46 protein-coding genes are annotated in these 50,192 nt (G+C 66.0%); 25 read left to right on the top strand and 21 right to left on the bottom strand.

Features of this window, described 5'->3' with window-relative positions:
• Positions 1-243, bottom strand: a 243-nt coding sequence (locus tag AC13GI_RS19700; RefSeq protein WP_482997128.1) for a hypothetical protein, incomplete at its 3' end; no start/stop codon positions are given.
• A 222-nt stretch (positions 244-465) separates the two neighbouring features.
• Here AC13GI_RS19700 and hemC point away from each other — a divergent pair.
• Entirely contained in the window at positions 466-1,377 is a 912-nt protein-coding gene (gene hemC / locus AC13GI_RS19695) for a hydroxymethylbilane synthase (RefSeq protein ID WP_482997127.1), read from the top strand.
• 71 nt (positions 1,378-1,448) lie between these two features.
• Here the strand turns inward: hemC and AC13GI_RS19690 are convergent, their stop codons facing one another.
• Together AC13GI_RS19690 and AC13GI_RS19685 are read right to left on the bottom strand one after the other, a co-directional pair.
• Positions 1,449-2,225 carry a DUF481 domain-containing protein gene (locus AC13GI_RS19690; protein ID WP_025877391.1) on the bottom strand — a complete coding sequence of 259 codons (777 nt, stop codon included), beginning with the start codon at positions 2,223-2,225 and terminating at the stop codon, positions 1,449-1,451.
• Between the two features lie 107 nt (positions 2,226-2,332).
• Complete coding sequence (locus tag AC13GI_RS19685; RefSeq protein WP_482997126.1) at positions 2,333-2,935, bottom strand: LolA family protein; 603 nt, start codon at positions 2,933-2,935, stop codon at positions 2,333-2,335.
• Between the two features lie 81 nt (positions 2,936-3,016).
• Here AC13GI_RS19685 and AC13GI_RS19680 point away from each other — a divergent pair, with 81 nt between their 5' ends.
• On the top strand, positions 3,017-3,988 hold the full coding sequence (locus AC13GI_RS19680) for a helix-turn-helix transcriptional regulator (RefSeq protein ID WP_025877388.1): 972 nt from the start codon (positions 3,017-3,019) through the stop codon (positions 3,986-3,988).
• Between the two features lie 27 nt (positions 3,989-4,015).
• Positions 4,016-4,810: a MetQ/NlpA family ABC transporter substrate-binding protein gene (locus AC13GI_RS19675; protein WP_482997125.1), complete on the top strand. Its 795-nt coding sequence runs from the start codon at positions 4,016-4,018 to the stop codon at positions 4,808-4,810.
• Between the two features lie 138 nt (positions 4,811-4,948).
• Here the strand turns inward: AC13GI_RS19675 and glpK are convergent, their stop codons facing one another.
• From glpK to AC13GI_RS19660, 3 genes are all read right to left on the bottom strand, one after another.
• The gene (gene glpK, locus AC13GI_RS19670) at positions 4,949-6,448 is read right to left on the bottom strand and encodes a glycerol kinase GlpK (RefSeq protein ID WP_482997124.1); all 1,500 of its coding nucleotides are present in this window, start codon (positions 6,446-6,448) and stop codon (positions 4,949-4,951) included.
• Positions 6,449-6,511: 63 nt separating this feature from the next.
• Positions 6,512-7,996 carry a glycerol-3-phosphate dehydrogenase gene (glpD, locus tag AC13GI_RS19665; protein WP_482997123.1) on the bottom strand — a complete coding sequence of 495 codons (1,485 nt, stop codon included), beginning with the start codon at positions 7,994-7,996 and terminating at the stop codon, positions 6,512-6,514.
• Positions 7,997-8,231: 235 nt separating this feature from the next.
• Entirely contained in the window at positions 8,232-8,867 is a 636-nt protein-coding gene (locus AC13GI_RS19660) for an OmpW/AlkL family protein (RefSeq protein WP_049464294.1), read from the bottom strand.
• Between the two features lie 186 nt (positions 8,868-9,053).
• Here AC13GI_RS19660 and AC13GI_RS19655 point away from each other — a divergent pair, with 186 nt between their 5' ends.
• From AC13GI_RS19655 to lpdA, 3 genes are all read left to right on the top strand, one after another.
• Positions 9,054-9,623, top strand: coding sequence for a DNA-deoxyinosine glycosylase (locus tag AC13GI_RS19655; protein ID WP_099820573.1), 570 nt, complete (start codon positions 9,054-9,056; stop codon positions 9,621-9,623).
• Between the two features lie 113 nt (positions 9,624-9,736).
• On the top strand, positions 9,737-11,473 hold the full coding sequence (gene aceF, locus AC13GI_RS19650; RefSeq protein WP_482997122.1) for a dihydrolipoyllysine-residue acetyltransferase: 1,737 nt from the start codon (positions 9,737-9,739) through the stop codon (positions 11,471-11,473).
• A gap of 107 nt (positions 11,474-11,580) precedes the next feature.
• Positions 11,581-13,389, top strand: a complete 1,809-nt coding sequence (gene lpdA, locus AC13GI_RS19645) for a dihydrolipoyl dehydrogenase (protein WP_482997121.1) — start codon at positions 11,581-11,583, stop codon at positions 13,387-13,389.
• 457 nt (positions 13,390-13,846) lie between these two features.
• On the opposite strand, the gene AC13GI_RS19640 is transcribed toward lpdA, so the two are convergent.
• The gene (locus tag AC13GI_RS19640; protein WP_099820576.1) at positions 13,847-14,665 is read right to left on the bottom strand and encodes a hypothetical protein; all 819 of its coding nucleotides are present in this window, start codon (positions 14,663-14,665) and stop codon (positions 13,847-13,849) included.
• Positions 14,666-15,159: 494 nt separating this feature from the next.
• Here AC13GI_RS19640 and AC13GI_RS19635 point away from each other — a divergent pair, with 494 nt between their 5' ends.
• The 10 genes from AC13GI_RS19635 to AC13GI_RS19590 all read left to right on the top strand — a co-directional run bounded on the left by AC13GI_RS19635 (position 15,160) and on the right by AC13GI_RS19590 (position 24,644).
• Entirely contained in the window at positions 15,160-15,492 is a 333-nt protein-coding gene (locus tag AC13GI_RS19635) for a hypothetical protein (protein WP_482997120.1), read from the top strand.
• Between the two features lie 31 nt (positions 15,493-15,523).
• A complete protein-coding gene (atpB, locus tag AC13GI_RS19630) occupies positions 15,524-16,312 on the top strand; it encodes a F0F1 ATP synthase subunit A (RefSeq protein WP_089237055.1) in 789 nt (262 codons plus the stop codon).
• A gap of 64 nt (positions 16,313-16,376) precedes the next feature.
• Complete coding sequence (gene atpE / locus AC13GI_RS19625; RefSeq protein ID WP_089237053.1) at positions 16,377-16,679, top strand: F0F1 ATP synthase subunit C; 303 nt, start codon at positions 16,377-16,379, stop codon at positions 16,677-16,679.
• 114 nt (positions 16,680-16,793) lie between these two features.
• A complete protein-coding gene (locus AC13GI_RS19620; protein WP_025877365.1) occupies positions 16,794-17,264 on the top strand; it encodes a F0F1 ATP synthase subunit B in 471 nt (156 codons plus the stop codon).
• 2 nt (positions 17,265-17,266) lie between these two features.
• A complete protein-coding gene (locus AC13GI_RS19615) occupies positions 17,267-17,794 on the top strand; it encodes a F0F1 ATP synthase subunit delta (RefSeq protein WP_089237051.1) in 528 nt (175 codons plus the stop codon).
• Positions 17,795-17,838: 44 nt separating this feature from the next.
• Complete coding sequence (gene atpA / locus AC13GI_RS19610; RefSeq protein WP_205405523.1) at positions 17,839-19,386, top strand: F0F1 ATP synthase subunit alpha; 1,548 nt, start codon at positions 17,839-17,841, stop codon at positions 19,384-19,386.
• Between the two features lie 95 nt (positions 19,387-19,481).
• Positions 19,482-20,345, top strand: coding sequence for a F0F1 ATP synthase subunit gamma (gene atpG / locus AC13GI_RS19605; protein WP_089237047.1), 864 nt, complete (start codon positions 19,482-19,484; stop codon positions 20,343-20,345).
• A gap of 38 nt (positions 20,346-20,383) precedes the next feature.
• On the top strand, positions 20,384-21,790 hold the full coding sequence (atpD, locus tag AC13GI_RS19600) for a F0F1 ATP synthase subunit beta (RefSeq protein WP_089237045.1): 1,407 nt from the start codon (positions 20,384-20,386) through the stop codon (positions 21,788-21,790).
• 112 nt (positions 21,791-21,902) lie between these two features.
• Positions 21,903-22,325: a F0F1 ATP synthase subunit epsilon gene (locus AC13GI_RS19595; protein ID WP_025877355.1), complete on the top strand. Its 423-nt coding sequence runs from the start codon at positions 21,903-21,905 to the stop codon at positions 22,323-22,325.
• Positions 22,326-22,424: 99 nt separating this feature from the next.
• Complete coding sequence (locus AC13GI_RS19590) at positions 22,425-24,644, top strand: hypothetical protein (RefSeq protein ID WP_482997119.1); 2,220 nt, start codon at positions 22,425-22,427, stop codon at positions 24,642-24,644.
• Positions 24,645-24,650: 6 nt separating this feature from the next.
• Here AC13GI_RS19590 and AC13GI_RS19585 read toward each other — a convergent pair whose 3' ends face one another.
• A complete protein-coding gene (locus AC13GI_RS19585) occupies positions 24,651-25,034 on the bottom strand; it encodes a GtrA family protein (protein ID WP_482997118.1) in 384 nt (127 codons plus the stop codon).
• Positions 25,035-25,196: 162 nt separating this feature from the next.
• On the opposite strand from AC13GI_RS19585, the gene glmU reads away from it, so the two are divergent.
• Both glmU and AC13GI_RS19575 read left to right on the top strand, forming a co-directional pair.
• Positions 25,197-26,564, top strand: coding sequence for a bifunctional UDP-N-acetylglucosamine diphosphorylase/glucosamine-1-phosphate N-acetyltransferase GlmU (gene glmU / locus AC13GI_RS19580; protein ID WP_482997117.1), 1,368 nt, complete (start codon positions 25,197-25,199; stop codon positions 26,562-26,564).
• Positions 26,533-27,066 (top strand): GNAT family N-acetyltransferase, encoded by a 534-nt coding sequence (locus tag AC13GI_RS19575; RefSeq protein WP_482997116.1) that lies wholly within the window; start codon positions 26,533-26,535, stop codon positions 27,064-27,066. The genes glmU and AC13GI_RS19575 overlap by 32 nt, the downstream gene beginning before the upstream one ends.
• A 555-nt stretch (positions 27,067-27,621) precedes the next feature.
• Here AC13GI_RS19575 and AC13GI_RS19570 read toward each other — a convergent pair.
• The 7 genes from AC13GI_RS19570 to AC13GI_RS19540 all read right to left on the bottom strand — a co-directional run bounded on the left by AC13GI_RS19570 (position 27,622) and on the right by AC13GI_RS19540 (position 35,439).
• Entirely contained in the window at positions 27,622-28,983 is a 1,362-nt protein-coding gene (locus AC13GI_RS19570; RefSeq protein WP_482997115.1) for a sensor histidine kinase, read from the bottom strand.
• Positions 28,980-30,326, bottom strand: a complete 1,347-nt coding sequence (locus AC13GI_RS19565; protein WP_482997114.1) for a sigma-54-dependent transcriptional regulator — start codon at positions 30,324-30,326, stop codon at positions 28,980-28,982. The genes AC13GI_RS19570 and AC13GI_RS19565 overlap by 4 nt, the downstream gene beginning before the upstream one ends.
• A gap of 136 nt (positions 30,327-30,462) precedes the next feature.
• Positions 30,463-30,855 (bottom strand): PDZ domain-containing protein, encoded by a 393-nt coding sequence (locus AC13GI_RS19560; protein ID WP_482997113.1) that lies wholly within the window; start codon positions 30,853-30,855, stop codon positions 30,463-30,465.
• Position 30,856: 1 nt separating this feature from the next.
• A complete protein-coding gene (locus AC13GI_RS19555) occupies positions 30,857-32,071 on the bottom strand; it encodes an ABC transporter permease (RefSeq protein WP_099820583.1) in 1,215 nt (404 codons plus the stop codon).
• A gap of 21 nt (positions 32,072-32,092) precedes the next feature.
• A complete protein-coding gene (locus AC13GI_RS19550; protein ID WP_482997112.1) occupies positions 32,093-33,397 on the bottom strand; it encodes an ABC transporter permease in 1,305 nt (434 codons plus the stop codon).
• 10 nt (positions 33,398-33,407) lie between these two features.
• Complete coding sequence (locus AC13GI_RS19545; RefSeq protein ID WP_032976565.1) at positions 33,408-34,130, bottom strand: ABC transporter ATP-binding protein; 723 nt, start codon at positions 34,128-34,130, stop codon at positions 33,408-33,410.
• Positions 34,131-34,161: 31 nt separating this feature from the next.
• Complete coding sequence (locus tag AC13GI_RS19540) at positions 34,162-35,439, bottom strand: efflux RND transporter periplasmic adaptor subunit (RefSeq protein ID WP_482997111.1); 1,278 nt, start codon at positions 35,437-35,439, stop codon at positions 34,162-34,164.
• A gap of 216 nt (positions 35,440-35,655) precedes the next feature.
• On the opposite strand from AC13GI_RS19540, the gene glmS reads away from it, so the two are divergent.
• Both glmS and AC13GI_RS19530 read left to right on the top strand, forming a co-directional pair.
• Entirely contained in the window at positions 35,656-37,494 is a 1,839-nt protein-coding gene (glmS, locus tag AC13GI_RS19535) for a glutamine--fructose-6-phosphate transaminase (isomerizing) (RefSeq protein ID WP_482997110.1), read from the top strand.
• A 446-nt stretch (positions 37,495-37,940) separates the two neighbouring features.
• Positions 37,941-38,372: a CBS domain-containing protein gene (locus AC13GI_RS19530; protein WP_049467102.1), complete on the top strand. Its 432-nt coding sequence runs from the start codon at positions 37,941-37,943 to the stop codon at positions 38,370-38,372.
• A gap of 92 nt (positions 38,373-38,464) precedes the next feature.
• Here AC13GI_RS19530 and AC13GI_RS19525 read toward each other — a convergent pair whose 3' ends face one another.
• Positions 38,465-38,893, bottom strand: a complete 429-nt coding sequence (locus tag AC13GI_RS19525; protein ID WP_482997109.1) for a VOC family protein — start codon at positions 38,891-38,893, stop codon at positions 38,465-38,467.
• 125 nt (positions 38,894-39,018) lie between these two features.
• Entirely contained in the window at positions 39,019-39,537 is a 519-nt protein-coding gene (gloA, locus tag AC13GI_RS19520) for a lactoylglutathione lyase (RefSeq protein ID WP_482997108.1), read from the bottom strand.
• Positions 39,538-39,663: 126 nt separating this feature from the next.
• On the opposite strand from gloA, the gene AC13GI_RS19515 reads away from it, so the two are divergent.
• Positions 39,664-40,776, top strand: a complete 1,113-nt coding sequence (locus AC13GI_RS19515; protein ID WP_099820590.1) for a PLP-dependent cysteine synthase family protein — start codon at positions 39,664-39,666, stop codon at positions 40,774-40,776.
• A gap of 97 nt (positions 40,777-40,873) precedes the next feature.
• Here AC13GI_RS19515 and AC13GI_RS19510 read toward each other — a convergent pair whose 3' ends face one another.
• Positions 40,874-41,278: a hypothetical protein gene (locus tag AC13GI_RS19510; protein WP_180165554.1), complete on the bottom strand. Its 405-nt coding sequence runs from the start codon at positions 41,276-41,278 to the stop codon at positions 40,874-40,876.
• A gap of 170 nt (positions 41,279-41,448) precedes the next feature.
• On the opposite strand from AC13GI_RS19510, the gene AC13GI_RS19505 reads away from it, so the two are divergent.
• Positions 41,449-43,479 (top strand): M3 family metallopeptidase, encoded by a 2,031-nt coding sequence (locus AC13GI_RS19505; RefSeq protein WP_482997107.1) that lies wholly within the window; start codon positions 41,449-41,451, stop codon positions 43,477-43,479.
• A gap of 134 nt (positions 43,480-43,613) precedes the next feature.
• On the opposite strand, the gene AC13GI_RS19500 is transcribed toward AC13GI_RS19505, so the two are convergent.
• Together AC13GI_RS19500 and AC13GI_RS19495 are read right to left on the bottom strand one after the other, a co-directional pair.
• On the bottom strand, positions 43,614-44,417 hold the full coding sequence (locus AC13GI_RS19500) for an SDR family oxidoreductase (RefSeq protein ID WP_482997106.1): 804 nt from the start codon (positions 44,415-44,417) through the stop codon (positions 43,614-43,616).
• Positions 44,414-44,980 (bottom strand): DUF1415 domain-containing protein, encoded by a 567-nt coding sequence (locus AC13GI_RS19495; protein ID WP_099820594.1) that lies wholly within the window; start codon positions 44,978-44,980, stop codon positions 44,414-44,416. The genes AC13GI_RS19500 and AC13GI_RS19495 overlap by 4 nt, the downstream gene beginning before the upstream one ends.
• Positions 44,981-45,174: 194 nt before the next feature.
• On the opposite strand from AC13GI_RS19495, the gene AC13GI_RS19490 reads away from it, so the two are divergent.
• The 3 genes from AC13GI_RS19490 (at position 45,175) to AC13GI_RS19480 (ending at position 49,364) form a co-directional block, all read left to right on the top strand.
• Positions 45,175-46,641: a benzaldehyde dehydrogenase gene (locus AC13GI_RS19490; protein ID WP_482997105.1), complete on the top strand. Its 1,467-nt coding sequence runs from the start codon at positions 45,175-45,177 to the stop codon at positions 46,639-46,641.
• Positions 46,642-46,658: 17 nt separating this feature from the next.
• Entirely contained in the window at positions 46,659-47,786 is a 1,128-nt protein-coding gene (locus AC13GI_RS19485; protein WP_482997104.1) for an NAD(P)-dependent alcohol dehydrogenase, read from the top strand.
• Between the two features lie 486 nt (positions 47,787-48,272).
• Positions 48,273-49,364 (top strand): helix-turn-helix domain-containing protein, encoded by a 1,092-nt coding sequence (locus AC13GI_RS19480; RefSeq protein WP_482997103.1) that lies wholly within the window; start codon positions 48,273-48,275, stop codon positions 49,362-49,364.
• 38 nt (positions 49,365-49,402) lie between these two features.
• Here AC13GI_RS19480 and AC13GI_RS19475 read toward each other — a convergent pair whose 3' ends face one another.
• Entirely contained in the window at positions 49,403-49,885 is a 483-nt protein-coding gene (locus AC13GI_RS19475; RefSeq protein WP_099820599.1) for a YajQ family cyclic di-GMP-binding protein, read from the bottom strand.
• Positions 49,886-50,192: the final 307 nt, after the last annotated feature.

The following is a 50,192-nucleotide window of genomic DNA, read 5'->3' as shown; positions in this document are numbered from 1 at the left end:
GCCCGCCCATCCCGCCTCACCCTCGCGAATTTCCAGGTGACGGACGGCAAAGGCATTGTTGTTATCGGGCGGGAAAGAGGGGTCAGATCCCTTTTCCGGAGGAAAAGGGATCTGACCCCGGAAGCCGCCGGCTGTTGCTTCTGCTTCTGCTTTTTTCTTTTTTCTTTTGATCTTCCGTGGCTGACGCACACGGAAACTGTCAGAGGCCGGTCGGGGTGGGCTGCGCAGGGGCGTGAGCCGCATGGGCCCGAGGCATGCCTCGGGCGGGTTGGGCCGGACGCCCAACCCCGGTCTTGCCGTGTGCGCAGGACAGCGCACACGAGTAAGCGGCGACCGAGCTTACATGGACGTACTTGCAGCGACCCCTGCGCAGCCCACTCCGCCCGGCCAAGCCCAGCTGTTGCTCTCAGCCACGAGGGGCTCCGCCGTTGGCCGTATCCCGCCGATAGGCGCGATAATGCCCGGATGGAAACCGTCCGCATCGCCACCCGCAAGAGCCCGCTCGCCCTCTGGCAGAGCGAACACGTCGCCGACCGCCTGCGCCAGGCACATCCCGATCTACACGTGGAACTGGTGCCGATGAGCACCCGCGGCGATGAAGTGCTGGATCGCTCGCTGGCGGCCATCGGTGGCAAGGGCCTGTTCCTCAAGGAACTGGAACTGGCCATGCTGCGGGGCGAGGCCGATTGCGCGGTGCATTCGCTGAAGGACGTGCCGATGGAGCTGGATGCGCCGTTCGCGCTGCCGGCGATGCTCACCCGGCACGATCCGGCCGATGGCTTCGTCTCCAATCTGTATGCGTCGCTGGATGCGCTGCCGATCGGTGCGCGCGTCGGTACCTCGTCACTGCGTCGCCAGGCCCAGCTGCGCGCGTTGCGCCCGGACCTGGAACTGCTGGACCTGCGCGGCAACGTCAACACCCGCCTGGCCAAGCTCGACAACGGCGGCTACGACGCCATCGTGCTGGCGGTGGCCGGGCTGGAACGGCTGGGCCTGGGCAATCGCATCGTCGCCCGCCTGCAGCCGCCGCAGTGGTTGCCGGCACCGGCGCAGGGCGCGGTGGCGGTGGAGTGCGATGGCGGCAACGCCGCGCTGATGGCGCTGTTCGCAGGCCTGGATGACGCCGCCACGCGCGCCTGTGTGGAAGCGGAGCGGGCGATGAACCGCGCGCTGCACGGCAGCTGCCATGTGCCGGTGGCGGCGATCGCGCAGTGGCAGGCGCAGGATCTGCACCTGCAGGGCCTGGTCGGCAGTGCCAGTGACGGCCGCGCGGTGCGTGCCGACGCCGTGGGCCCGGCCAGCGATCCGGAAGCGCTGGGCCAACGCGTGGCGAAGATGCTGCTGGAGGCGGGTGCCGGCGAGCTGCTGAACGTCTGAGTTCGCTGGATCGTGCCCACCAAGGTGGGCACCTACCGGAAAAGAAAACGGGCGCCTGGCGCCCGTTTCGCTTACTTGAACTTGTAGACCACGTTCATCGTGGTCAGCGTATCGGTCTTGCGCTTGTCCTCGGCGACGTCGCTGTTGTAACGCGCCTGCCAGCCGGCCTTCAGCGCCAGGTGCTCGTTCATGCTCACCGAGACACCGAAATCGTTCTGGCCGAAGGTGTTGTACGAACCGGATTCGACCAGCAGGGTGTTGATCAGGTCGGTGTTGTCGGTCAGCGAGTACTTCAGGTCGAACAGGCCACGACCGATCAGGCCGGTGCGGGTGCGGTCGTCCTCGGTGCTGTGGGTGCGGCGCACACCGGGGCCGATCTGCGCGTCGAACGAGAAGCGCTCGGTGTTCCAAAGCCGGGTGCCGTAACCCAGACCGAACGAGCTCTGGCGATCGTAGGTGGCGAAATCATCACGCTCGGTACGTACCGTGGCGGTCAGCTGGCGATGTTCGCCCAGCTGCAGCGCGCTGCCCGCACTGCCGGTGTAGCGGTTGGCAGTAGTGTTGTTGCGGCGGGTGGTGGTGCCGTCGTCGCTGGTTTCAGTCACCTTGGAGCTGGAGCGCAGGCCGAACAGGTCCATGCTGTGCACCCAGTCGCCATCGGTGTAGCGCAGGCGCAGGCGGCCGTTGAAGCTCTCGGTGCTGCTGTTGCCACGTGCCGACGCGAAGCCGAGTTCGCCACCACTGCCACTCCACGGCGAGGACATTGCTGCCAGTTCGGAGGCATCCTGCGCATACGCCAGCGGGGCGCAGAGCAGCAAGGGGACCAGCAGGGACACGCGCAGGGACATCGAGGCTTCTCCGAAGCGGTTGGCAGCCGGTGATGATACTGGAAGCGTGATGACCGTCCGAATCGCCCGTCCCGCCTGCTTCAGCAGACGTTGTCGGCCGGGCCCATTCAGGGCAGGTCGACCTGCAGGGCAGGATCGTTGAAGCGCGAGTACCGCAGCCGCAGCTGGAAGGGTTTGCCGTTGTTGTGGCCACTGCGCACGATCTGCCGTGGCAGGCCCTGCGCATCCACCCAGTACTCCAGGCGTTCACCGGCGGTGGCGCCACGCAGGCGGTAGTGGCGCGTGCTGACCCCATCCAGCGTCTGCTCGCCCAGGTCTTCGGCCTGCAGGGCCTGGGGTGGGATATCGGCCGGCAGCGGGCTGCGCCATTGTTCCAGCAGCCCCGGCGGGGTCGGCACCTGGCGGATCGCATCGTCGGCCTGCAGGAACATGGTGTCGCCGATGATCACCTGCGGCCCGGCAGGGGTCTGCACCCGGAAGCGATCCGGGGCGACGAAGTCCATCGCGGTGCGCACCGGTTGCTGTGCACCCAGCACCTCCAGCTCGGCGTGGAAGCTGCGCAGGGCCGCAAACCGCTGGCTGGCAGACAGCACCGCCTGTGCCGGATCGGCAGCGGGGACGGGCGTCGCCGCCTCGGTGGGCACCGGTGCGCGGTCGCAGGCGGCCAGCAGCAGGCAGGCCAGCAGGGGCAGGACAGACAACCGGCGCATCGGGCGCTCCACGGGGCAGGGGGCGCCCACGATAGCCCAATCGTCCGCCACAACGCCCGAGACTCGGACATAATCGGGGGCATGGACCGATACGAACGCATCACCGCCCTGCATCGTCTGCTCAAGTCCGCACGCTATCCGGTGACGGTGGCGACCCTGCAGGACAAGCTCGGTTGCTCCCGGGCCACCGTCTACCGCGACCTGGCGTTCCTGCGCGATGCGCTGATGGCGCCGATCGAGGGCGATGGCGAGGCCGGCTTCCGCTACCTGGCCGACGAGAGCGACCGCTTCGAGTTGCCCGGCCTGTGGCTGAGCTCGGAAGAGCTGCACGCCCTGCTGGCCTCGCAGCACCTGCTGGCCCGCACCGGCGGCGGCGTGCTGTCTTCGGTGCTGGCACCGCTGCAGCAGCGCATCGAGAGCCTGCTGGCCGCCCAGGCCGGTGTTTCCAGCTGGCCGGTGGACCGGGTCCGGGTGATTCCGCACCGTGGCCGCAAGTTCGATGAAGCCAGCTTCCGTTCGGTCGCCTCGGCGGTGCTGGAACGCAAGCAGCTGGGCTTTGAGTACCGCGCCCGCTCGACCGACGAAGCGACCAAGCGCACGGTATCGCCGCAGCGGCTGACCCATTACCGCGACAACTGGTATCTGGACGGCTGGGACCATGATCGCGAGGCCCTGCGCAGCTTCGCGGTGGACCGCATCTACAAGGCGCGGGTGATCGACAGCACCGCCCGCGATGTCGCCGACAGCGAGCTGGACGAGCAGCTGGGCGCCAGCTACGGCATCTTCTCCGGTGCGCCGAAGGGCTGGGCAACCATCCTGTTCAGTGCCAAGGCCGCGCGCTGGGTGGCCGACGAACACTGGCACTCCAAGCAGCAGGGCCGCTTCCTCGCCGATGGCCGCTATGAACTGAAAGTGCCTTACAGCGTGTCGCGCGAACTGTTGATGGACGTGTTGCATTACGGGTCCGATGCCGAGATCGTCGAGCCGATGATGCTGCGCGAGCAGGCCAAGGCATTGCTGGAACTGGCCCTGACCAACTATGAAAAATCCTGACAACTCCCCCCGAGATCGATTGCGCCCATGAAGAAGACCCTGTTGCTGCCCCTGTTCGCCGCTGCGCTGGCACTGACCGCCTGCGGCAAGTCCGGCGAGCCTTCGCAGAAGCTGGTGGTGGCCGCCACCGCTGTGCCGCATGCCGAGATCCTGGAAGTGGTCAAGCCGATCCTCAAGCAGGAAGGCGTGGAGCTGGACGTGCGCGTGTTCAACGACTACGTGCAGCCCAACGACCAGCTGGTGCAGAAGCAGGTGGATGCCAACTACTTCCAGACCGAGCCGTACCTGGATGCCTACAACCGCGATCGCAAGACCGACCTGACCAAGGTGGTGGGCGTGCACATCGAGCCGTTCGGTGCGTACTCGCGCAAGATCAAGTCGCTGGCCGAGCTGCGTGAGGGGGCCGATGTGGTGATCCCCAACGACCCGAGCAACAACAGCCGTGCGCTGATCCTGCTGCACAAGGCCGGCGTGATCGAGCTGAAGGACCCGACCAATGCGCTGGCCACGCAGCGCGACATCATCTCCAACCCGAAGAAGCTGAAGTTCCGCGAGCTGGATTCGGCGATGCTGCCGCGCGTGCTCGACCAGGTCGACCTGGCCCTGATCAACACCAACTATGCGCTGGATGCCGGCCTGAACCCGACCAAGGACGCGCTGGCGATCGAGAGCAAGGACTCGCCGTACGTGAACTTCCTGGTTGCCCGCCCGGACAACAAGGACGACGCCCGCGTGCAGAAGCTGGCCAAGGCGCTGACCAGCCCGCAGGTGAAGACCTTCATCGAGACCAAGTACAAGGGCGCGGTGCTGCCGGCGTTCTGACCGCGCTGATCTGTTGATTTGAATGGTAGATGTCGACCTTGGTCGACACCGCCTTTCCTGTAGAGCCGAGCCCACGCTCGGCTCTGCTGTTTTCGGCATTCCACCAACGGCAGCCGAGCATGGCTCGGCTCTACAATGTCAATCGACGTGGAAGGCGAGGGTCGCGGCCACGGCCTGCTGCCACCCGGCGTAGAGTTTCTCGCGCCGGGCCACCGCCATCTGCGGTTCGAAGCGGCGATCCAGCCCCCACTGTGCCGCGATCTGCTCGCGGCTTTCCCAGAAGCCGACCGCCAGCCCCGCCAGGTAGGCCGCCCCCAGCGCGGTGGTCTCGGTCAGCCGCGGGCGCAGCAGCGGCACGCCGAGGATGTCGGCCTGGAAACCGGCGAGGAAGTCGTTGCCGATCGCGCCGCCATCGGCGCGCAGTTCACTGAGTGAGATGCCCGCATCGGACTGCATCGCATCCAGTACGTCGCGGGTCTGGTAGGCCATCGCCTCCAGCGCTGCCCGTACGAAGTGGGCCTTGCGGGTGCCACGGGTCAGGCCGAACATCGCACCGCGCACGTCGCTGCGCCAGTACGGTGCACCCAGGCCGACAAAGGCCGGCACCAGATACACCCCCGCGCTGTCCGGCACCTGTGCGGCCAAGGCCTGGCTGTCGGCGGCACGATCGATCATGCGCAGGCCATCGCGCAGCCACTGCACCACCGAGCCGGCGACGAAGATCGATCCTTCCAGCGCGTATTCCACCTTTCCGTTCAGGCCCCAGGCAATGGTGGTCAGCAGGCCATTGCGCGAGCGTACGGCCTGCGTGCCGGTGTGCATCAACATGAAGCAGCCGGTGCCATAGGTGTTCTTGACCATGCCCGGCTGGAAGCAGGCCTGGCCGAACAGCGCGGCCTGCTGGTCGCCGGCGATGCCGGCAATCGGGATCGGATGGTCGAAGAAGAACTGCGGGCGCGTGTGCGCGTATACCGAACTGGAATCGCGCACCCGCGGCAGCATCGCGCGCGGAATGTCCAGCAGTGCCAGCAGGTCATCGTCCCATTCCAGGGTATGGATGTTGAACAGCAGCGTGCGCGCGGCATTGCTGTAGTCGGTCACGTGCGCCTGGCCGCCGCTGAGATTCCACACCAGCCAGCTGTCGATGGTGCCGAACAGCAGCTCGCCACGTTCGGCCCGTTGCTGCGCGCCTTCGACGTGATCGAGGATCCAGCGGATCTTGGTGGCCGAGAAATAGGCGTCGATCAGCAGGCCCGTGCGCTCGCGGATCAGCGCTTCGTGGCCGCCGGACTTCAGTCTCTCGCAGATGGCCTGGCTCTGCCGCGACTGCCAGACGATGGCGTTGTGGATCGGCTGGCCGCTGGCGCGGTCCCAGACCACAGTGGTTTCGCGCTGGTTGGTGATGCCCAGCGCCGCGATATGGCGGGGATCGATCTGTTCGCGGCTGAGCAGTTCGGTGATCGTGGCGTAGACGCTGGTCAGGATCTCGCGCGGGTCATGCTCGACCCAGCCCGGCTGCGGAAACAGCTGGGCGAACTCGCGCTGTGCGCTGCCGACGGTGTCGCCGGCGCGATCGAACAGGATCGCGCGCGAACTGGTGGTTCCCTGGTCGATGGCCAGCACGTAGCGGGGCGTCATGCAGCGTCTCCAGTGGCGATGTTGGAATCGTAATGCATCGGCGGCGCCGGGCTGCGCCTGGCACTACCGGCAATGTGAATCCATCCACGCCTGCAGCCGTGCCGCCTGCGCCGCATCCATCTGCAGCCCCAGCTTGCTCCGTCGCCACAGTACATCCTCGGCGCTGCGGGCCCACTCGTGGTCGTACAGGAACGCCACCTCGCGTGCGTGCAGGCCTGCGCCAAAGTCTTCGCCCAGATCGAACAGGGTGCGCGCGCCGTGCAGCAGATCCAAGCTGCGGCTGCCATAGGCGCTTGCCCAGCGCCGCAGTGTGGCCTCCGGCAGCCAGGGGGCCTGTTGCTGTAGCTGCTTGCGTGCCTGCCCGGCATCACCCCAGTCGCTGCCGGGCAACGGGTCGCCTGCCGCCGTCCAGGCCGGACCTGCGGGCGGCAGATGGGGGCGCAACAGATCCAGTGCTTCCTCGGCCAGCACCCGATAGGTGGTCAGCTTGCCGCCGAGCACGTGCAGCGCGGGCGCACCGTCGGTGTCCAGTTGCAGGCGGTAGTCACGGCTCAGTTTCGCCGCGCGCGGGTCCGTGTCGGCCAGCAACGGGCGCACGCCGGCAAACCGCCAGACCACCTCGGCCGCCGCGATCGGATCGCGCAGGTAGCCATTGGCAGCACTGCACAGGTAGTCCACTTCCGAAGGCAGCACACTGCAGCGTGCGGGGTCACCGCGATAGTCGGTGTCGGTGGTGCCGACCAGCAGATGGTCGTGGAAGGGCAGCAGGAACACCACGCGGCCGTCGGGCTGCTGCAGCAGGCAGGCCCTGTCGTTCGGCCAGGGGCGGCGCAGCACGATGTGGCTGCCCTGTACCAGGCGCAGCGCAGGTCCGCCGCTACGGGCGTGCATCCGCTCCAGCAGGCCGCCCGCCCAGGGGCCTGCGGCGTTGGCCACCGCCCGCGCCTGCACGGTCTGCTGATGGCCTGACGTGCCTTCCAGCACGACGCGCCAGCGCCCGTGCTCGCGTCGCAGATCCACGCAGCGCGTGCCGGTCAGGATGCGCGCACCCCGTTGCGCTGCGTCGAGCGCGTTGAGGATGACCAGCCGTGCATCGTCCACCTGCGCATCGGCGTAGCTGAAAGCCTGCCGCAGCTGTGGCGACAGCAGCGCGCCGAGCGGATCGTCGTGCAGATCCATGCTGCGCGATGCAGGGAAGGCGGGGCTGCGCCGGCCCAGGTGGTCGTACAGCCAGAGCCCCAGGCGCAGCATCCAGCGAGGCCGCAGGTGCGGTTGCCACGGAAGCACGAAGCACAGCGGCCGCACCAGGAACGGCGCCTGCCGGCGCACCACTTCGCGCTCGCCCAGCGCTTTGCGCACCAGGCCGAACTCGCTCTGCTCCAGGTAGCGCAGGCCGCCATGGATCAGCTTGCTGCTGGCGCTGGAAGTGTGGGCTGCCAGGTCGTGCTGTTCGCACAGCAGTACCTTCAGGCCACGGCCACTGGCATCACGGGCGATTCCGGCACCGTTGATGCCACCGCCGATCACCAGCAGGTCGACCTCGTCCATCGCGCCTCCGCATCTTGTTTATGTAGAGCCGCGCTTCCATTGACCGTGGGCGCCATTGAACGTAACGCATCGCAATGCGCGCGGAGCCCGCCGCTCGACTCGGGATAGCGGGCTTGGCTCGACTCTACAAAAAAGCAGCCGAGCATGGGCTCGGCTCTACAGGCGGAACCCGGGTGACGGAAACGACGACGGGCCCCGAAGGGCCCGTCGCGGTACAACAATGACGCAGAAGCGCTTAGAAGCGGGCGCCGATGCCGAAGCCGACGGTCCACGGATCCATCTTCGCTTCGCCGATCTTCTCGCCGCCGACCTTCACGTCCGGACGCGAGCGCATGTAGCGGGCGTCGGCACGGGCGAACCAGGTCGAGTTGATGTTCATGTCCACACCGACGGTGCCGATCACGCCCTTGGCATCCTTCAGGCGGATGTCGGAGTCGCTGCCGTCGGCCAGCGTTTCATTGCTGAAAGCCGACTGGAAGTAGCCCACGCCCACGAACGGACGGAACACGTTGTCGGCCTGACCGAAGTGGTACTGGCCGCTCAGTGCGACCGGCTGCTGCTCGACGCTGCCGAGGCGGGCATTGCCCGGGCCCTTCACCTTGTGGTCGAACTTGTCTGCAGCGCCCCACAGTTCAACGGCCCAGTTGTCGTTGATGTAGTAGCTGAAGCTGACGGTCGGTGCCGGGCCGCCATCGACCTTCTTGATGCCGTCGATCGGGTCATTCTTCGGCTGCAGCAGCGAGACGCCGCCAACCACGGCAAAATGCTTGCCCGAGGCGGTGTCGGTGGTGCTGCTGTCCTGCGCGAAGGCAGCCGGTGCGAACGCGGCGGAGGTCAGCAGGGCGAGGCTCAGGATACGGATGGAGCGCATGGGGGAATCTCCTAATGTTTCTTGTTTTGGGCCCCCGGTTGCGGGGCGAGCACACCGTAGTCGCCCCAACATGAATCGAATCCGACGCGCGTTAAAAATTAGTTCGCATTGTTCAGCGAACAGCGCGAAACGCTTGTTCTCACGTGGTTTCTGCCCTTCCGGAATATTCATGCAGTTGGAGAAGATGTGAGCGCCGCAACGTTGTGCATCGGCCTGCCTGCGCAGGTGAACGCGGATTGCCGGGTGTTGCTGCTGGGTTCAATGCCCGGTATCGCGTCATTGCAGGCACAGCATTACTACGCGCACCCGCGCAATCGTTTCTGGCCTCTGCTTGGCGATCTGTGCGGCTTCGATCCGTCGTTGCCGTATGCGCAGCGACTGCAGGCGCTGGCAGCCAATGGTGTCGGCCTGTGGGATGTGATCGGCCGCTGCGAGCGGCGCGGCAGCCTGGATGCGGACATCGTGCGTGGCACGGAAGTGGCCAATGCACTTCCCGCACTGATCGCCGCGTTGCCTGACCTGCAGCTGATCGGCTGCAACGGTGGCGCGGCGATGCAGACCTTCCAGCGCTGGGTGCAGCCGCAGCTGGCCGCCTCGCCAACCGTGCTGGCGCTGCCGTCCACCAGTCCGGCCAATGCAGCATGGTCGTTGCCGCGCCTGCGCCAGGCCTGGCAGCCGGTGGCCGTCGCACTGGCGACATCAAGCGGACATCGACAGGACAATACGCTACCGACTGGAAGCGCCGGCAGGCCATGAGCAACAACGTGTCCCGGCTGCGTGCGTACTGAAAACACCTGTAACGGTTGGCGCAGGCCCCCGCTGGCCGCACAATAGACGTTTCCCTACACCAGATTGCCGGAGTTCTCCCCATGGCCGAAATCAAGGAAGCACGTGTCCCCGATATCGGTGACTACAGCGATATCCCGGTAATCGAGGTGCTTGTTGCCGTCGGCGATACGGTGAAGAAGGACCAGGGCCTGGTCACGCTGGAAAGCGATAAAGCGACCATGGAGGTGCCGTCCTCGGTGGCCGGCGTGGTCAAGGAAATCAAGGTCAAGCTGGGCGACAGCCTGTCTGAAGGCAAGGTCGTGGCGCTGATCGAAGTGGCCGACGGCGAGGCTGCCCGGCCGGCCGCTGCTGCCGCTGCGCCGGCACCGGCCAAGGCCGCTGCTCCGGCCGCTGCCACCCAGGCGGCTCCCGCTGCCGCTCCGGCTCCGGCTCCGGCCGCTGCCGCCCCCGCTGCCAGCGGCGGCGCGGTTGAAGCGCTGGTGCCGGATATCGGCGACTACAGCGGTATTCCGGTCATCGAAGTGCTGGTCGCCGTGGGCGATACGGTGAAGAAGGACCAGGGTCTGGTCACGCTGGAAAGCGACAAGGCCACCATGGAAGTGCCGTCGTCGGTCGCCGGCGTGGTCAAGGAAATCAAGGTCAAGGTCGGCGACAACCTGTCGCAGGGCAACGTGGTCGCCATCATCGAAGCCGAAGGCGCTGCCGCCCCGGCCCCGGCCAAGGCCGCCGCCGCTGCCGCCCCGGCCGCCGCCGAGACGGCCACCAAGGTCGAGCCGGTCGCCGTGCCGGCACAGCCGGACAAGCTGGCTGCCCGCGAGATCGCCAGCGCCCCCTCGGCCGGCGCGCCGAGCAGCCCGCCGGTGCAGTTCAACGCCGATGGCGTGCTGCCGGCCAAGGTGCCCTACGCATCGCCGGTGGTACGCGTGTTCGCCCGCGAGCTGGGTGTCGACCTGCTGCAGGTCAGCGGCAGCGAGAAGGGCGGCCGCATCACCAAGGCCGACGTGCAGAAGTTCGTCAAGGCTGCGCTCAGCGGTGGAGCCCCGGCGGCTGCCGGTGGCACCGTGGCCGCCGGCGGTGGCCTCAACCTGCTGCCGTGGCCGAAGGTCGATTTCAGCAAGTTCGGCGACGTTGAAGTGCAGCCGCTGTCGCGCATCAAGAAGATCTCCGGTGCGAACCTGGCCCGCAACTGGGCGATGATCCCGCACGTGACCCAGTTCGAGCAGGCCGACATCACCGACCTGGAAGGCCTGCGCGTGGCCTTGAACAAGGAGAACGAGAAGGCCGGCATCAAGCTGACCATGCTCGCCTTCCTGATCAAGGCCAGCGCTGCGGCGCTGAAGCAGTTCCCGGAGTTCAACGCTTCGCTGGATGCAAGTGGCGAGAACCTGACCCTGAAGAAGTACTTCAACATCGGTTTCGCGGCCGATACCCCGAACGGCCTGGTCGTTCCGGTTATCCGCGATGTCGACAAGAAGGGCGTGGTGCAGATCGCGCAGGAAACCGGCGAGCTGGCCAGGAAGGCGCGCGACGGCAAGCTGGGCCCGGCCGACATGAGCGGCGGCTGCTTCTCGATCAGCTCGCTGGGCGGCATCGGCGGCACCGCGTTCACCCCGATCGTCAATGCCCCGGAAGTGGCCATCCTCGGCGTCTCCAAGTCGTCCATCCAGCCGGTCTGGAACGGCAAGGAGTTCGCACCGAAGCTGATGCTGCCGCTGTCGCTGAGCTACGACCACCGCGTCATCGATGGCGCCCTGGCCGCACGCTTCACCACGTACCTCTCGCAGGTGCTGGCCGACATGCGCCGCGTGCTGCTGTAAGGCACCGCTTCGCCCCCACCGTGCGGCCGCTGCCCCTGGCGCGGCCGCCTGTCGAAACGCAGTGACAGCCCACCGGCCACGCCGGTCGGGCACGAGGAAAACCCACCATGGCCACGATTGAAATCAAGGTTCCCGACATCGGCGATTACAGCGATGTACCGGTGATCGAAGTGCTGGTCGCCGTTGGCGATACGGTGAAGAAAGACCAGGGTCTGGTGACCCTGGAGTCGGACAAGGCGACCCTGGAAGTGCCGTCCTCGGCCGCTGGCGTGGTCAAGGAAATCAAGGTCAAGCTGGGCGACACCCTGTCCGAAGGCGCCGTCGTCGTGCTGCTGGAGTCCGACGGCACCGCTGAAACGCCTGCCAAGGCCGCTGCGCCGGCCCCGGCTGCAGCCGCTCCGGCCAGCAAGCCGCCGGTGACCCCGTCGCACCGCGCCCCGGCCGAGCCTGCAGCGCCGAAGCCGGCGCTGGCCAGTGGCAAGGCCGCCGACATCGAATGCGAAATGGTCGTGCTGGGCTCGGGCCCGGGCGGCTACACCGCCGCCTTCCGTGCCGCCGACGTCGGCCTGGATACGGTGCTGGTTGAACGCTATGCCAGCCTCGGCGGCGTCTGCCTCAACGTGGGCTGCATTCCGTCCAAGGCGTTGCTGCATGCCGCTGCGGTGATCGACGAAGTCGCCCACGCCGGCGATTTCGGCGTCGAGTTCGGCAAGCCGACCATCACCCTGGACAAGCTGCGCCAGTACAAGGAAAAGGTCGTCAACCAGCTGACCAAGGGCCTGGCCGGCATGGCCAAGCAGCGCAAGGTCCGCAACGTGCAGGGCGTGGGCAAATTCGTGTCGGCCAACGAACTGCTGATCACGGCTGAAGACGGCAGCACCCAGCTGCTGCGCTTCCAGAAGTGCATCATCGCCGCCGGTTCGCAGGCGGTGAAGCTGCCGAACTTCCCGTGGGACGACAAGCGCGTGATGGACTCCACCGACGCACTGGAACTGGCCGAAGTGCCGGGTTCGCTGCTGGTCGTGGGTGGCGGCATCATCGGCCTGGAAATGGCCACCGTGTATGGCGCGCTCGGCAGCAAGGTCACCGTGGTCGAGTTCATGGACCAGCTGATGCCGGGCGCCGACAAGGACCTGGTCAAGCCGCTGGCCGACCGCCTGAAGAAGCAGGGCATCGAGGTCCATCTGAAGACCAAGGCCTCCGGCGTGACCGCCGACGCCAAGGGCATCACCGTGACCTTCGAAGCCGCCGAGGAAGGGCAGACGCCGGCATTGGCGCAGGGCACCTTCGACCGCGTGCTGGTGGCCGTGGGCCGCTCGCCGAACGGCAAGAAGATCGACGCGGACAAGGCCGGCGTGCAGGTCACCGACCGCGGCTTCATTCCGGTCGACCGGCAGATGCGCACCAACGTGCCGCACATCTTTGCCATCGGCGACATCGTCGGCAACCCGATGCTGGCCCACAAGGCCACGCACGAGGGCAAGCTGGCCGCTGAAGTGGCTGCCGGCCACAAGAAGGAATGGGTGGCCCGCGTGATTCCGTCGGTGGCCTATACCAACCCGGAAATCGCCTGGGTCGGCGTGACCGAGACCGAAGCCAAGGCCAAGGGCCTGAAGGTCGGCGTGGCGAAGTTCCCGTGGGCCGCCAGCGGCCGCGCGATCGGTATCGGTCGCACCGAGGGGTTCACCAAGCTGATCTTCGACGAGGACAGCCACCGCATCATCGGTGGTGCGATCGTCGGCGTGCATGCTGGTGATCTGCTGGCCGAGATCGGCCTGGCCATTGAAATGGGTGCAGAGGCCGAGGACATCGGCCACACCATCCATGCGCACCCGACGCTGAGCGAATCGGTGGCGATGGCCTCGGAAATCTACGACGGCACGATCACCGATCTGTACATGCCGAAGAAGAAATAAGGCGTCCGCGCCTTTGCGAACAAAAAGCCCCGGCATTGCCGGGGTTTTTTTGCTTCTCCGTTCCGGATTTTTGCGAGCTGTAGGGCCGCTGCGCGGGCGGCAGGCATTTCGACAAATGTCCCCCGTCGCCCGCCTGCGGCGGTCGCCTCCTCCTTTACTTTGTCCAAACGCCTGCCGCCCGCGCAGCGGCTCGGCTTGCGGAAAGAGGAGCCACAACCGCTGCCACGGCAACGGCCGCGTGGATGCCTGACACGCGGAGGGAGAGGGGGCTGGGTGCGAAGTAAAGGAGGAGGTGACGGCCGCAGGCCGGCGCCGGGGGACATTCGCACGCAGCCCCCTCTCCCTCCAGCGCTCGACCAACCCGCTTCTGCTCTTCTGTCAGAAACCCAAAAAAAACGCGGCCCCCGATATTCCGGAGGCCGCGCCAGGAGAGAGCGTTGTGGAAGAGGCGCAGGGCTTAGAAGGTGACGCTGATACCGGCCACCGGGCCCTTGAATTCCTGCTTCAGGCCGATGGTGCCGTCGCTGCCCTTCTTGTCCGCGTCCAGCTTGAACCAGTCGTAGCCGGCGAACACACCGAAGTTCGGGGTGAAGCGGTAATCGACGATCGCGTTGGCGCGGCTGAGGTCACCCTTGTAGTCGTCGAAGCTGCCCCAGCGCGTGTTGAGGTACTGGCCCTGCAGCGTGATCATCCACTTTTCGGACGGGGTGAAGCTCAGGCGTGCACCGACCACCGGCGCCACGCCGTCGGTCTTCTCGTCCAGGAACTGGCCTTCATACACCGTGCCCAGATCGGCGTAGCCCTTGGTGCTGACCTTGGCGTATTCGGCACCCAGCTGCAGGCCGAGGTCGAACTTCTCGGTGTCCACCACCGAGTAGTCATACACCAGGCTGGCCACCTGGTACTTCAGCTCGGCCTTGACGAAGCTGTCGGCCGGCACGTTGACGTTGCCGAAGGAGATATCCTGGCCGAGCGTCTCGCGGCGGTCCTTGTCGTACTTGAAGTAGTTGAACAGCAGGCGCTGGCGGTTGCTGATGCGGAACATGCCGTCGATGCGCGGCTCCCATTCCTTGCCACCCAGCTTGAAGTCCTCGGAGAAGCCGATGTCCTGGCCGGCGACATTCGTGTTGCCGCGCAGGGTGTTGTCCGAGTCGATGTTCATCGCACCCAGGCGCAGGGCGAAGCGGTCATCGCCTTCGGCGGCATGGGCGGCGGAGGCGAACGACGCGCCGGCGGCGAGAAGCGAGAGGGCGAGCAGGGTGGGAACGGAGCGCATCGAAGAGTCCTTGCAGTGGTTCATCGGAATGAAGGCCACTTTGCCGGACGTCGCTGTCCACCATTCGTGAAAGTATGGTCCACGCGATGTGGACGGTTCAGCGCTGTCGGTGCCGCGCGAAAAGATGGCCCCGGAGCGGCGCTTCGGGGCCATCATGGGACCTGCAGGCGAAGCGTCGACGAGGTAGCTGCAGGCAGGTCGCAGGATCGGACCATCACCGTCGGCGGAAAGTTCCATCGTCTGCGACCAAAGTTCAATACGTTGCGGCGCAACATCGCGCAGTTGTCATTGTCCCCGTGGTGGGCTGCAAAACCGCAGCCCTTACCGCAACTTGCGCTGTTCCGATATGAACAGGCACCGGTTGTCTCGCAAATTGTCCCATTGCTATAATTTGGCGGCTCGATGAGGCCCCCCTGCTGTAGTCGCCTCAGCCATCCACTTGTAACCACGCGGGACGTCCTGTGCTGAACTCCGTAGAAACGGGTCGGCGACTGATGCTGCGCGCCGCGGTCTACCCGCTGGCCGCAGTGGCTGTCCTGGCTCTGGCCTTCCTGCTGGTAGGGCCGAAGTATGCCCTTGGTGCCCTGGCATCCGGTGTGGCGGTTTCGGCCGGTGGTTGGGTGGCGGCACGGATGGCATTGGGTGGTGGTGCGCTGGGGGCCGGTTCGGCCATGGCACGCCTGATCGTTGCGATCGTGGCCAAGTGGGCGCTCGTTTTTGGTGTCCTGATGGTGGGGTTCCTGGTCTTCAAGCTGCCTGCATTGGCGCTGTTGACCGGTATCGCCGTCGGGCTGATGTTCCAGGTCCTGGCCATGGCCAGGCGCTAATCGAATTCATTTAACTTAAGGTTCCGGACACATGGCAGGCGAGGCGCTTACACCCACCTCCTACATCCAGCATCACCTGCACAATCTGACGGCAGGTCATGGCTCTCCGTGGGCAATCCACGTGGACACGCTGGTGACCTCGCTGCTGATGGGCCTGGTGATGGTCGTCGCCTTCTGGCTCGGCACCCGCAAGGCCACCTCCGGCGTGCCGGGCAAGTGGCAGGCGTTCGTCGAGATCTGCCTGGAGTTCGTTGACCGCCAGGCCAAGGACACCTACCACGGCACCAGCAAGCTGGTGACCCCGATCGCGATCACGATCTTCTTCTGGATCCTCCTGATGAACCTCATCAAGATGATCCCGGCCGACTTCATCGCCAAGCCGCTCGAACTGATGGGCGTGCCGTACTGGAAGCCGGTCCCCACCGCCGACGTCAATGCCACCCTCGGCATGTCGATCAGCGTGTTCTTCCTGATGCTGTTCTTCGCGCTGCGCGCCAAGGGCTTTGGCGGTTTCGCCAAGGAATTCCTGACCGCACCGTTTGGCAAGTGGATGATGCCGTTCAACCTGATCCTGAACATCGTCGAGTGGCTGAGCAAGCCGATCTCGCTGGCGATGCGACTGTTCGGCAACATGTTCGGCGGTGAAATCGTGTTCCTGCTGATCTGGGTGCTGGGCGGTGCAGGTATCGCCGGCATGTTTGCAGGCGCGTTTGCCGGCTTCGGCTGGATGCTGTTCCACCTTCTGGTGATTCCGCTGCAGGCCTTCATCTTCATGATGCTGTCCATCGTGTACCTGAGCCTGTCGGAAGACGCTCACTGAGTTTCGCTTCACCCTTCATCCGTTTGTTTCTAAACCCTTAGCAATCAAGTTCCTGGAGAAAACCATGTACTTCGCCGTCCTGACCAATCTCGCCCAAGTTCAGAGCTCCACCGTCCTCGCCGTCGGCATCATGATCGGCCTGGCCGCGCTGGGCGCCGGTCTGGGTCTGGCCATCATGGCCGGTAAGTTCCTGGAGTCGGCCGCGCGCCAGCCGGAACTGATCCCGGTCCTGCAGGTCCGCATGTTCATCACCGCCGGCCTGATCGACGCCGCCTTCATCATCTCGGTCGCCGTGGGCCTGCTGTTCGCCTTCGCCAACCCGATGGTCGGCGAGTTCGTCTCGCGCCTGCCGGCAATCGCTGGCTGATCCAGCGAAAGCGAAACGACCGGGCGCCGCAGGTGCCTGGTCGCGGATGAAGGTTCGGAGGCGCCGCCCGTGTGGCGGCGCTTCCATCCCGTCACAACCGACTGAGCGAACCCCATGGATATCGGTTTTACCCTCATCGCCCAGGCCCTGGCCTTTGCCGCCCTGATCTGGCTCATCGCGACCAAGATCTGGCCGCCGCTGATGAACGCGATCGAAGAGCGCCAGCAGAAGATCGCTGAAGGCCTCGCTGCTGCCGACCGCAGCCAGAAAGATCTGGCCCAGGCGCAGGACAAGGTCAATGAAGCGCTGAAGGAAGCCCGCACCAAGGCCAACGAGATCATCGACCAGGCCCACGCGCGTGCCAACCAGATCGTCGACGCGGCCCGCAACGAAGCTGTTGCCGAAGCCACCCGTCAGAAGGACCTGGCCCAGGCCGAAATCGACGCCGCCGCCAACCGTGCCCGTGAAGATCTGCGCAAGCAGGTGTCCGCGCTGGCCGTGACCGGTGCCGAAAAGCTGCTCAAGCGCGAAATCGACGCCAACGCCCACAAGGCGCTGCTCGACGAGCTGGCCTCGGAGATTTAAGGATGAGCCAGGCCCTCACGCTTGCCCGCCCGTACGCCCGCGCCGCCTTCGCGACCGCGCGTGACGAAGGCGCGTTCGCGCCGTGGTCGGACGCTTTGGCGTTCTCCGCCCACGTCGCCGCCGACCCGCGCGTGGCGGCCCTGCTCGCCAACCCGGAGCTGGGTCGCGATGACGCCGTCGCCCTGCTGGCGCCGGAGTCCCGCGGCGAGACCTACTCGCGCTTCCTGGCTGTGCTTGCCGAATCGCATCGTCTGCCGCTGCTGCCGGAAATCGCCGGCATGTTCGACGCACTGCGCGCCGAGGCCGAGCACGTGGTCAAGGCCACGGTGACCTCCGCGGCCGAGCTGTCGGTTGCCGAGCTGGACGCGATCAAGGCCGCGCTGCGCAAGCGCTTCAACCGCGAGGTCGAAGTGGCTACTGCGGTCGACGCCTCGCTGATCGGCGGCGCTGTGATCGACGCCGGCGACGTGGTCATCGATGGTTCGCTGAAGGGCAAGCTGGCCCGTCTGCAGACCGCGCTCGCTAACTGAATTCATTTAACGTCCGGCCCCGCTGCCGGCACTAGGACTTGACGATGGCAACCACGCTCAACCCCTCCGAAATCAGCGAACTGATCAAGAACCGCATCGAGAAGGTCAAGCTGGCCGCGGAATCGCGCAACGAAGGCACCGTGACCAGCGTGTCCGACGGCATCGTGCGCATCTTCGGTCTGGCCGACGTGATGCAGGGCGAAATGATCGAACTGCCGAACAACACCTTCGCCCTGGCCCTGAACCTGGAGCGCGACTCGGTCGGCGCCGTGGTCCTGGGTGGCTACGAGAAAGTGCGCGAAGGTGACGTCGCCAAGACCACCGGCCGCATCCTGGAAGTGCCGGTCGGTCCGGAACTGCTGGGCCGCGTCGTCAACGCGCTCGGCGAGCCGATCGACGGCAAGGGCCCGCTGGCCACCCAGCTGACCGCTCCGGTGGAGCGCGTTGCGCCGGGCGTGATCTGGCGCAAGTCGGTCGACCAGCCGGTGCAGACCGGTTACAAGTCGGTCGACTCGATGATCCCGATCGGCCGTGGCCAGCGCGAGCTGGTCATCGGTGACCGCCAGACCGGCAAGACCGCGCTGGCCATCGATGCGGTGATCAACCAGAAGGGCACCGGCATCAAGTGCGTGTACGTAGCGATCGGCCAGAAGGCCTCGACCGTTGCCAACATCGTGCGCAAGCTGGAAGAGAACGGCGCCCTGGCGCACACCATCGTGGTGGCTGCCACCGCGTCCGAATCGGCCGCGATGCAGTACATCAGCGCCTACTCGGGCTGCACCATGGGCGAGTACTTCATGGACCGCGGCGAAGACGCGCTGATCGTGTACGACGATCTGTCCAAGCAGGCCGTGGCCTACCGCCAGATCTCGCTGCTGCTGAAGCGCCCGCCGGGCCGTGAAGCCTACCCGGGTGACGTGTTCTACCTGCACTCCCGTCTGCTCGAGCGCGCTGCCCGCGTGTCCGAGGAATATGTCGAGAAGTTCACCGAAGGCAAGGTCACCGGCAAGACCGGTTCGCTGACCGCGCTGCCGATCATCGAAACCCAGGCCGGCGACGTCTCCGCGTTCGTTCCGACCAACGTGATCTCGATCACCGACGGCCAGATCTTCCTGGAAACCGATCTGTTCAACGCCGGCATCCGCCCGGCCGTGAACGCCGGTATCTCGGTGTCGCGCGTCGGTGGTTCGGCACAGACCAAGATCATCAAGAAGCTGTCTGGCGGCATCCGTATCTCGCTGGCCCAGTACCGCGAGCTGGCTGCGTTCGCGCAGTTCGCCTCGGACCTGGACGAAGCCACCCGCAAGCAGCTGGAGCGCGGCCAGCGCGTCACCGAGCTGATGAAGCAGAAGCAGTACGCGCCGATGTCGATCGCCAACCAGGCGCTGTCGATCTACGCCGTCAACGAGGGTTACCTCGACGACGTGCCGGTCAGCAAGCTGCTGGCGTTCGAAGAAGGCCTGCACGCGCACTTCGCCAACACCCAGGGCGAGCTGATCGGCAAGGTCAACGCCACCGGCGGTTGGGACAACGACATCGAAGGTGCCTTCAAGAAGGGCATCGTCGAGTTCAAGACCACCGGCAGCTGGTAATCGAGGTCCTGTAGAGCGGAGCGATGCTCCGCTGGACCAGACGATCAAACGGTTGAACAACGCGGGGCCCAGGCCCCGCGCCACGGGAATAAAAGATGGCAAGCGGACGCGAAATCAAAACCAAGATCAAGAGCGTGCAGAACACCCGCAAGGTGACGCGCGCCCTGGAAATGGTCTCGGCCTCCAAGATCCGCAAGGCGCAGGATCGGATGAAGACCTCGCGTCCGTACGCGCAGGCGATGAAGCAGGTGATCGGCCACCTGGCGCAGGCCAGCACCGACTACCAGCATCCGTTCCTGGTCGAGCGTGAGCAGGTCAAGCGGGTCGGTTTCATCGTGATCTCCTCTGATCGCGGTCTGGCCGGCGGCCTCAACAACAACCTGTTCCGCAAGATGCTTGGCGAAGCCAAGGCCTGGCAGGACAAGGGCGCCGAAGTGGACCTGGTGACCATCGGCCAGAAGGCATCGACCTTCTTCCGCCGGGTCAAGGTGAACATGGTCGGCACGGTGACCCACATCGGCGACACGCCGAAGCTGGAATCGCTGATCGGTGTGATCAAGGTCATGCTCGACGCCTTCACCGAAGGCAAGGTCGACCGCGTGTATCTGGTCTACAACCGCTTCGTCAACACCATGGTGCAGAAGGCCAGCTTCGATCAGCTGCTGCCGCTGCCGGCCGCGGAGAAGCAGGTTGCGCACCACGACTGGGACTACCTGTACGAACCCGATGCCGCGACCGTGCTCGAGCACGTGATGACGCGTTACATCGAGTCGCTGGTGTACCAGGCGCTGCTGGAAAACGTCGCTTCCGAGCATGCCGCGCGCATGGTGGCGATGAAGTCGGCCAGTGACAACGCCAACAAGCTGATCGGAACCCTGCAGCTGGTCTACAACAAGGCCCGCCAGGCAGCGATCACCCAGGAAATCTCCGAAATCGTCGGCGGCGCGGCAGCAGTCTGACCGCGTTCGTTAAAAGCACACATTTAGAGGATGCAGCAATGAGTCAGGGCAAGATCGTTCAGATCATCGGCGCCGTCGTCGACGTCGAATTCCCCCGCGAGTCGGTGCCGAAGGTGTACCACGCGCTGAAGGTGGACAACACCGAAATCACCCTGGAAGTGCAGCAGCAGCTCGGTGACGGCGTGGTCCGCTGCATCGCGCTGGGCTCCACCGATGGCCTGAAGCGCAACCTGGTGGCCACCAACACCGAGCGCGGCATCTCCGTGCCGGTCGGCGCTGGCACCCTGGGCCGCATCATGGACGTGCTCGGCCGCCCGATCGACGAAGCCGGTCCGGTCGCCGCCAGCGATACCTGGGAAATCCACCGCGCTGCTCCGTCGTACGAAGACCAGTCCCCGGCCACCGAGCTGCTGGAAACCGGCATCAAGGTCATCGACCTGATGTGCCCGTTCGCCAAGGGCGGCAAGGTCGGCCTGTTCGGCGGCGCCGGCGTCGGCAAGACCGTCAACATGATGGAGCTGATCAACAACATCGCCAAGGCGCACAGCGGTCTGTCCGTGTTCGCCGGCGTGGGTGAGCGTACCCGTGAGGGCAACGACTTCTACCACGAGATGAAGGACTCCAACGTCCTGGACAAGGTCGCGATGGTGTACGGCCAGATGAACGAGCCGCCGGGCAACCGTCTGCGCGTCGCCCTGACCGGCCTGACCATGGCCGAGTACTTCCGCGACGAGAAGGACGAGAACGGCAAGGGCAAGGACGTGCTGCTGTTCGTCGACAACATCTACCGCTACACCCTGGCCGGTACCGAAGTGTCGGCACTGCTGGGTCGTATGCCGTCGGCAGTGGGCTACCAGCCGACCCTGGCCGAGGAAATGGGCGTCCTGCAGGAGCGCATCACCTCGACCAAGAATGGTTCGATCACCTCGATCCAGGCCGTCTACGTGCCGGCCGATGACTTGACCGATCCGTCGCCGGCGACCACCTTCGCCCACCTGGACTCGACCGTGACCCTGTCGCGTTCGATCGCTTCGCTGGGTATCTACCCGGCGGTCGATCCGCTGGACTCCACCAGCCGCCAGATGGACCCGCTGGTCATCGGCCACGAGCACTACGACACCGCCCAGCGCGTCCAGCAGACCCTGCAGAAGTACAAGGAACTGAAGGACATCATCGCCATCCTGGGCATGGACGAACTGTCCGAAGAAGACAAGCAGGCCGTGTCGCGCGCCCGCAAGATCGAGCGCTTCTTCAGCCAGCCGTTCCACGTGGCCGAAGTGTTCACCGGCTCGCCGGGCAAGTACGTGTCGCTGAAGGACACCATCCGTGGCTTCAAGGCCATCGTCGATGGCGAGTACGACCACCTGCCGGAGCAGGCGTTCTACATGGTCGGCAGCATCGAAGAAGCGGTCGAGAAGGCCAAGAAGATGGCCGAGAAGGCCTGATGCGGCGGGGACGGGCACACGCCCGTCCCGACCGTGACACGGGGTGGGCCTGCGCCCACCGCTGCGGAATCCCTGCGGTGGGTTCGACCCGCCCCCTAGCGAAGAGAGTTACATGAGCACCATCCGTTGCGACATCGTCAGCGCCGAGCAGGAAATCTTCCGTGGCGAAGCGACCCTGGTCGTGGCCACCGGTGAGCTGGGCGAACTGGGCATCGCGCCCAAGCACGCACCGCTGATCACCCGCCTGAAGCCGGGCAAGGTGGTAGTGACCACGCCGAGCGGCGAGCAGCTGGATTTCGCCATTTCCGGCGGCATCCTGGAAGTGCAGCCGCAGGTGGTGACCGTGCTGGCCGACACCGCGATCCGCGCACAGGACATCGACGAAGCCTCGGTCCGCAAGGCCAAGGAAGAAGCCGAGCGCATCCTGGCCAACCGTGGCGAAGCGATGGAAGTGGCCGAAGCCCAGCAGAAGCTGGCCGAAGCCGTTGTCCAGCTGCAGGCGCTGGAGCGCCTGCGCAAGACCCTCAAGCACTGAACGGTGCCGAGGTGACATCCGTGCCTGCCAGGCACGGGTGAATGCAGGAACGCCGGCTGCCATGCCGGCGTTTCTGTTTGTTTTCCACGGAGGCAGGGAATGCAGCAATCATCGACAGCGTCGCAGGGCATGGGCAGCTGGCAACGGCGCTGGTGCACACCGGAAGGCATGTTCCTGACTGCCTGGATCGTGCTCTGCCTGCCGTGGTTGCTGGGCATCAAGACCATTCCATTCGATGCCGTTCAGCAGTTCTTCCCCGCGATCAGTTTCAGTGCTGAACAACTGCGACATCTGCAGGCGCCATGGTGGAATCCGTATCTGTACGGTGGCTACCCGCAGCTGGCCGACCCGCAGATGATGACGTTGCAGCCGAGCATGCTGCTGCCGATGCTGCTGGCACCGACGTCGTTGCACTTGTTCACCGTGGTCGTGCTGCTGCATGTACTGGTTGGTGGCTTTGGTGCCCTGCGACTGGGGCGCGTGCAGGGGATGCCGCCACTGACGCAGCTGCTGTTCGCCCTGGTGTTGATGTTCGGCGGGGTGGCCGCATCGCGCCTCCAGCACACACCGATGATCGTCAGTTATAGCCTGCTGCCCTGGCTCTGGCTGGGCATGGAGCAGGTCCGCCGCCATGGACGGGCGCGTGATGTGCTGTTGGCGGGTATCGCCGGTGGACTGTGTGCGCTGCAGCTGACCCAGGTTACCTATTTCATCATCCTCGCCTGCGCGATCCATGCCGTGGGTGCGGTGGTGCTGGCGAAGGGCCAGCACGTACGAATGCTGCTTCGGTTCGGCCTTGTCGCGCTGCTCGCAGGAGCGATCAGTGCGCCGCAGTGGTTGTCCACGCTGGCGTGGTTGGGCGAGACCAATCGTGACGGTCTGTCATTGGAGGCTGCATTGCCGGGAGCCATCCACTGGCAGACCCTGTCGACGCTTCTGTCCGGCAACGTGTTCTCGCAGGGGCGCGGTGACAGCTGGGCCTTTGGTGACATCAGCGCCGATTACCTCTATCTGGGTGCGGTGCCGCTGGCGCTCTGGCTGGGATGGGGCGGTGAAGTGCTGCGGGGCAAACCCGCTGCGACCCGCATCGCGCTGGGCGTGGTGATCCTGACGGTGCTGATCGCGCTGGGTGGGACAACGCCGCTGTTCCCGTGGTTGTTCACATGGCTGCCCGGCCTGGATCTGTTCCGGCGCCCTGCAGATGCCTTGTTCCTTACCCTTCCCGCAGCGGCCTGGCTGGGTGCCAACGCCTTGCAGGTTGCACTGCAGCGAGGCCCGTTGCGGTTGCCGTGGACGTCTGTGGGTGCTGTCGCATTGCTGGCCGTTTCCAGTGCATGGATGGCGATCGAGCGCGGTCAGCTGGTGGCTTTTGCCTGGCTCGGCATCAGCGCGGCCCTCGGGAGCGCGGCGGTGCTGTTGCTGCGCCGCCACCGGGCACCCGCGGGCTGGCTGTTCGCGTTGGTGGTGTTGGATCTGCTGATGTTCAACGTGGGAACCCGTTTCAACGCGGGCAGCGGTACCAAGTCGGTGCTGACGGCCGACCGTGCTGGACCTGCGCAGCGTGCCTACGCGCTGCTCGCGGCAGAGCAGCAACCCGGATTGCCCGAGCGCGCTGTGGTCTTCGGCATAGGCGGACTCACCAACGGCGCTGCGGTCCATGCGATCGCGCTGGCAAACGGTTACAACCCGCTGCTGGCCAGCGACTACCTGCAGATGACCGGCATGCCGGGTGAGCCGGTGGATACGTTCCAGCAGAAACTGCCGACGGCCTGGGCAACGGACACAACAGCGCCTTTGTACGATCTGCTGGGCGTGCGCTGGCTGCTGGCCCAGGATCCGTTCCCGGGTTCAAGCGCGCAGGGTGACCAGGTCGAGCTGGCACGACGCGACAGCGTGCTGCCGCGCGTGCTCAATCCTCGCAACGTTCGACGCCACGATGCGCGTCTGCCTCCGGCGGTTGAATTCAACCAGACCGATTTCAGCCGGGAGCTCTGGCTGCCAGCCATGGCCAGCGCCGCGTGCCCGGAGCAGGGTGCCGGGGAGGCCGACATCCAGGTGCAGCACTACCAGCCTGGCCGGATCGAGCTCACGGTGGAGGCCGATCGCCCCGCATGGGTCGTGGTCAACGAGGTCACTGCCCTTGGCTGGCAGGCCCGCTTGGAAAGTGGCGCCGTACTGCCAGTGTTGCGTGGCAATGGCCTGTTTCACGCGCTGTGCGTACCGGCAGGCCGCCATCAGCTGCAGTTGCGCTACAGCCCGCTGCAGTTGTGGCGCGAGGGATTGAGCGCGCGCCTGGCCGGCGACGCCGGCCGTCATTGAATCCGGTCAGCGGTACACCACGTGCCGCAGCAGCATGAACGACACCAGCGCCAGGCCGCCTTCCACCAGCGGCTTGGCGAGCCATGCGTACTGCAACCCCAACGCATGGTCGGCGGCGGCCACCAGCAGCGTGCTGGCCGCGGTTAGCAGCATCCACAGCAGGAGGAAGCGCGCGAAGCGCTTCCAGCCCAGGCGCTGTTGGCCCGCAGCAGCAAAGGTATAGCGGCCGTTGAGCCAGAAGCCGAGCAGCATGCCGGCCAGACGGCCGACGACGTTGGCCGGGGCGACAGGCAGCCCGAGTGCGGTACTGCCCACGAATACCAGCCAGTCCAGCAGCAGCTGCACCAGGCCGATGACGATGTACGAGCTACCCTGGCGGACGAGGGTCATCGCCGTGCCTTCCCGATCCCACCCAGCAGCAGCGGGCCCGTCCAGGGCAGCAGATCGAGGAATTGTTCCTTCAGGCAGCGCACGGTTCACGTCAGGTGGGGAAAGAGCTCGGCTATCCTATCAGTCAGTCCTCAGATTACCGCCGCTGCGCGGCCCCTCTCCATGACCCAACCCCTGCACGTAATCATCCTCGCCGCTGGCGCCGGTAAACGCATGAAATCGGTGCTGCCCAAGGTCCTGCAGCCGATTGCCGGGCAACCGATGCTGGCGCATGTGATCGCCACCGCGCGCGAACTGCAGCCGGCTGCCATCCATGTGGTGTACGGCCACGGCGGGGACCAGGTGCGCAGCTATTTTGCCGACCAGCCGGACCTGTTGTGGGCTGAACAAGCGCAGCAGCTGGGTACTGGCCACGCCGTGGCCCAGGCCATGCCGGAGGTGCCCGACGCCGCACAGGTGCTGGTGTTGTACGGCGATGTGCCGTTGATCCGTGCGCAGACCCTGCGCGAGCTGCTGGCCCAGCCGGGCCGGCTGGCCGTGCTGGTTGCCGATGTCGACGATCCCACCGGCTATGGTCGCGTGCTGCGCGATGCCGAAGGCAAGGTGGGGGCGATCGTCGAGCAGAAGGATGCCGATGACGAACAGCGCCGGGTGCGCATCATCAACACTGGCATCATCACTGCCGAGTCGACCGCGCTGCGCCGTTGGCTGTCACAGCTGTCCAACAGCAACGCGCAGGGCGAGTACTACCTGACCGATGTGTTCGCCTTCGCCGCCCGCGAGTTCACTCCGGCGGAGATGGCCCTGGTGGCCGATGCGCAGGACGCGGAAGGCGCGAATGATCCCTGGCAGCTCTCGCAGCTGGAACGGGCCTGGCAACGGCGCGCGGTGCGCGCGCTGTGCATCCAGGGCGCGCGCGTGCGGGATCCGGCGCGGGTGGATATCCGTGGTGAGGTGATCGTCGGCAGCGACGTGATGATCGATGTCGACGTGATCCTGGAAGGCAAGGTGGTGCTGGGCGATGGCGTGACCGTCGGCCCGTTCACCCGGCTGAAGGACGTCACCCTTGGCGCGGGCACCGAAGTGCGTGCGCACTGCGATGTCGAAGGCGTGATCAGCGAGGGTGCGGCACAGATCGGCCCGTTCGCGCGGCTGCGCCCGGGCACGGTGCTGGCCGATGGCGTGCACGTGGGCAACTTCGTGGAAACCAAGAAGGTCACCCTGGGCGTGGGCAGCAAGGCCAACCACCTGACCTACCTGGGCGATGCGGTGATCGGCAGCAAGGTCAACATCGGTGCGGGCACCATCACCTGCAACTACGACGGCGTGAACAAGTCGACCACCACCATCGGCGACAACGCCTTCATCGGCTCCAACAGTTCGCTGGTGGCGCCGGTGCTGATCGGTGAAGGGGCGACGATCGCTGCAGGTTCGGTCATCACCCGCACTGCGCCGGATGGCAAGCTGACCGTGGCCCGCGCACGCCAGGAAACGATCGATGGCTGGCAGCGTCCCATCAAGAAGCGCTGAGCCGAGGCCACCGCGCGTCGATGAGCTCGACGCGTTGCCCCGCATCGAACAGCGTGCGGGCGAACTGCTGCGCGGGCACGAGGCGTACCCGGTGTTCGCCGGTCATGGACTGGACCTTCCCGTGTTGCAGGCTGGACTGCAGCGTGGCCAGTTGTGGGTCATCGACGGCGCCGATGGCAGCATCGCCGGCTACCTGCTGGGCGACGCGCTCGACGGCGATTTCCATGTGCTGCAGATGGATGTGGATCCCAGCCACGCGCGGCGTGGCTGCGGGCGCGCGCTGCTGCGGCATGCGCTGGCCGAGGCCAAGGCGCTTGGCTACCCGGCGGCAGTGCTGACCACGTTGTCGGATGTGCCGTGGAATGCGCCTTTCTACGGCAGCGAAGGATTCAACGTGCTGCCGGAGGCGGAGTGGAGCGCGGGCCTGCGAGTGGTGATGGCCGAGGAAGCCGCGCTGGGATTTCCGATGCAGTTGCGGGTGGCGATGCGGCGGGTGCTTTAGTTTTTGCTTCTTCTGTTGATTGCTGATGGTTGCTCATCTTTCATGGGTGTCACTTTTCTTTGTACGCAAAGAAAAGTAACCAAAAGAAACGTTCCGCCGGCCGCGAGCCGATGCTGCGCATCGGTGCCCTGCGCTCCTCGGCGAATCAGGGGCCGGTGCCGAACTCGCTGCGCTCAGACATCGGCACCTCTTCGCCCCTGATTCCCCTGCGGTGCTCGGCTCGCTTCAAGGCGGACCCAAGTCAAACCCCACAGCTGCACCCAGTAGATCCACGCCATGCGTGGATGCTTTTGCTTTGCTTCTCGAGTCCGCCTTGAAGCGAGCCGAGCACCGCAGGGCCGGCGAGGGCGAAGAGGCGCGGGTGTCTGAGCGAAGCGAGTTCCCGCGCCGTCCCTCGACGGACCGAGGAGCGCAGGGTACCGGCGTGCGCAGCACGACGGCTCGCGGACCGGCGGCGCGTTTCTTTTGGTTACTTTTCTTTTCGCGCGAAAAGAAAAGTGACACCCATGAACAATGATCAACCTTCAGCAATCAACAGAAGAAGGAAGAACAAACCTACCCCACCGGCAACAGGATCGACACACACAGCCCCCCGTCGGTGCGGTTCTGCAGCGACACCCTGCCACCGTGCGCCTCGACGATCTCGCGGGTGAGTGCCAGCCCCAGGCCGGTGCCATTGCGCTTGGTCGAATAGAACGGCATCAGCGCATTCTGCAGCACCTGCTCGTTCATGCCCTTGCCCCGATCCAGCACATCCAGCCGCAACCACTGCGGCAGCCGGGTCAGCTGCACCTGCACGTCGTCGTTCGGCGGATCTGCTTCGGCGCAGGCCTCGTGCGCGTTCTTCAGCAGGTTGAGCAGGGCCTGGCCGAACTGGGCGATGTCGATCCGGCTGCTCAGCTCCTCGTCGGGTTCACGCTCCATGGTGAACGGAATCTGCTGGCACAGGCTGGACAGGAATGGCACCCACTGCACGGTCTGCAGTTGCGGCTGCGGCAGCTTGGCGAAACGCGCGTAGCCGCGGATGAAGCCTTCCAGGTGGCGTGCGCGGTCTTCGATGGTGGTGAAGATCTCCGGCAGCCGGTCAAAGCGCTCGCGCTTGACCAGTTCGCCACCGGAGTGCGCCAGCGATGCGATCGGCGCCAGCGAGTTGTTGAGTTCGTGGCTGATCACCCGGATCACCTTCTTCCAGGTCTGTACTTCCTGCCGGCGCAGTTCGGCAGTGAGCTGGCGCACCAGCAGCAGGTCATGCGGACGGCCGTTGAGCTGGAACGCGCGCCGCGACAGGTGATAGACCTGTTCGTCATCCTCGTCGCCTTCCACACCGTCTTCGTTTTCAGCTTTCACCGCGAACAGGCTGTCGCCGCCGCGGCCGATGGCATCGCGCAGCTCCACCGGCAGCTGCTCGAGCACGTCTTCCATGCGCTGGCCTTCCAGCTTCCAGCCGCCATGCAGCAGCTTGCGCGCCGCCAGGTTGGAGAACACCACGCGGGAAATACCATCGCCACCGGCCGCAATCAGCAGCATCGCCACCGGTGTGTTCTGCACCATGGTGTCCAGCAGCAGTTCGCGCTGCACCAGGCCCTGGCGTTGTGCGCGCAGCACTTCGCCCAGTTCGCGGTGTGCCTGCACCAGGTCACCCAGTTCGTCATTGCCGGGCCAGTAGATACCGAAGTTGTACTCACCGTCGCGGTAGCTGCTGGTGGTGCCGGACAGCGCCCGCATCAACGAGCGCACCGGTGCGGTGGCGCGGCGCAGCGTCCACCACATCAATGACAGCAGGATGATCGTGGAGACCGTGGTCACCACCCAGCCATGGTCCATCCAGTACGCCAGCAGCCACGGCAGCGCGGCAGCCAGCGCCAGCACCGGCAGCAGGCGCAGGAACAGGCGGAAGGTGAAGGAACGTCGTTTCATTCGCGCGGGATGCCGTGGCGGTCCATGCGCCGGTACAGCGCCTGCCGGCTCAGTCCAAGTTCGTTGGCCGCCTGGGCGATGACCCCGTGGTTGCGCGCCAGCACTTCTTCGATGCGTGCGCGGTCGGGATCATTGCCGGCGCTTGGCGTCGGGCGCGGTGCCGCAGGCGCACGTGGCAGGTTGAGATCGGCAACTTCGATGCGGTTGCCGGTGGCCAGCAGTTCGGCACGCTGGATCACGTTGCGCAGCTCACGCACGTTGCCCGGCCACAGGTGCCGCTGCAGCGCAGTGGCGGCCGTGCTGGACAGCGGCTTGCCGATGCTGAGGAAATGCTCGGCCAACGGCACGATGTCGCCGGGCCGGTCGGCCAGCGGCGGCAGCGCCAGTTCCACCGTGTTGAGCCGGTAGTAGAGGTCTTCGCGGAACGTACCCTCGCGGATCATTGCCGGCAGTTCGGCATTGGTCGCACTGACCACGCGCACCTTGACCTGGCGTTCGCGGTTGGAACCCAGGCGCTCGAAGCGTCCTGTCTCCAGCACGCGCAGCAGCTTCATCTGTCCGCCCAGCGACAGGTTGCCGATTTCATCCAGGAACAGCGTGCCGCCGTCGGCCGCCTCGAACTTGCCTTCGCGCGCCTTGTTGGCGCCGGTATAGGCACCGGCCTCGGCACCGAACAGTTCGGCCTCGATCAGTTCGGAGGGCAGCGCACCGCAGTTCACCGCAACGAACGGGCCCTTGGCCACCAGCGAGTTGGCCTGGATGATCTGCGCGATCTTCTCCTTGCCCGCGCCATTGGGGCCGGTGATCAGCACCGGCAGCTCCGAGCGCGCGACCTGGCAGGCCAGGGCGATCACCCGCTCGCTGGCGGGGTCGGCGAACACCGCGCCACACAACGCGTACTTGTCTTCCAGTGCATGGCGCTGGCGCTGTTCGCGCTGGCGTCGCTGGTCCAGTTCGCGCCGCGCTTCGGACAGTTCCAGCAGGTTGTTGACCGTGGTCAGCAGCTTGCGGTCATCCCAGGGTTTGGCCAGGTAGTCGGCGGCGCCGGCCTTGACCAGGTCCACCGCGCTGCTCAGGTGGGTCCAGGCCGTCAGCAGGATCACCGGCAGATCGGGGTGGCGTTCGCGGATCTGCGCGAACAGCGCCTCGCCTTCCTCGCCGGAGGTGGTGTCCTCGCTGAAGTTCATGTCCTGGATGACCAGGTCGACCGCCTGCGACTCCAGCAGCGCCAGCCCTTCGGCCGGGCTCTGCGCCAGCAGGGTGTCGATGTCGTGCAGGGAGAACAGCACGTCCAGCGCGGTTCCCACGCTGGCGTTGTCGTCGATGATCAGGATCGCAGGCATTCGGCGGCTTCTGGGAGGGCAGGGAAGCGCCGGAAAGCGTCGGCGCCGCGCACGGAAAAGGGTGGATGACGCCGGAGCTTTCGGCACCACCCACCAAGCATAGCCAAACCGATGGCGGCGCAGGAGCCGCCGGGCCTCAGCGCCGTGGCGGAGGCGGAGGCGGGGGAGCTGGCGGTGGTGGTGGCGGCGCCAGCGCGGGGCGCCACTGGGCCACGTTCACCGGCACGGTGAGCATCCGCCCATCGCGCCGCAGCAGCAGGTAGACGGTGGCCGTCGATGCCGCCTGCATGGCATCGGCGAGCTGCTCGATCTGCCGCACCGGCGAATCGTCCACGCGCAGGATGCGGTCGCCGCTGCGCACACCGAAGCGGGCTTCCGGGCTGGCCACATCCACCCGCACCACGCCCTCGGTCGAGCGCAGCGCCAGCCGCGCATCGTCCTGGCGCCACTCCAGCGTCTGCGCGCTGCTGCTGCCGGCGAGTACCGGCAGCGGCAGGGCCAACAACACCAGCAGCAGGCCGGCGCGCATCTCACGCCCCCCGCGTGGCGACGGCAGGCGGCACGGCAGCGGCACGGCGGGCCGGGCCGAACACCGCGATCTGGCCCAGCATCCACAGCAGTACCGCGCCCAGCGGCAGGTACAGCAGCGGCATGCGCGGCAGCTCGTACATGTTCATCAGCGCCAGGTTGATGGCGTAGGCCGCCAGCATGCCCAGCACGATGCCCAACGTAGCCAGCAGGAAGTTCTCGGTCTGGAAGTAGCGCAGGATCTGCCCACGGGTGGCGCCCAATGCGCGGCGGATGCCGATCTGCTTGCTGCGCTGCTGCACCCAGAAGCTGGCCAGGCCGACGATGCCCAGTGCGGTGACCACCAGCAGCGCGATGCACACGGTGACCAGCAGGCCGACCATGGAGCGGTCGTTCTTGAAGTAGTCGGCGCGCTGTTCCTGGTAGGTCAGCTTCTCGCGCACCAGACGGTTGGGGTCGTTATGCTCCAACGCGGCCAGCGCGCCCTTCAACACTTCATCGCGGCGTTCCGGTGAGGTCCGCAGCATGTACGGCCCGCGGGTGAAGTCGGTACGCACCGGCAGGATCATCGACAAGGTGCTGTTGTCGTTGTAATCGGTCGGAGTGGCCAGGTGGGCGACCACGCCGACCACATGCAGCGCCTGGTTGCCCATGTAGAACGTCTTGCCCAGCGCGCTCTGGTCCGGATACATCTTTGCAGCGACCTGCTGGTTGATGATCACCGGCGCGGCGCGGTCAGGCTTCGGGTTCTTCTGCGCTACCTCCAGGTCGATATACTCGCTCGGCAGGAAGTCTCGCCCGGCGACCAGTTGCAGGCCCAGCGTGGACAGAGCGTTCTCACCAACCATGTACTGCGACACGAAGGCCGTCGGGCGTTCCTGCTCCCGTTCGCGCGAGATGCTGGTGTTGCTCGAGTTGCGGCGGAACGGCAGCTGGTTGACCTTGGCCACGCTGGTCACGCCGGGGATCGCGCGCAGCGACGCCAGGTCTTCGTTGGTGCGGGCCATGGCGTTGGTCTGCTTGCCGATGCCGTTGACCCTGACCATCACCAGTTCGTTCTCGGCCAGCCCGCTGGGCTGGCTGATCTTTTCCACGCGCTGGGTGACCAGGAACAGGGCATTGCAGACGATGGCGCAGGTCAGGGCGATTTCCAGCACGATCAATGCGGCTGCGGTCTTGTGCCGGCGCAGGGTGCTGAGGATGGGGCGGATGTCCATGGGAAGTCCTCGTTCTCGTGCTTACTGCGACTTGAGCTGGATGGCCGGGGTGACCTGCATCGCGCGCCAGGCGGGCAGGAAGCCGGCAGCGATGCTGGCCAGCAGGGTCAGGCCGAGCGAGAGCAGCAGCATGCTGCCGTCCAGGTGGGCCAGCTTGGCGTAATCCACCGGCTGCTGGCGTACCGCGTACAGGCCCAGCAGCGCCAGGCCGATACCGAGCACGCCACCGACCACGCCCACCGCACCCGCTTCGACCAGGCACTGCAGGAAGATCTGCCCGCGGCTGGCACCCAGTGCGCGACGCACACCGATTTCACCGCTGCGGCGCAGGAACTTGGCCAGCAGCAGGCCAACGGTGTTGACCAGGCAGACACCGAGGAAACCCAGCGCCAGCCACATCTGCAGGCGCACGTCGCTGGGCACTGCGTTGTTGAAGGTCAGCCACTCCATCACGCTGCGCAGGCGCACGTTGGCAGGGCGTTCGAAACGGCCGGCAGCACGCTGCTGGTCCGAATAGTTGACCAGGTAGCGGCGATAGTCTTCGACCTTGGACGCGTCAAGCTCCACCCAGTACTGGATCCAGGTGCACGGTGCGTTGATCGAATTGCTGTCGTCGTCGGGCGCGCCGTCGCGGAAGCAGTTCATGTTGCCGTTGCTGCCAAGCTTGAGGTCCATCGCGGTGGACAGCGGCATCATCAGGTCCTCTTCGCGGCCGTAGTTGCCGACGGTCAGGTCGAAGAAGTGCGGTTCCGGATTCCAGGTGTCCATCACGCCGATCACCCGCAGCGAATGGCCATCGGCACGGATCTCACGGCCGACACTGTCGGCACCCTGGAACAGCTTGTCGTTGATCACCTTGGACAGCACCACCACGCGTGCGCGACCGTCATCGTCGCTGGCTGTCCAGGCACGGCCATACAGCATCGGCACGTTGAACATCGGGAAGAAGTCGGCCGAGGTCCAGCGCGTGTCGATGTTGAACGGCTTCAACGTGCTGCCTTCCGGTTCGACGGTCACATCGCCGGCACTCATCATCGCCTGGCGTTCGCCACGTTTTTCGCGCAGCAGCGTCTCGGCATCGAAACGGGTCATCTGGGTTTCCGGCTCTTCGCCTGTCAGGTAACCCGAGCGCGGGCGCGGATCGACCTGCACGTAGAACAGGCGGTCGCTCTTGTCCGGGATCGGGTCGCCAGACAGCACGTGGAACACGGTCAGGGTGGTCATCGAAGCACCGATGCCCAGCGCGATGGCCACCACCATCAGTGCGGTCAGTACCTTGTTGCGGCGGAAGCTGCGCACCGCCAGTCGGGCGTAGTAGGCGAACATGGTCGTGCCCTCACTCGTTGACGGCGACGATGCGACGTGGGGTGGCCAGCACCGGCTCGCGTACCAGGTCGGTGACCTGGCCGTCGACGATATGCACGTTGCGCTGCGCGCGCGCGGCCAGTTCCGGGTCGTGGGTGACCATCACGATGGTGGTGCCGGCGGCGTTGATCTCCTCCAGCAGTTCCATCACCCCGCGCGCCATCTGCGTGTCCAGGTTGCCGGTCGGTTCGTCGGCCAGCAGCAGGCGCGGGCTGCCGGCCAGGGCACGGGCAATCGCCGCGCGCTGCTGCTGGCCGCCGGAGAGTTCGTTCGGGTAGTGCTTCATGCGCGAGCCCAGGCCGACCTGGCTCAGTGCCTTCTCGATGCGCTCGCGGCGCTCGCCGGCGCTCATCTTGCGGTAGCGCAGCGGCACGTCCACGTTGTCGAACAGGTTGAGGTCCGGAATCAGGTTGAAGCCCTGGAAGATGAAGCCGATCTTCTGGTTGCGCAGGCGGCTGCGGGCATCATCGCCGAGCTTGCTGACGTCCTGGCCGTCCAGCATGTAGGTGCCGCTGGTGAAGGTTTCCAGCAGGCCGGCGATGTTGAGGAAGGTGGTCTTGCCGGAGCCGGACGGACCGGTGACGGCGACGAACTCGCCTTCCTTGACCTGCAATTCCAGTGAACGCAGCGCGTGGGTTTCCACCTGTTCGGTGCGGAAGACCTTGGCGACCGAACGCATTTCGAGCATGTACATGGGGTGTCCTCTCTCCAGGATGTATGAGTTGTCAGTTGACGGAGACGCGTTCGGCGTCCTTGAACAGGTCGCTGCCCGAGACCACGATGCGGTCCCCCGGCTGCACACCCGACTTGATTTCCACTTCGCCCAGGCTGCTGACGCCCAGTTCGATCGGACGCCGCACCGCGGTGCGGCCATCCATCACGTACGCCACGCCATTGCCCTGTTCCACGAACGGGCCGCGTTCTACCTTCATGACATTCCTGCGGGTATCCAGCAGCACCCGCACCGACATCCGCTGGCTCTGGCGCAGGCCTTCAGGCTGGGCGGCGGCAAAGCGGACCCGGGCGTTGACCTCGCCATTGACCACTTCCGGCGACACTGCGCTGATCTCGCCCGGGAACGGCTGGCCGTTGCCGCCGGTCAGCTGCGCCGGCATGCCGATCGCCAGGTCGCGCGCGAAGCTTTCCGGCACCTTGATCTCGACCTCGAACTTGGACAGGTCGACCACGCCCAGCACCGGCGCGTTGGCGGCCAGGTTGGTGGACTGAACAGCCTGCACCTGGCCGACCTGGCCATCGAACGGTGCGCGCAGGGTCAGTGCGTCGACCTGGCGCCGCACTTCGGCCACCACGGCCTTCTGGCGGTCGGCCAGCAAGCGCTTGTTGCGTGCGTCCAGATCCGCGCCCTGGCTCTGCAGGCGCGCATCGGTGGTGGCATTGGCCAGGCTGATGTCGGCCTTCTTCAGGGTGTCCTGGGCCTTGGCCAGATCGATCTGCGGCACCGCACCGCCATCGAAGCCGCGCTGGTAGCGCTGCAGGTCGCGGTCGGCGGCCTGCCGCTCGATGTTGGCCTGGTCGGTTTCCTTGCGTGACTTGGCCCGGGCCAGGGTGGCATCGAGGGTGGCGCGGCTGGCCTCGGCTTCCAGACCCGCCAGGGTGGCCTCCTCCTGGGCAAGCTTGCTGCGCAGCTCGGGGCTGTCGATGATCGCCAGCTCCTGGCCCTTCTTGACCACGTCGCCGGCCACTACCTTCAGGTCCACCGTGCCGGCGGAGATCGCATACAACACCGGGCTGTTGGCGGCGATCACGCGGCCGTCGGCGGCGATGTCGCGCACCAGGTCGCCGCGCTGCACTTCGGCCACGCGCACCCGGCTGCTGTCGAACGAGCGGCTGGCGTTGGACCAGGCATGCACGGCCCAGCCGATGCCGGCGAGCAGGGCGATGCCGGCCAGGGCCGGCCAGCGGTAGCGGTGCCATGCGGCCTTGGGAGCACTGGCCGAAGCGGAGGAAACGATCTGGTCCTGGGCGGAGGTGTCGCGGATCATCGGGTTCGTGCCTGTCGGTGGTGCCAGAGTGGTGCCCTACACAAAGCACACAGCGTGCCAACTTTATTTCCTTTTCCATCAATGATTTGCAGGGACGGCACTACTGTCCGGGTGTCCGCGGACACCTTTCCGGACACTTTCATTAAGCGGACAGGAGGGGGGGCTGGCGGACACGCAGGCTAGAATGCGGGGACCGTCTTCAAGGAATTGCGTGACATGTGTGGAATCGTAGGTGCGATCGCCCAACGTGATGTAGTGCCGGTCCTGATCGAAGGACTGAAGCGACTGGAATACCGTGGTTACGATTCCTCCGGTATCGCCGTGATCGACCATGCCGAGCGCGCTGACGTGCGCCGCGTGCGCCGCACCGGACGTGTCTCTGAAATGGCCACCGCTGCCGAGGCCGAAGGCTTTACTGCCAGCCTGGGCATCGGCCACACCCGCTGGGCTACCCACGGTGGCGTCACCGAGGCGAACGCGCATCCGCACATCAGCCATGGCGTGGCGCTGGTGCACAACGGCATCATCGAGAACCATGAAGAGCAGCGCGAGAAGCTGCGCGCGCTGGGCTATACCTTCGAGTCGCAGACCGACACCGAAGTGATCGCGCACCTGATCCACCATCACCTGAAGAACGGTGATGACCTGCTGGTCGCGCTGCAGCACACGGTCAAGGAACTGACCGGTGCCTATGCACTGGCTGTTGTCAGCCGTGCCGAGCCGGAACGTTTCGTCTGCGCCCGCATGGGCTGCCCGCTGCTGGTCGGTCTGGGCGAGGGCGAGAACTTCGTGGCGTCCGACGTATCGGCCGTGCTGTCGGCCACGCGCAAGGTGATCTTCCTGGAAGAGGGCGATACCGCCGAGATCCGCCGTGATGGTGTGCGCATCTTCGACGGCAACGATCAGCCGATCGAGCGCGATGTACATCTCTCCGATGTCTCGCTGGCCTCGCTGGAGCTGGGCCCGTACCGCCACTTCATGCAGAAGGAAATCCACGAGCAGCCGCGTGCACTGGGCGATACCATCGAAGCGGCGATCGACGCCGGTGGCTTCCCGGCCGAGCTGTTTGGCAAGAATGCCGAAGCGGTGCTGTCGGGTATCGAGGGCGTGCAGATCCTGGCCTGCGGTACCAGTTACTACTCGGGCCTGACCGCGCGCTACTGGATCGAGGCCATCGCCGGCCTGCCGTGTAGCGTGGAGATCGCCAGCGAGTACCGCTATCGCGCCGCGTATGCCAATCCCAAGCACCTGATCGTGACCATCTCCCAGTCCGGCGAAACGCTGGATACGATGGAAGCGCTGAAGTACGCCAAGTCGCTGGGCCACAAGCACACGCTGTCGATCTGCAATGTGCCGGAAAGCGCGATTCCGCGCGCCAGCGAACTGGTCTGCTACACCCGCGCCGGCGCCGAGATCGGCGTGGCCTCGACCAAGGCCTTCACCACCCAGCTGGCCGCGCTGTTCCAGCTGACCGTGGTGCTGGGCAAGCTGCATGGTCGCGTCGATGCGGCGCAGGAAGCAGACTACCTGGAGCAGCTGCGTTTCCTGCCGGGCAGTGTGCAGCATGCGTTGAACATGGAGCCGCAGATCGCCGCGTGGGCCGAGCGCTTCGCGCGCAAGAGCAGTGCGCTGTTCCTGGGCCGTGGCCTGCACTATCCGATCGCCCTGGAAGGCGCGCTCAAGCTGAAGGAAATCTCGTACATCCACGCCGAGGCCTACCCGGCCGGTGAGCTGAAGCATGGGCCGCTGGCGCTGGTGGACGAGGACATGCCGGTGGTGGTGATCGCGCCCAACGACAGCCTGCTGGAGAAGGTCAAATCCAACATGCAGGAAGTGCGTGCGCGTGGCGGGGAACTGTTCGTGTTCGCTGACCAGGACAGCAACTTCAACGAGTCCGAGGGCGTGCACGTGATCCGCACGCCGCGCCATGCCGGTGTACTCAGCCCGGTGGTGCACACCATCCCGGTGCAGTTGCTGGCGTACCACACCGCGCTGGCGCGCGGCACCGACGTGGACAAGCCGCGCAACCTGGCCAAGAGCGTGACGGTGGAGTAACACCCGGATCCATTGGATGCTGCATGCGAAAGGGGCCCACGTGGCCCCTTTCGTTTACGACGGTGGCGGTGACAAGTGGGACAGCTGCCGGGTTTTCTGTCCGCGGTCGGCAGCAAGTAATCAATCTTTAATGCACGACACCGCCTGTATTCAGCGCCGGTTTCAGCCCGGGTGCGATTCTCGGAAGCGTCGAAGGTTCCTACGACGTACTGTCCCATCGATGCCGCTAGTGACCGATGGACGCAGTCGTAGAATCGAGTTGACCGAGGTCCGGGTTGAGCCGTTGAACCCGCCTCGTTCGCGTTGCAGCACCTAGCCCGTCTGCTGGCGAAATGCCAGATCCGGCAAAGTGCGCCAGACGTGCGCTGAAGGGTCTGTTCCCGGGGAGGGGGCGAATCGGCAGAGCACACTTTTTTGACTTCAGTGACCTGCACCAGGAAACAAGAATGAACGTCCGCGAGCTCCTGCAATCCAAGAAAGAAGCTGTCATCACCATCGACACGGAAGACACGATCGGTGCCGCCGCGCACAAGATGAGCGCGAATAAAATCGCCGCACTGGTAGTGATGAAGGATGATGCCCCGGTCGGCATCATTTCCGAGAAGGACATCGTCCGCAGCCTGGCCGACGATGGTCCGCAGGCTGGCCGACGGGTGATTTCCAGCCTGCCGTCCACCGGTCTGGAAGGCATCGCGCCGGACGCCACGTTGAAGCAGGCCATGTCGCTGATGACCTACTCGCGTCGTCGCCATCTGATGGTCACCGATGGCAACCAGCTGGTCGGCATCCTCAGCCTGGGTGACATCGTGAAGAACCTGCTGGGCGAGCTGGAGCTGGAAAAGGCCGTGCTGCAGGACATCTACATGGCGGCCCACTGAGGCCTGCGCAGTGCGATGAGATGAAGCCGGGCATTGCCCGGCTTCGTCGTTGGTAGCGTCGGGCCATGCCCGGCGAGCGCGTAGCGCAGGAATCAGAAGCTGACCTTCACCGAATCGGCGCTGTAGTTCGCCGGGCCGTGATAGACCACCTCGATGTTGTTGCCATCTGGATCCAGCACGAAGGCGCCGTAGTAGCCGGGATGGTAATGGCGCTCGCCGGGCGCGCCGTTGTCCTTGCCACCCGCCGCCAGCGCAGCGCTGTGGAAGGCATCGACGGTGGCGGTGTCGCGGGCCTGGAAGGCCAGGTGGTGGCGGCCGGTCAACTGGCCGGCAGCGGCCTCGCTGTTGGCACTGGAAATGAACAGTTCGTCGGCCCAGAAGTAGTCATCGCCTTCTCCGGCCACCGGGATGCCGATCGTGTCGAACACCGCCTGGTAGAAGCGGCGGCTGGCGGCCAGATCACGTACGACCAGCTGGATGTGGTCGATCAATCGCCCGCGGTGCAGTTCCATCGTTTCCATACGAACCTCGCAAAAAAGGGGGACGGAGTCGGTAGCGCCGGGCCGTGCCCGGCGAGCGCGCAGCGCGGCCTGCTCAAGGCCGCCGGGCATGGCCCGGCGCTACCGGAATTGTGCCCCTTTCTGGGTCAGGCGTTGGAGATGATCTCGACCCAGTAGCCGTCCGGGTCCTTGATGAAGGCGAGGTTCTTCATGCGGCCGTCGGTCAGGCGCTTCTGGAAGGTCACGCCCAGGTTCTCGAAGCGCTGGCAGGCGGCCTCGATGTCCGGCACCGACACGCAGATGTGGCCGAAGCCGCGCGGGTCGCTGTTGCCGTCGTGGTAGACCGGGCCGTCCTGGTTCTCGGTGCCATGGTTGTGGGTCAGTTCCAGCACGCCCGGCAGCCCGGCCATCCACAGGCGGCGGCTGTCGTCATCTTCCGGCACGGTGGTGCCAGCCGGGACGTAGGCCAGGAAGTACAGGCTGAACTGGGCTTCGGCGAAGTCGCGCTTGTCGATCAGCTGGTAGCCCAGCACGCGGGTGTAGAAGTCCAGCGAGGCGGTGGCGTCCTTGACCCGCAGCATGGTGTGGTTGAAGACGAAACCGGTGGTTTCGGCCGGGGCCTGGGCGGCGACGCCGGGGACATCGCGCAGGGCGGGAATGGTCATGGGGGAGGTCCTTCAGACAGGGCCGTTGCCGGCCGGATGGGTGCCATTCTACGGGGCGGCAGCTGACGGCACCGCGACGTACAATGGCCGGATCGCACCGTTCCGTCCTGATGACCATTGCCCGCCATGTCGCAGCGTGAATGGGTGGCCGCCGCCATCCGCAAGATCGAAGCCGATTTCAACCGTTCCGCCGATACCCACTTGATCCCGCTGGCCTTGCCCGGGTTCGAGGGCATCGAGGTGTACCTGAAGGATGAATCGAGCCATCCCACCGGCAGCCTCAAGCATCGGCTGGCGCGCTCGCTGTTCCTGTATGCGCTGGCCAACGGCTGGCTGCGCGAAGGGCGGCCGGTGATCGAAGCGTCCAGCGGCTCCACCGCCGTGTCCGAGGCCTACTTCGCGCGACTGCTCGGCCTGCCGTTCATCGCGGTGATGCCGGCCACGACGTCGCCGGAAAAGATCGCGGCGATTGAGTTCCACGGCGGCCGCTGCCACCTGGTCGAGCGCGCCTGCGACCTCAACTGCGATTCGGAAAAGCTGGCCCGCGAAACCGGCGGCCACTTCATGGACCAGTTCACCTACGCCGAGCGCGCCACCGACTGGCGGGCCAACAACAACATCGCCGAATCCATCTTCAAGCAGATGGCCGAGGAGCCCAGCCCGATTCCGGACTGGATCGTGTGCAGCCCCGGCACCGGCGGTACGGCCGCAACGCTCGGCCGCTACGTCAGCTATCGCCGGCACGACACCCGCATCCTGTGTGCGGACCCGGAAGTGTCGGTGTTCTTCGACGGCTACCAGGCTGCCCTGGCCGGCGGCAATGAGTGGCGCGGCATGACCTGCAGCGGCGGCTCGAGGGTGGAAGGCATCGGCCGGCCGCGGGTGGAGTCGAGCTTCATTCCGACCAGTGTCGACGCCATGGTGAAGGTGCCAGATGCCCTGAGCCTGGCCGCGATGCGCCACGTCAGCCGCCAGCTGGGGCGCCGCGTCGGTGGCTCCACCGGCACCAATTTCATCGGCGTGCTGCAGGCCGCGCAGTGGATGCGCGAGGCGGGTCGCAAGGGCAGCATCGTCAGCATCCTGTGCGACAGCGGCGATCGCTATGCGCACAGCTATTACGACCCGGCCTGGTATGTGCGGCAGGGCATCGATGTGGACGCGGCCGACGTACAGGTAGCAGCGGCGGCGGCCGGGCAGGGCCTGCCTGGATTGCCGTGGTGCAGCCTGGAAGCGCTGTAAGCCCGTCAGGCATCCGCCGGGCATGGCCCGGCGCTACCAGGACAGGTCGTTAGCGCGGGGCCATGCCCGGCGAGCGCAGCGGCGCATTGGATCGCGCTCAATACCCCGCGGCCATGAAGGCATCCAGTACCGCATCGCGCAGGGCATCGGGCAGGGCCTCGATCTCCACGGCGCGGTCGTCAAGGTGCAGGCGCGGGTCCAGGCTGCTGGCCCGGCCCTGGGCCAGGGCCTGCAGCCACAGCAGCACGCAGATGACGAACTCGCGCTCGTGGCCCAGCCGCACCTGGCTGGCACCGCGTTCGATCACCTCGAACGGATACCATTCCTGCTCGTCGCTGAACCTGCCGCCCTGGTGCTGCAGCGCCTGCAGCTGCTGCAGGTGGCGCGGCGCATCGTCGCCCGCATCGCACAGCGCGGCGATCCAGGCCAGTTCGGTGGGGCTGGCCGACAGCGCCAGCGATGGTGAGCGTACTGCGGATGGAGCTGGAGCCAGACCTTCCATGTGGGGCCTCCTCGACACGTTCCGCTGCGGTCTCCCCCGTGCTGCAAGCTTCAGCCGACGGCCGTAAGGCCGACGTGAACAATGGCCCGCCGCCCCTTGTCTGCCAGCCCGGCAAGCGCCATATCGACTTGGCTGCCCGCGCTGCCGGGCCCGTACTCTGGAGACCTGCCGTGACCGTTGCCAACCCCCTGCTCGATTTTTCCGGCCTGCCGCGCTTCGAGGCGATCCGCCCCGAGCATGTGGCGCCGGCGCTGGACGTGCTGCTGGCGCAGGCCGAGGCGGCGGTCAGCGCTGCCGAGCAGGTGCAGCCGGTCAGCTGGCAGGCCTTCGTTACCCCGCTGGACGATGCCACCGAACGCCTGTGGCGCGCCTGGGGCCTGGTCGGCCACCTGCAGGGCGTGGTCAATACCCCCGAGCTGCGCGAGGCGTACAACAGCAACCTGCCGCGGGTGACCCGCTTCGCCAGTGCGCTGGGCCAGAACCTGGCGTTGTACCGCCAGTACCAGGCCCTGGCGGCCAGCACCGAGGCGGCCGGTTTCGACGAGGCGCGCCGCAAGGTACTGGAAAACACCCTGCGTGATTTCCGCCTGGGCGGTGCCGAACTGGATGCGGACGCGCAGCAGCGTTTCGCGGCGATCAAGGAAGAGCTCTCGGCGCTGTCGGCGAAGTTCTCGCAGAACGTGCTCGATGCCACCGATGCGTGGTCGCTGATCGTCGAAGACCCGGCGCGCCTGGCTGGCGTGCCGGACGACGTGAAGGCTGCTGCACGCGCCGCTGCGGAGAAGGACGGCAAGACGGGCTGGAAGTTGACCCTGCAGATGCCGTGCTACCTGCCGGTGCAGACCTGGGGCGAGGATCGCGACCTGCGCGAGATCCTGTACCGCGCCAGCGCGCAGCGCGCGTCCGAGTTCGGCGACGATGCGCTGGACAACGGCGGCAACATCGATCGCATCCTTGCACTGCGTGCCGAGTTGGCCGCGTTGCTGGGCTTTGATTCCTACGCCGACTATTCGGTAGCCACCAAGATGGCCAAGGACCCCGCCGAAGTGCTGGGCTTCCTGCGTGATCTGGCTGCGCGCGCCAAGCCGTTCGCGGCCAAGGACCGTGCCGAGCTGGAGCAGTTTGCCCGCGAGCATCTCGGTATCGACAGCCTGCAGGCCTGGGATCTGGCGTTCGCCGCCGACCGCCTGAAGCAGGCGCGTTACAGCTACTCCGAGCAGGAAGTGAAGCAGTACTTCACCGAACCCAAGGTGCTGGGCGGCCTGTTCTCGGTGATCGAACAGCTGTACGGCCTGCGCGTGCAGGAAGACAGCGCGCCGGTCTGGCACGAGGACGTACGTTTCTTCCGGCTGGTGGATGCGCAGGACAAGCTGGTGGGCCAGTTCTACCTGGACCTCTACGCGCGCGAAGGCAAGCGCGGTGGTGCGTGGATGGACGATTGCCGCAACCGCCGCGAGCGCGCCGATGGCAGCGTGCAGACGCCGCTGGTGTACCTGGTGTGCAACTTCGGCCGTGGCGCCGACGGCAAGCCGGCGACCTTCAGCCACAACGAAGTGACCACGCTGTTCCATGAAATGGGCCATGGCCTGCATCAGCTGTTGACCCGCATCGGCGAACTGGGCGTGGCCGGCATCAACGGCGTGGAGTGGGATGCGGTGGAGCTGCCGAGCCAGTTCATGGAGAACTTCTGCTGGGAATGGGAGCACCTGCAGGGCATGACCGCGCATGTGGACAGTGGTGAGCCGCTGCCGCGCGCGCTGTACGAGCGCATGCTGGCCGCACGCAATTTCCACAGCGGTATGGCGACCGTACGCCAGCTCGAATTCGGCCTGTTCGACATGCTGCTGCACAGCCAGTTCGAAGCCGCGCAGGACAGCGTGCTGGCACTGCTTGAGCGCGTGCGTGCGGAAGTGGCGGTGAACCATCCGCCGAGCTGGAATCGCTTCCCGCATCAGTTCAGCCACATCTTCGCCGGTGGCTACGCCGCCGGTTACTACAGCTACAAGTGGGCCGAAGTGCTGAGCGCCGATGCGTACGCCGCGTTCGAGGAAGCGCCGCAGGCGCTGGCCGCAACCGGCGCGCGTTTCCGCGACGAGGTGCTGTCGCGTGGCGGCAGTCGTCCGGCCGCCGAGAACTTCAAGGCGTTCCGCGGCCGTGCGCCGCAGATCGATGCGCTGCTGCGGCATTCCGGTATGGCGTAAGCACGCTACCGCCATCCACGCATGGCGTGGATCTACTGGAAATCGATGCGTGATGCCCTGGTAGGTGCCAACCTTGGTTGGCACGGGATCCATGCCAACCAAGGTGGGCATCTACCGGGCGTCGTGGCCCGGGATCACTCGGCGTAGATCATCTTCCGGGTCATGCCGCCGTCGACGATGAAATCCTGGCCGGTGCTGAATCCGGACAACGAGGACAGCAGGTACACCGCCAGCGCGCCGATATCCTGCGGTTGCCCGACCCGACCCACCGGATGCTGGGCATGGTCGCTGGCCGAATACTGCGGCTCGTGCCGGCGCGATGGTGCCTGCCAGGCGTCGGTGCTGATCCACCCGGGGCTGATGCTGTTCACCCGCACCGCCGGTCCGGCACTGATCGCCAGCGCATGGGTGAAGGCCACCAGGCCACCCTTGGCCGCTGCATAGGCCTCGCTGTGCGCTTCGGATTGCCAGGCACGCGTCGAGGCGATGTTGATGATCGCGCCTGCACTACTGGCCGACAGCGCCGGCAGTGCATGCTTGCTGCACAGGAACGCACCATGCAGCGACGAAAGACGGCGCTGCCATTCTTCCCAGTCCATGTCCTGCAGCAGGGTGCCGTGCGGCCCGGCGATGCCGGCATTGTTGACCAGGCCGTCGATGCGGCCGAAGCGTTGCAGGGCCACCGCGATGAAGTCGCGCACGCTGCTTTCGTCGGTGATGTCCAGCCGCTGGAACGCGGCATCATCGCCGCGCTGCCATTCGGCGAGGCAGGCCTGGCCCACCTCCACATCCAGATCGCCGATCAGCACCCGGCCGCCGGCCCCGAGCACCGCCTGGGCGATGCCGCGGCCGATGCCATTGGCACCGCCGGTGACCAGCACGACCCTGCCGTGCAGCGGCGCAACCGGCCAGGTGGCAATCGGCGGTACCGTGCTCATGACAGGTCTTCACCGCGCAGGCGGCGATGCCAGCCCTCAACACCGATCCGGTCCAGGGTCTGGATGTTGCGCTCGACGATCACATCAGGGTCCGGGTAGACATCCACCGCGCGTGCCACGCTGTCTTCGCGCAGCAGGTGCAGGGTGGGGAAGGGCGCGCGGTTGGTGTAGTTGCTGGCGTCATCGGCGGCGACGCCATCGAACTGGTAGTCCGGGTGGAAGCTGGCCACCTGCAGGATGCCCTGCAGGTCCAGCGCCTCGATCGCCGCATCGGCGTTGTCGAGGAAGTCGTTGTAGTCGAGGAAGTCGGTCAGCACCTGCGGGTGCACGATCAGGGTGGTATCGATCTGCTCGGCCGGCGTGTCGCGCAGCAGCACCAGTTCTTCGGCCAGTTCTTCCACCAGGGCTTCCGGTGTGGTCGCGTCGCTCAGCACGATGCGGACCTGGTCCTTCACGTACACCGCCTTGGCGAACGGGCACAGGTTCAGGCCGATGACGATGCGCTCCAGCCACAGGCGGGTGGCGGCGATCGGGTCATCGGTGGGCAGTGGGGTGTCGGTCATGGCGGGCGCATCGGCTGGCGGGGTGGTCATTGTAGGCGCGCTGGTACGGGGGCGTTGTTCACTGTGCAGGAACTGGACAACGGCGATGCTGGAAATTCCCATCGATTCAATCCCTTGCCGATATCACGCCAATGGCCGATTGCCGACGCTGCGGGCCAGGCGTGCAATGGCGGCACGACACAGGAGGACTTCACATGACTGCATCTTCCCCATGGCTGCCGGACGCACTCTGGTCAGGCGCCTTCTTCGACGGCCAATGGAGCGCTGCCGCGCAGCGCCAGCCGGTGATCGAGCCCGCCACCGGGCAGTCGCTTGGTGAGATCGGCCTGGCCGACGCGGCGCAGGTCGCGCGCTCTGCAGCCGCTGCGGCGCAGGCACAACAGGCATGGGCGGCGGCGCCGTACGAACAGCGCGCCGAGGTGCTGCGCAGGGCTGCGCGCCTGGCCGAAGACAACATCGATACGCTGGTCGACTGGCTGGTCCGCGAAAGCGGCTCCACGCGCCTGAAGGCCGGGTTCGAGGCCAAAGTGACCATCAAGGCGCTGCATGAGGCCGCTGCACTGCCCTCGCGCAGCGTGGGTGAGATCCTGCCGTCCGAGCCCGGGCGACTGAACCTGGCGCGGCGCCGTCCGCTGGGTGTGGTGGGGGTGATCTCACCGTTCAATTTCCCGCTGTACCTGGCGATGCGCGCGGTGGCCCCGGCCATCGCTCTCGGCAATGCCGTGGTGCTCAAGCCCGACCCGCGCACGGCGGTGTGCGGTGGTGCGGTGATCGCGCGCCTGTTCGAGCAGGCCGGTCTTCCGCAGGGTGTGCTGCACATGTTGCCCGGCGACGGTGCCGCCGGTGCCGCGCTGACCAGTGATCCGCATGTGGCGATGATCCAGTTCACCGGCTCGACGGCGGCGGGACGCAAGGTCGGCGAAGCCGCCGGCAAGCACCTGAAAAAAGTGTCGCTGGAGCTGGGCGGCAAGAACGCGTTGATCATCCTCGACGATGCCGATCTCGATCTGGCCGTGGCCAATACCGCGTGGGGCGTGTACCTGCACCAGGGCCAGATCTGCATGGCGACCGGCCGCGTGCTGGTGCACCGGAAGATCCACGACGCGTTCCTGCAGAAGCTGGTGGCCAAGGCGAAGTCGCTGAAGGTGGGCGACCCGGCACGCGAGGACGTCGCGCTGGGGCCATTGATCAATGCCGCGCAGCGCGACCATGCGGTGCGCGTGGTCGACGACGCGGTGAAGGCGGGTGCGTCCCTTGAAACCGGCGGCACCCATCAGGATCTGTTCTTCGCACCGACCGTGCTCGGCAACGTCAGCGCCGACAATCCGGCGTTCAACGAAGAGATCTTCGCGCCGGTGGCGGTGGTGGTGCCGTTCGATGACGACGACGAAGCCGTGCGCCTGGCCAATGACAGCGAGTTCGGCCTGTCGATGGCGATCGTCTCCCGCAATGTCGGCCGCGCGCTGAAGCTGGGCGAGCGCCTGCGTACCGGGCTGCTGCACATCAACGACCAGACCGTGAACGACGAGGTCATCAATCCCTTCGGCGGGGTCGGCGCGTCCGGCAACGGCACCAGCATCGGCGGCCCGGCCAACGTGGAGGAATTCACCCAGTGGCAATGGATGACGGTCAAGGGCGAAGCCCCGGCCTATCCCATCTGATCGAGGAGAACGCAACGATGAGCAGCAACAGTGGATCGCGTGACATCACCGCCGCCGTGGTGCGCGGCAAGGAACAGCCCTTCGTCATCGAGCAGGCGCGCCTGCGCGGCCCGCAGGACGACGAAGTGCTGGTGAAGATCGTGGCGACCGGCCTGTGCCACACCGACCTGATCGTGCGTGACCAGTACTATCCAGTGCCGCTGCCGGCGGTGCTGGGCCATGAGGGCGCAGGCATCGTCGAGGCGGTCGGCCCCAACGTGCGTGAACTGAAGGCCGGCGACCACGTCGTGCTGACCTACGGTCAATGCGGCCACTGCAATCCCTGCCGGGGTGGACATGGTGCGTACTGCCGCGATTTCTTCGCGCTGAACTTCGGTGGCGACGACGGCCACGGCCATACCGCCATCACCGATGCACAGGGCCAGCCGCTGCACGATCACTTCTTCGCACAGTCGTCGTTTGCCACGTTTGCGTTGGCGCGCGAGATCAACGCGATCAAGGTGCCTGAGGATGCGCCGCTGGAGCTGCTCGGCCCACTGGGCTGCGGCATCCAGACCGGTGCCGGTGCGGTGCTCAACTCGCTGCAGGTGCGATCGGGCAGCAGCTTCGCCAGCTATGGCGCCGGTGCGGTCGGCCTGAGCGCGGTGATGGCGGCCAAGGTCGCCGGTGCCACCACCATCATCGCCATCGACGTGGTGCCCTCGCGGTTGCAGCTGGCCATGGAGCTGGGTGCCACCCACGTGGTCAACAGCCGCGAGACCGACGTGATCGAGGCCGTCCGTGCGATCACCGGTGGCGGTGCCGATTTCGCGCTGGAATCCACCGGTCGTCCGGAAGTGCTGTCGGCCGGCATCGAAGCCTTGGCCGGGCTGGGCATGATGGGCGTGGTCGGTGCGCCGAAGCTGGGCACGACCGCCAGCTTCGATGTGAACAACCTGCTGCTGGGTGGTCGCAGCATCCGCGGCATCGTCGAGGGCGACAGCGTGCCGCAGGTGTTCATTCCGCAGTTGGTGACACTGTATCAGCAGGGGCGCTTCCCGTTCGACCGGCTGGTGAAGTTCTATCCGCTGGAGCAGATCAACCAGGCGGCCGAGGACAGTACGCGGGGCATCACGCTGAAGCCGATCCTGCGGATCGCGGCGTGAGGTGAGGGTGGGGAGGGTTTGCAGGGCTGCGCCCTGCACCCGCCGAATCACCGGCAACGGAAAATGCGGGCATTCCGTGGGTTGGCGGGGTGGGTCCGGTTGCGGGGGGCGCCGTAAATACGTCCCTGTAGGCTTGGCCGCGGCATCCATGCCGCGGACACCCCCGCAACCGGACCCACCCCGCCTTCGACAGGTTCCCGCTGCTGTTGGTAGGTGTCGACCTTGGTCGACACATGAATGCCTGACGGAGACGGAAACGCACTTTCTCGGCATGGCGCGTCGTGGAAGTAGATCCACGCCATGCGTGGATGAATGCCGGACGGAAACGGAAACGTACTTCCGCGTCATGGTGCGGCACTGGGGTGGCCGCTTTTTGCTCCCAGTAGATCCACGCCATGCGTGGATGAATGCCGGACGAAAACGGAAACGCTCCGTTGTTGGGATGTAACGCGGGCGTGGCGTGTGTGGGTGTACGCTGCGTGCATGATGGCCACGACAGTCGGGCAACAGCAATTGGTGGCGGCGCGTGCCGCGTTTGCCGAGGGCGACGTGCAGTCGCTGGCGATGCTGCCCTTGCCGTTGCAGCAGTCCTGGCAACGCTCGCATGCGGCCGGTGTGCGCCCCGGGCAGGAGCCGTATTACCCGCCGTTGCAGGGCAACGGCCTTCGCTTGGAGTCCCGCGACGACCGCCGCCTGGCGCGTTGCGTGCAGCCCGAGCTGGAGCAGTTGTGGTCCGCGTTCGGTGCGCGGGGATGGACGATGTTCTGCGCCAACCGTGAGGGCATGGTGATCGTGCATCGCGCCCATGGCCTGGAAGATGCGCCGCTGCTGCGGCCGATCCAGGTGGGCCGGCGGCTGGGCGAGGCCGAGATCGGCACCACCGCGCCTGCGGTCAGCCTGGCCGACGACCTGCCCGCCCTGGTACGCGGCAACGAACACTATCTGCAGCGGTTCGCCCCCGTGTTCTGCCTGAGTGAGCCGCTGCATGACCTGCAGGGGCAGGTCTGCGGTGCGATCGACATCACCGGGTTGGGGGAACGCGATCCGGCATTGCTGCAGGGTTATTTCCGGCAGGCAGCGCTGGCCATCGAGAACCGCTTGATGCACACGCTCAGCGATGTGCATCTGCTGGCGGTGCAGCATGATCCGCGCTGGCTGGCGTCACCGCTGCAGGGCCTGCTGGCGGTGCAGGAAGATGGCCAGTTGCTTGCCGCCAACCGCGTCGCCCGGCGTCTGCTTGGCCTGCCACGGCGCGGGCCGCTGCCGTTGCTCTCGCTGGAAACGGTGTTTGCCGGCGCCAGCACCGCACAGCGACGCCGACTGCTGCAGCCTGGTCCTGCGCATCGGGTGCGGTTGGGCGAAGGCAGCGCGGTCCATCTGCAGCATCTGCAGGCACCGCGCGCCGCACGGACGCGCTCGCCGGCCATGGCCGCGGCGCCCGTGCAGGCGACGCCACTGCGTGACCAGCAGCGCGATGCAGCGCGACGCGCCGCACGTGCCGCGGACGGCAACCTCAGCCTCGCTGCACGCCAGCTCGGAATCTCGCGGACAACGCTGTACAGACTGCTGCGCGAGTGAGGCCGGCAACCGGGGCCGGCGCTACACCCAGGCGTCGATCAATCGCGGAAGTTGTTGAACTGCAGCGGCAGTTCGAACTTGCCGGCCTTCAGCACGGCGATGGCGTCCTGCAGGTCGTCGCGCTTCTTGCCCATCACCCGCAGCTTGTCGCCGTTGATCTGGGTTTCCACCTTCAGCTTGGCTTCCTTCAGCGCCGCAGCGATCTTCTTGGCGATCTTCTGCTCGATGCCCTGCTTGACGGTGATCTTCTGCCGGGCCTGCGCCAGGTTGGTTTCCACGTCGCCATATTCCAGGCTGAGCACGTCGATGCTGCGGGCGGCCAGGCGTGCGCGCAGGATGTCGTTCATCTGCTTGAGCTGGAACTCGCTCGGCGCGGACTGGGTGATCACTTCACCGTCGCGCTCGAACCTGGCGTCCACGCCCTTGAAGTCGAAGCGGGTGGCAAGCTCGCGGTTGGCCTGGTCGAGCGCATTGGTCAGTTCGTGGGTGTCGACTTCGGACACAACGTCGAAGGAAGGCATGGGCGTTACTCCGCAGAAATCAGTGGCGCTCATTCTATCGCGTGGGCCTGGGTGCCCGCTTTCTGTAGCCGGGCCCATGCCGTTGCTGTCGCTTTTCTGTAGAGCCGAGCCCATGCTCGGCTGCGTTGTGAAGAGCAGCCGAGCACGGGCTCGGCTCTACAGGACCGCCAGCCGAGCATGGGCTTGTATGTTCCTCCCGGCTCCTACGAGGTATGTAGGAGCCAGGGTGGAGGGACCGTCAACATGATATCTGCGGGTAGCAGCCGACAGACGAGCCGAGCGATCCCCATCCCGCACCTTAACGTCG

Source organism: Stenotrophomonas sp. 82F1 (genome assembly GCF_056861525.1).
Note: the sequence above shows the minus strand (reverse complement) of the source record. Positions and strands in the feature narration are given on the sequence as shown.

Coding starts and splice junctions, on each gene's coding strand:
- AC13GI_RS19545 (WP_032976565.1), bottom strand. CDS start 34,130: ATGTACATGCTCGAAATGCGTTCGGTCGCCAAGGTCTTCCGCACCGAA.
- AC13GI_RS19475 (WP_099820599.1), bottom strand. CDS start 49,885: ATGCCTTCCTTCGACGTTGTGTCCGAAGTCGACACCCACGAACTGACC.
- glmU (WP_482997117.1), top strand. CDS start 25,197: ATGACCCAACCCCTGCACGTAATCATCCTCGCCGCTGGCGCCGGTAAA.
- gloA (WP_482997108.1), bottom strand. CDS start 39,537: ATGACCATTCCCGCCCTGCGCGATGTCCCCGGCGTCGCCGCCCAGGCC.
- lpdA (WP_482997121.1), top strand. CDS start 11,581: ATGGCCACGATTGAAATCAAGGTTCCCGACATCGGCGATTACAGCGAT.
- AC13GI_RS19570 (WP_482997115.1), bottom strand. CDS start 28,983: ATGAAACGACGTTCCTTCACCTTCCGCCTGTTCCTGCGCCTGCTGCCG.
- AC13GI_RS19660 (WP_049464294.1), bottom strand. CDS start 8,867: ATGCGCTCCATCCGTATCCTGAGCCTCGCCCTGCTGACCTCCGCCGCG.
- AC13GI_RS19620 (WP_025877365.1), top strand. CDS start 16,794: ATGGATATCGGTTTTACCCTCATCGCCCAGGCCCTGGCCTTTGCCGCC.
- AC13GI_RS19675 (WP_482997125.1), top strand. CDS start 4,016: ATGAAGAAGACCCTGTTGCTGCCCCTGTTCGCCGCTGCGCTGGCACTG.
- AC13GI_RS19635 (WP_482997120.1), top strand. CDS start 15,160: ATGCTGCGCGCCGCGGTCTACCCGCTGGCCGCAGTGGCTGTCCTGGCT.
- AC13GI_RS19585 (WP_482997118.1), bottom strand. CDS start 25,034: ATGACCCTCGTCCGCCAGGGTAGCTCGTACATCGTCATCGGCCTGGTG.
- AC13GI_RS19555 (WP_099820583.1), bottom strand. CDS start 32,071: ATGGACATCCGCCCCATCCTCAGCACCCTGCGCCGGCACAAGACCGCA.
- atpB (WP_089237055.1), top strand. CDS start 15,524: ATGGCAGGCGAGGCGCTTACACCCACCTCCTACATCCAGCATCACCTG.
- AC13GI_RS19680 (WP_025877388.1), top strand. CDS start 3,017: ATGGACCGATACGAACGCATCACCGCCCTGCATCGTCTGCTCAAGTCC.
- glpD (WP_482997123.1), bottom strand. CDS start 7,996: ATGGACGAGGTCGACCTGCTGGTGATCGGCGGTGGCATCAACGGTGCC.
- AC13GI_RS19510 (WP_180165554.1), bottom strand. CDS start 41,278: ATGGAAGGTCTGGCTCCAGCTCCATCCGCAGTACGCTCACCATCGCTG.
- AC13GI_RS19560 (WP_482997113.1), bottom strand. CDS start 30,855: ATGCGCGCCGGCCTGCTGCTGGTGTTGTTGGCCCTGCCGCTGCCGGTA.
- AC13GI_RS19640 (WP_099820576.1), bottom strand. CDS start 14,665: ATGCGCTCCGTTCCCACCCTGCTCGCCCTCTCGCTTCTCGCCGCCGGC.
- AC13GI_RS19515 (WP_099820590.1), top strand. CDS start 39,664: ATGTCGCAGCGTGAATGGGTGGCCGCCGCCATCCGCAAGATCGAAGCC.
- atpG (WP_089237047.1), top strand. CDS start 19,482: ATGGCAAGCGGACGCGAAATCAAAACCAAGATCAAGAGCGTGCAGAAC.
- AC13GI_RS19490 (WP_482997105.1), top strand. CDS start 45,175: ATGACTGCATCTTCCCCATGGCTGCCGGACGCACTCTGGTCAGGCGCC.
- AC13GI_RS19690 (WP_025877391.1), bottom strand. CDS start 2,225: ATGTCCCTGCGCGTGTCCCTGCTGGTCCCCTTGCTGCTCTGCGCCCCG.
- AC13GI_RS19550 (WP_482997112.1), bottom strand. CDS start 33,397: ATGTTCGCCTACTACGCCCGACTGGCGGTGCGCAGCTTCCGCCGCAAC.
- glpK (WP_482997124.1), bottom strand. CDS start 6,448: ATGACGCCCCGCTACGTGCTGGCCATCGACCAGGGAACCACCAGTTCG.
- AC13GI_RS19485 (WP_482997104.1), top strand. CDS start 46,659: ATGAGCAGCAACAGTGGATCGCGTGACATCACCGCCGCCGTGGTGCGC.
- aceF (WP_482997122.1), top strand. CDS start 9,737: ATGGCCGAAATCAAGGAAGCACGTGTCCCCGATATCGGTGACTACAGC.
- AC13GI_RS19590 (WP_482997119.1), top strand. CDS start 22,425: ATGCAGCAATCATCGACAGCGTCGCAGGGCATGGGCAGCTGGCAACGG.
- AC13GI_RS19575 (WP_482997116.1), top strand. CDS start 26,533: ATGGCTGGCAGCGTCCCATCAAGAAGCGCTGAGCCGAGGCCACCGCGC.
- AC13GI_RS19685 (WP_482997126.1), bottom strand. CDS start 2,935: ATGCGCCGGTTGTCTGTCCTGCCCCTGCTGGCCTGCCTGCTGCTGGCC.
- atpA (WP_205405523.1), top strand. CDS start 17,839: ATGGCAACCACGCTCAACCCCTCCGAAATCAGCGAACTGATCAAGAAC.
- AC13GI_RS19540 (WP_482997111.1), bottom strand. CDS start 35,439: ATGATCCGCGACACCTCCGCCCAGGACCAGATCGTTTCCTCCGCTTCG.
- AC13GI_RS19500 (WP_482997106.1), bottom strand. CDS start 44,417: ATGAGCACGGTACCGCCGATTGCCACCTGGCCGGTTGCGCCGCTGCAC.
- atpD (WP_089237045.1), top strand. CDS start 20,384: ATGAGTCAGGGCAAGATCGTTCAGATCATCGGCGCCGTCGTCGACGTC.
- AC13GI_RS19480 (WP_482997103.1), top strand. CDS start 48,273: ATGGCCACGACAGTCGGGCAACAGCAATTGGTGGCGGCGCGTGCCGCG.
- atpE (WP_089237053.1), top strand. CDS start 16,377: ATGTACTTCGCCGTCCTGACCAATCTCGCCCAAGTTCAGAGCTCCACC.
- hemC (WP_482997127.1), top strand. CDS start 466: ATGGAAACCGTCCGCATCGCCACCCGCAAGAGCCCGCTCGCCCTCTGG.
- AC13GI_RS19615 (WP_089237051.1), top strand. CDS start 17,267: ATGAGCCAGGCCCTCACGCTTGCCCGCCCGTACGCCCGCGCCGCCTTC.
- AC13GI_RS19525 (WP_482997109.1), bottom strand. CDS start 38,893: ATGGAAACGATGGAACTGCACCGCGGGCGATTGATCGACCACATCCAG.
- AC13GI_RS19565 (WP_482997114.1), bottom strand. CDS start 30,326: ATGCCTGCGATCCTGATCATCGACGACAACGCCAGCGTGGGAACCGCG.
- AC13GI_RS19495 (WP_099820594.1), bottom strand. CDS start 44,980: ATGACCGACACCCCACTGCCCACCGATGACCCGATCGCCGCCACCCGC.
- AC13GI_RS19595 (WP_025877355.1), top strand. CDS start 21,903: ATGAGCACCATCCGTTGCGACATCGTCAGCGCCGAGCAGGAAATCTTC.
- AC13GI_RS19530 (WP_049467102.1), top strand. CDS start 37,941: ATGAACGTCCGCGAGCTCCTGCAATCCAAGAAAGAAGCTGTCATCACC.
- glmS (WP_482997110.1), top strand. CDS start 35,656: ATGTGTGGAATCGTAGGTGCGATCGCCCAACGTGATGTAGTGCCGGTC.